The organism is Alkalihalobacillus sp. BA299 (assembly GCF_017745675.1).
In the GTDB taxonomy this organism is placed as follows: domain Bacteria; phylum Bacillota; class Bacilli; order Bacillales; family Bacillaceae_F; genus Alkalihalobacterium.
Genome location: NZ_JAFLJM010000019.1, coordinates 1 through 57,671, shown reverse-complemented (window position 1 = coordinate 57,671; position 57,671 = coordinate 1). Strand labels below are relative to the sequence as shown.

The window sequence follows — 57,671 nt, the reverse complement described above, 5'->3', positions numbered from 1 at the left end:
GGTGTTCCACCTTCAAACTTCCAAGGAAGCTCTTTCCATGTTGATTCTTGTAACCCAACAAAGTCGATCATTTCTCCACCAAACTCAATTGGCTCCATATTATCAAGCAGCTTTTTCTTTCCATAAAGAGCACCAATTCCAGTTGGTCCAACCATCTTATGACCAGAGAAAGCGAAGAAATCACAATCTAAATCCTGAACATCAATTTTCATATGCGGCGTACTTTGCGCACCATCAACGACCATAATGGCACCGTGTTTATGGGCAATCGCCGTAATGTCTTTAATTGGGTTAATAGCCCCTAACACATTTGACACGTGCATCACAGACACAATTTTCGTCTGTGGAGTAACAGTGTTTTCAACATCACTTAAAGCAATACTGCCATCTTCTTGTAGTGGAATATATTTTAACGTAGCTCCAGTAGCTTTTGCTACTTGTTGCCACGGTATAATATTACTGTGATGCTCCATCGGTGTAATAACGATTTCATCACCTTCACTAAGATTAGCACGTCCGTAACTGCTAGCAACTAGGTTTAGAGCTGTTGTTGTTCCTCGTGTAAAAACAATTTCTTCGGTCGAATTAGCATTTATAAATTTACGAACTTTTTCCCTTGCACCTTCATATCCATCAGTTGCAAGTGTACCGAGGGTATGAACCCCACGATGTACATTAGAATTATAGCGACGATAATAGTCATCTAAAGCTTCAATGACTCGAATAGGCTTCTGAGATGTTGCCGCACTATCTAAATAAACAAGTGGGTTCCCGTTCACTTCCTGATGTAAGATTGGAAATTGTTTGCGAACCTCTTGAACATTCATTATTTTACTTTCCTTTCGATAACTTCCGTAAAACGTTCTTTTACCGATTCAACTGGAAGTTGGTTTACAACTGGTGCTAGAAAACCATGGATAATTAAGCGTTCAGCTTCTTTTTGCGTAATTCCACGACTCATCAGATAGAACATTTGCAGTGGATCGATTCTTCCGACCGATGCTGCGTGGCCTGCTGTTACATCATCTTCATCGATAAGAAGGATTGGATTTGCATCACCACGAGATTTTTCACTTAACATAAGAATACGCTCTGTTTGTTCCCCGTTTGATTTAGAAGCTCCATGTTCAATTTTCGTAATTCCATTGAAGATTGCAGTCGCTTCTTCACGCATTACACCATGTTTTAAAATATATCCTTCAGAATGCTTACCATGATGGAAAATCTGTGTTGTGAAGTTTTGTTTTTGATTTCCGCGACCAATCGTTACTGTTTTTGTATCCGCATAAGATCCTTCGCCGACAAGATGCGTTGTATTTTCACTTACTGTATTTCCATCGTTCATTTGACCAAGTGCCCAATCCACTCTTGCATCACGGCCAACTTGTGCACGACGGACAACATACGTCGTTACATTTTCAGACAGGTTATCAACCGCTCCAAAGGAAACGCGAGCACCTGCAGCTGCATATACTTCAGCAACGATATTCGCAACTGTTGCTTCTGCAGGGCTACCTACATAGTTTTCAACGTAGGTTACTGAACTATTTTCTTCAGCAACAACAATCACGTGATTAAATAATGCAGTGTCAGTAACATTATAAACCGTTTGAAGAGGCACTGTCACTTCTGTATTTTTCGGTACGTAAATGAATGTACCACCATTTAGTAATGCCGCGTGTAAAGCGATGAGTCGATTTTCATCGACATTGACAGCGTCTGCCATAAAGTATTTTTCAACTAATTGACTATGCTCTTTAAGTGCTGTAGCTAGGTCGGTAAAAATAACCCCTTGTTGCTTCACGCTATCGCTAAGTTGAACTCGTGCTGATACACCGTCTTTTTGCACGATAATATTTTGTTCATTCGTTACTTCACCAGCTAATCCTTTTACTTCATCATCTAGGTCATCAAAAGAAGAGACCGTAACATCTTGACGATGAACAAATTGAGTGAAGTTCCATTTATCAATTTTTGTTTTGTCTGGTTTTGGTAATTCTAATTTTTCTGCTATATCAAGCGCTTTTAGGCGAAAATTTAATAGCCATTCAGGTTCGCCGCGCCCTGTAGAAAATTGTTTAACATACTCTTGATCGAACGCTAGCTTCGTTTCCACTGACATGTTATCCCTCCTTACTACCTATGCTTCTACTTTTTCGTCTTCAATGCCAAGCTCATCTTTAATCCAGTCATAGCCTTCTGCTTCTAAACGTTCAGCAAGCTCAGCCCCACCTGATTTTACGATACGACCTTGCATCATAACGTGAACTTTGTCAGGTGTGATGTAGTTTAATAAACGTTGGTAGTGAGTGATAATGAGACAGCCGAACTCGTCTCCACGCATTGCATTTACACCCTTAGAAACTACTTTAAGTGCATCAATGTCAAGACCAGAGTCAATTTCATCTAACACCGCAATCTTTGGCTCAAGCATCATTAATTGAAGAATTTCATTACGCTTCTTTTCACCACCAGAGAAGCCTTCGTTTAAATAACGTTGTGCGAACGATTGGTCCATTTCAAGTAATTCCATTTTTTCATCTAATTTACGGATAAATTTCATTAATGAAATTTCGTCTCCTTCTTCACGACGTGAATTGATAGCTGAACGAAGGAAGTCTGCATTTGTAATCCCACTAATTTCACTTGGATATTGCATCGCTAAAAATAGACCTGTTTGGGCACGCTCATCTACTTCCATTTCTAAAAGGTCTTCACCGTTGAACGTAACTTTACCACTTGTAATTTCATATTTAGGATGTCCCATTAGTGCAGATGCTAATGTTGATTTACCTGTACCATTTGGTCCCATGATCGCATGGATTTCTCCACCGTTAATTTCTAAGTTAAAATCTTTTAAGATTTCTTTACCTTCTATTGCTACATGAAGATTTTCAATCTTTAAGTATGGTGCTGTCATTCTTTCCTACCTCCAATATATTCTCTAAATTTGCACTAATCTCTTGACGAAAGAAGTACTTTTGTTTATTCTCAATTTATTCTCATTACAATCTTATATCAAATGCAAAGTAAGTTCAACTTTTTTACCAACATTTATACACTTTTTATATATTTATGTTTAGAAAGTATTTTATTGCCTCGTCCAACATCATTTAGTTTCTCAACTTCTAATAAACTCATACACAGAAAAGCGGAAGCGCTCGATTAGCGGCGTAGGGACTGAGTCTCTTCGCACGAGATAAAGGAAACACGGCGAGAGGATCGAGCCGATGTTGACTTATCGTAGAAGAAGAGCGAAGTCCACTAGACGCTGAGCGCTGCAGCTAGACACAGAAAAGCGGAAGCGCTCGATTAGCGGCGTAGGGACTGGAGGCTAATAAAATACAATGAAGAATTTTGCGATTTCACTGTTTCGAGTTTTGGACGGACAGCAGGGACATTATTTCTTAAAAAAATCGGACACAGAGGCCGTTATTAGCTGAAAACCACAAGAAACCCACTACCTTTTACCTACATAACGGAACCACAGTCCGTTTACCACTATAACAAGACAGCGTCTTTTACCTGTATGTAATTAGAAAAGAAGGCTGATTCATAAAAATGAATCAGCCTCTTATATATTTATTATCATTTTAACGTGGATTGAATTCAACAGCTAATTTCATAGAACGTTTATATTCTTTCTCACGAGCTTTTTCAATATCTAAACGTTTGTCCAGGCTTCGATTATACTCCTCATACCCTATTCCATGGTTTTGTTGCATCGCTTTTTCCATTTCTCCAGTGTAATTCGTTTTAATCGCTTGGATAATAAATCAATCCTTTCAAATTTTTAAAGCCAACGATTTCACTACCGCCTTATTCACGATTACGATAGCTTCAAGTTGTGCTTCGTATAACAGAATCATACCATCCTCACGAATACTTCCCAACATCGATATTGTGTTAAATAATCTAACAATTTTTCATTTGATATGTTTAGCTTTTCTCACATATAAATGCTATACAATTTAACACATATGCTCCTTCATGCTCAGAGTTTGTAAAAAAATATCACGAATCACAGTAATCGTCGAGACACTTTTGAAGTTAATGTTTCATTTGCTTATCTGAAGATCCTAATTCTGAAATCGCCTCTTGAACTAATGTTACGGCTTGACTCATCGCAGCTCCACCACCAAATGCCGCTGTTACACCGAGTGCTTCTAAAATTTCTTCTTCACTACAGCCTTCATCGATACAGCCTTTTGTATGATAAATTATGCAATATTCATCTTGGGAAAATATACTAATCCCTAAGGCAATGAGTTGCTTTTCTTTTTTAGATAGTTTTCCTTCTTTAAAACAAACTTCCGTGAACTCATTGAACTTACCAGCGATCTCAGGCATTTTTTGCAGAAACTGCCCTAGTCCTTCTTTATAATCTTGTAAGGCCATCTGTATGACACTATCTTGCTGATTATCTTGACTTTGATTTTGTCCCATGTATGTACGCCTCCTTTTTTCAATGAACACAATTAACGGTCATATTATGCCTTGAACCGTTGATTTCATGTATGAAGTGAAAATGTATTTTTGAAATTTTGGGTCTTCCTTTAAATTTATGGGTCTAACCTCGTTTTTGGGGCCCATTTCAACAGAATACAGACCTATTCGTTGACCTAGGATCTAACACTAAAATCACCGCCACCGCAAAAAAGGAACGCCGCAAAGGCATTCCTTTTTTGATTGATTTATTATTCACTCCATGGAATAACTGCACCGTTGTATGTTTCAAGAATGAAGTTTACGATTTCTTCAGAACGTAAAACTTCATATAAAGTTTGAATTTCTGGACGTTCTATATCTTCAGAACGAACAACGATTAAATTCGGTTGAAGAACATCTTGTCCTTCAAATGCAATTCCATACTTTTCGATATCGACTCCACCCTCTAGGGCATAGTTTGTATTAATAACAACAGCATCGCCTTCTCCACTTTCAAACGATGGCGCAAGTAATTTTGCTTCAACAAGTGTTGAGAAGTCTAAGTTTTTAGGATTTGAAACGATATCTTCACGCTGAGCTAATTGTCCTTCTTCTACATCAAGCTCAATTACACCTGCGCGCTCAAAGATCGGCAAAATACGGCCATGATCACTGAAAGAATCACTCATAATAATTTTAGCACCATCAGGAAGCTCATCTAAACTGCTGTACTCTTTTGAGTATACACCAATTGGTTCTGCGTGAATCGGACCAATACTTTCGAACTCATAACCAAACTCCTCAATTTGCATAGCTAAGTACCCTGGCGTTTGGAAGTAGTTAGCGTCAAGTTCTCCATCTTTTAACGCTTGGTTCGGTAAAATATAATCTTGGAAGGTAACAATTTCTAAATCGATACCTTTTTCTGCTAATAATGGAATAGCTGCTTCAAGCACTTCTGCATGCGGAACAGCTGATGCTCCTACAACTAATTTTACATTTTCTTCTTGCGCGGTTTCTTCTTCACCTGGTGTTTCTTCTGTTTGTGGCTCCTCTTCAGCGCCACCACCGCAAGCTACTAAAGTTAAAGAAATAGCTGCAGCTCCAATTAAGCTTAAAAACTTTTTCATACTCTTTTTTTCCCCCTTGATTATCGTTTATCTGTTTTATTTGTGAAAAAATCACCAATCCATTGAATGACGAATACAATCAATAGAATTGCGATTGTTGCCACCATAGTGATGGTCGTATTATTCCTTTGGAATCCTTCGAGGTAAGCGAAGTGTCCGAGTCCTCCAGCACCAATTACACCAGCCATCGCAGTATAACTAACGAGCGCAATAGCCGTAACGGTAATCCCAGAAATTAAGGCTGGGAGTGACTCCGGAATTAAAACTTTATAAATAATTTGCCAATTCGTTGCCCCCATCGACTGTGAGGCTTCAATTACACCTTTATCAATTTCTCTTAAGGCAATTTCTACCATACGAGCATAGAATGGAGCCGCCCCAATAATTAAAGCAGGCAGAGCAGCATTAGCTCCTAACATCGTCCCCATTAACATTCTCGTAAACGGAATTAGTAATACAATTAGTATAATAAAAGGAATAGACCTAAATACATTCACAACTCCGCTAATCAAAAGGTTCGCTGTTCGGTTTTCCCATAGGTTTCCTTTACTCGTTAAATAAAGCACTAGTCCTAAAATTAAGCCGATTGCAAACGTAGCTGCAACCGAAATTGAAGTCATATAAATGGTTTCAACTGTTGCTTCCCATAATTTATCCCACTTCATTTTAGAAAACCATTCATTAAACATGATCGACCACCTCCACTTGTACCTTTTCTTGACGAATGAAGGCTATCACTTTTTCAATTTCACTTTCATCTCCATCAATCCGTATAAAAAGCGTACCATATGCGCCGTCACGGGTTTGAGAAATCTTCCCTTGTAAAATATTTACATCCACATTAAAGTTACGAATAATTTTTGTAATCAGAGGCTTTTCTGTTTCTTCCCCAACAAAACTTAATTGAACAACTTTGCCCGTTTCTACTTTTATAATGTGAGCAATTGTTTCCTTCGTCTCTTCAGGCTCCGTTACTTGCTTAACGAACTCTTTTGTCATCATTGCTTTTGGTTCACGGAACACTTCGAGTACTGGTCCCATCTCAACGATTTTCCCTGCTTCCATAACAGCAACACGGTGACAAATTTTTCGGATGACGTGCATTTCATGCGTGATCAAAACAATCGTTAAGCCAAGCTTTTGGTTAATATCAACGAGTAACTCTAATATAGAGTCTGTTGTTTTCGGGTCAAGTGCAGATGTAGCCTCATCACATAGAAGGACCTTCGGGTTATTCGCTAGCGCCCTAGCAATACCTACCCTTTGCTTTTGGCCACCACTGAGTTGAGAAGGGTACGATCCACCTCTTCCTTCCAGGCCAACAAGCTTTATAAGTTCATCGACTCGCTTTTTTCTTTCTTCTTTAGGAATTCCGGCGATTTCCAATGGGAAACCGATATTTTCACGTACTGTTCTCGACCATAGTAAATTAAAATGCTGAAAAATCATACTAATTTCTTGACGCGCTTTACGGAGTGGTTTTCCTTTTAAAGATGAAAGCTCTTTTCCCGCTACAGTTACCGTTCCTTCAGTTGGTCGCTCCAGACTATTTAGCATGCGGATTAACGTACTTTTTCCTGCGCCACTGTAACCGATGATCCCGAAAATTTCACCGTTTTTTATATTTAAATCTACATGGTCTACCGCTGTTACGATGCCATCTTTCGTTTTAAACAGTTTGCGAATGCCGCTTAAATGAATCATGGTGCCCCTCCTTTTTGCTATTTTTCTCTCAAAATTTATTTTTTATCTCTATCTATATTTTTCCTATCTGTTTACTAGAAATAATGTTAGTAATTACCACCCTGTTGTCAGTCTCAAGCGAATTGAGGATCACTCAATAAAAAAACCTTTCCGTCAACAGAAGAGCAGAAAGGTTTAATAACAATGTTAGTCCTTCCTCTCATCTTTCAAGGCATTTCACCTTGCAGGATTTAGCACCTTTCTTAACACTTTCATTCCATGTTTTCAAAGGTTGCCGGGTTTCTTCGGGCCAGTCCCTCCACCACTCTAGATAAGAGCTGATAGCTATTCGATTAAGTTGCTTTTAATTCAATGAGAGAATAATACCATGTGTCGAAATTTGTTGTCAACAACTTTTAATTAAGCTTGATCTTTGCTTTTGTTTTTTTTGATTGTTACTAAGGTGTCTCCATACCTTTTTCCCTTAGTTGATGTTTGAAAAACAATAAAATAGACGAACATAGCCTTTAATTAAACGTTTATTTAACTTTTCTAAATACGAGATAGAAGTAGGTCGAGCCGATTAAATAGAGTCCTCCGGTAATTGAAAAGACAATCGCGTAACCATAGTATGCACCGTTTAACATGACAATGGTCATTGAAACGGGTCCCATGACTGCCCAGCCGAGCTGGAAGACCATTTGCCCAAGGGAATTTGCTAGCCCTTTAATCGAGTCATCTACACTTCTCATCATTAACGACATCTGAATCGGATTGCCGGCATTCATTAATGCTTGTCTGAATAAAAATCCGATCACTGCGAACCATAAGTTTTCTGTATAAGCGGTTAGTAAAAGAAAAGGCAATGATGATAATTGTAATATAACAACCGCGCGAACTTCACCGAATCGTTTAACGACAGCAGGGCCAATCATTAACGCGACAGCTGTCATCGCTTGACCAAGAGAGATAATAATTCCAACGAGTGATTTATTAATCTCGAATCGATCCGTAAAATATAAATTTAAATACGGAATGACGAGTCCCGAACCAAAGCCGATAATTAACTGTGCAATCGCAAAAAGAGCAATCATTTTCAACCCAGCTTTTTGCGTCTTAAAAATATTTTTAAATGAACTTGCTCCAGTTTTCTCTGTTTTTAGCTTCTTCTTTTCATTAATTGTTAAAATCGGAACGAGCGAGGCAAAAAAGAATGCAGAGCCGACTAATAGCGTAACCCGAACACTCCATAAAGTACTTAATGATAAAAAGGCTTGAAGGGCATCGCTTAGCGTTCCTCCTAGTGCATTCCCAACTACGTTCGCCACCATTATGAGTGCAAAGTTAAAGCTAAATAAGTGAACACGTTGCTTTTCTGTTGAATTTTCTGCTAATAAAGGTATGGATGATACTTGAATGAATGACATGAATATCCCGGTACAAAACGCACTTACAAGTAATAAAGGTTCTGCCACGAGAACTGCCCGAAGAAATAAAGTTAATGCTGAGAAGATCGCCCCAACTAATATGACTTTTTTTCTCCCCACTTTATCACTCATTAATCCGGCTGGTAATAAAAAGATCGCAGACGCCATTGCCGTCATTGCAATGACTTTCCCATTGACTTGATCATCAAATCCAAGTTCACGAATATAATAATTGTAAATGATCATGAAAATGCCCATTCCGACATTTCCTAAAAACGACGCGAGTAAAAATAATCGAACATTTTTGTTATAGCTCTTTAGTTGATTACCCCAATCGCCAATAAGCTTAGACATGCTAATTTCCTTCCTCGAAATAAATTTCGCCACCCTAAATATAATAGTCAATTATTTCGAATTTGGAAAGAGTTTTTAGACAGTTTTTTTATGTAAATTTAAGGAGTCACAGCAAACGATGTGGATTTTTGCGTCAAGCCCGAGATTTTTGAGATTTATCGTGTGTTTTTGGAGAATGACACTGGATAAATGGAAGCTAATTCTCGATATATAGGGTCTACCTTCAGATATATCAGTCTAACTTCAGATATATCAGTCTAACTCCAGTTATATCAGTCTACCTTTAGATATATCAGTCTAACTCCAGATATATCAGTCTAACTCCAGATATATCAGTCTAACTTTAGTTATATCAGTCTAACTCCAGATATATCAGTCTAACTTCAGATATATCAGTCTAACTTCAGTTATATCAGTCTACCTTTAGATATATCAGTCTAACTCCAGATATATCAGTCTAACTCCAGATATATCAGTCTAACTTCAGCTATATCAGTCTAACTTCAGATATATCAGTCTAACTTCAGGTATATCAGTCTAACTTCAGGTATATCGCGTCTAACTTCAGATATATCAGTCTAACTCCAGATATATCAGTCTAACTTTAGTTATATCAGTCTAACTCCAGATATATCAGTCTAACTTCAGATATATCAGTCTAACTTCAGTTATATCAGTCTAACTTCAGGTATATCGCGTCTAACTTCAGGTATATCGCTTCTAACTTCAGGTATATCGCTTCTAACTTCAGGTATATCGCTTCTAACTTCAGGTATATCAGTCTAACTCCAGATATATCGCGTATAGCCTAAAGAATTCCCTGCATCCTAATTCGGAGTTTCAATTAAAAAAGGCTTAGAGAATTTTCTCTAAGCCTTTTTCACTGTTAATGTCATAGTAAAATGATGTAACTCCATCATAAGGTCCAGTCTAATTTTTCAAGTTTGCTTTCACAAGGAGGGAAGCTAACTTGAAAACAGCGAACCTAGTCTTCGCTAATCATTTCTTCATATTTTTCAGCAGTCATTAAGTTATCTAATTCAGACACATCAGATAATTCTACAACGATCATCCATGCTTTTTCATAAGGTGATTCGTTGACGAGCTCTGGAGCATCATCTAGTTCTTCGTTAATTTCTACTACTTTCCCACTAACTGGAGCATAAAGCTCTGATACAGTTTTTACCGATTCAACACTGCCGAATGGCTCGTCCGCTGTAATTTCATCGCCTACTTCTGGAAGCTCAACGAATACGATATCTCCAAGTTCAGATTGAGCGAAATCTGTAATACCTACATGTACTTTGTTTCCATCTACTTTTACCCATTCATGTTCTTCTGAATACTTTAATTCTTTTGGTAAATTCACGATTATCCCTCCAATAAATTCGGTCTTCATCGTTACTATATAATAAATTAGTAACGTTATACAAGCCTAGCTACTTTTTCCAGTTTTCTGCAAATTCCTCTTCTTTAAATCCTACAGTCACTTTTTCTCCATCTGTTACAATTGGACGTTTAATTAACATACCGTCTGTTGCGAGGATGTCTAGTAATTCTTCTGGAGAAGCTTCTTTTACTTTATCTTTCAATCCTAGTTCACGGTACTTTTTACCGCTTGTATTAAAGAACTTTTTAATTTCTAAACCACTTTTCTTATAGAGAGTCTCTAACTCTTCTCGGTTTGGTGGATTCTCGACAATATGTATCGCTTCATACTCAACCTCGTGGTCATCAAACCATTTTTTCGCTTTCTTACACGTCCCACAATTTGGATACCAGTAAAATTGTAAGCTCATATGATTTCTCCTTTCAATGTTGCAGTTACTCATTGGCACTTAAACTTATATGAATATTATTCCTTATATTTCATCGTTTAACAACTAATATGAATGGTCTCAGCTACCTTTAGGACGATGTTGTGCTAAAGGTACCTGACACCAGATCAAAGAAGTCCCAAATGGGACTTCTTTAATCTTAGTAGAGAGGAGAATGCTTCCTTGTAGAAAGGAGGTTTTATATTTTTTTGGAACTAAAGCTCCAAAATTGACTAACAATGTGAATTAAACGACGTATCGCTCTTCTTTTAGAACACGCTCAGCAATCTGACGCTTTTTACTAATAACATTGATCGGTGTATGACGAGTCAGCTTACGTAAGATGGAAAGCATCGTACGAAGTGTATCGCCCTCTTCCATCGCTACTAATGATTCTTTAGCATGAGCTTCAATGCGGTTAAACGCTTCTTGGCAGTATACTTGAGTTAAAAGTAACTTTTGCTCATTTTTATCTAAACCATTGCGGTTAATTGCTTTTTCTGTACGAAGGATGACAGATTCCATCGAGAAGACTTCACTAACGATATCTGCCACATTCGATAAAATTTCTTGTTCTTGCTGAAGCTTTTGTTGATATTTTTGTGCGCCAGTACCAGCAACCATTAAGAAGATTTTCTTCGCCATTTTTAATAAATATTTTTCTTGCTCTAATGGCTCAGTTCCTACTTCCTCTGGCATCATCATCATTAACTCTTCTTGAAGAGACATGGCCTTCTGAAGTAATGGAAGTTCACCTTTCATCGCTTTGCGAAGGATGGTGCCTGGCACCAATAGTCGGTTGATTTCATTTGTGCCTTCGAAGATCCGGTTAATTCGCGAGTCACGGTACATGCGCTCTACTTCGTATTCAGCCATAAATCCGTAGCCGCCATGAATTTGAACCGCTTCGTCAGCAACAAAGTCTAATGTCTCAGATCCTACAATTTTATTTAAAGAGCACTCAATCGCATACTCCGCAATCGCTTCTGCTACTTTGCGGCCATCTTTTTGCTCTTCATCTGTTAAGCTTCCTAAACGATCTTCAAAAAGACCACCCGTGCGGTAGATTGAGCTTTCGGCTGCATACGTCGCTGTAGCCATACTTGCTAATTTTTCTTGAATTAACGTGAATTTAGCAATTGGTTGCTTGAACTGTTTACGTTCATTCGCATATTTTGCAGCCAGCTCAATTCCACGCTTTGAGCCGCCAATTGTACCTACGCCAAGCTTATAACGACCAACATTTAAGATGTTGAAGGCAATGACATGACCTTTACCTACTTCTCCGAGAAGGTTTTCTTTTGGCACAAGTGCATCCTCTAAAATAAGTGTACGTGTAGAAGAACCTTTAATCCCCATTTTCTTTTCTTCTGGGCCAGTTGAAACGCCTTCAAAGTCTTTTTCGACGATAAATGCTGTGAAGTGCTCTCCATCGATTTTTGCATATACAACGAATACATCAGCAAAGGCAGAGTTTGTAATCCACTGTTTTTCACCATTTAATACATAGTGCGTTCCAGCTTCGTTTAATACTGCTGTCGTTTTCGCGCCTAGTGCATCTGAACCTGATCCTGGCTCTGTTAATGCGTAAGCTGCTATTTTTTCACCTGTTGCCAAGTCTGGAAGATACTTTGCTTTTTGGTCGTGGTTACCGAAGAAAACAATAGGTAAAGAACCGATTCCTACATGTGCTCCGTAGCTTAAGGAGAAACCCCCAGCACGAGAAAATTTTTCAGTAATGACGGACGAACTAATTTTATCTAACCCAAGCCCTCCATATTCTTCAGGAACGTCTGCTCCTAAAAGACCCAGTTCACCGGCTTTCGTTAAAAGGCGACGTGAAATATCAAAATTGTGATTTTCGATTTCTTCAAGCTGTGGCACAACATCGTTAACAACGAATTCTTCAGTTGTTTTTCCGATCATAATATGCTCTTCTGAAAAATCTTCAGGTGTAAACACTTTCTCTGCAGAAATACTGTCTAATAAAAAGTTTCCACCTTTTACGATTTCATTTTTTACATTACTCATTTTCATTCCTCCAATTCACTATTTTTCCGTACCATTTGACCCATATTTTTCTTTTTAAAGCAAAGGATTTTCGCTTTTTTATCCTCTCAATTACAACCCTGAGCCCTCGTGTCAAAATGACTGTCAGCCCAGAGTATAAATTGAACTGCAATTTTGACAACTAAAACTTAGCGGGGCTAAAGGAAAATGTTACTAATCTACTAATCTATTAACTCGAATACGCCTGCTGCTCCCATTCCACCGCCGATACACATCGTAACAACACCGAATTGTTCACCGCGACGTTTCATCTCATTCATTAATGTTAATGTCAGCTTAGCACCTGAACATCCAAGTGGATGACCTAAAGCAATTGCTCCACCATTCACGTTTACTTTATCTAAATCTAAACCTAAGTGACGAACGACTTGTAACGATTGAGAAGCAAAGGCTTCATTAAGTTCAAATAAACCAATATCTGATATGCTTAATCCTGCAAGCTCTAATGCTTTAGGGATCGCTTCAACTGGGCCAATTCCCATTACTTCTGGTGCAACACCCGCGACCGCAAACGCACGGAATTTTAGAACCGGCGTTAGACCATTTGCTTTTGCTTCTTCCCGGTCCATGACGAGGACACTTGCGGCACCGTCACTCATTTGTGAAGCATTACCTGCTGTTACCGATCCTTTTGGATGAAAAGCAGGCCTTAATTTAGCTAGCGTTTCTAAGGTTGTTTCTGCACGTACGCCTTCATCAACTCTAAAAGTTATTTGCTTTTCTTTTAGCTTATGATCTTCGCCAACTGATCGAAGTGTTACATTTACCGGAACGATTTCATCGATAAATTTACCTTCTTCAATTGCCTTAGCCGCCCGGCGGTGACTTTCAACCGCAAATGCATCTTGGTCTTCACGGCTGACACCGAAGCGATTAGCTACTTCTTCAGCTGTATAGCCCATCCCCATATAATATTCCGGCATTTCTTCAACTAGTTTAGGGTTTGGCGCAATGACGTGACCGCCCATCGGAATTAAACTCATCGATTCGGCTCCGCCTGCAATAATCGATTTAGCATGCCCTAGCATAATTCGTTCCGATGCATAAGCAATACTTTGTAAACCAGAGGAACAATAACGATTGATTGTAATTGCTGGTACGGTATTTGGAAGTCCTGCTAACGCCGCAATATTTCGTGCCATATTCATACCTTGCTCTGCTTCTGGCATCGAGCAACCGATAATCACATCATCAATTTGACTCGGGTCATAGTCACCTGCCCGCCTTAATGTTTCTTTTACCGTTAATGCCCCTAAATCATCCGGCCTAACGTGAGCAAGTGTACCTTTCTTTGCTTTTCCGACTGGTGTTCTAGCACCAGCTACTATAACCGCTTCTCTCAAGGTTCTTCCCTCCATTCATCCTAATTGCGTAGTGGTTTACCCTTTGTTAACATATACTGCATTCTTTGCTGTGACTTCGGCTCACCGACTAAGCTTAAGAATGCTTCACGCTCTAGATCAAGTAAGTATTGCTCATCAACTAATGTTCCTTTTGGTACACGTCCACCAGCAATTACAAACGCTAATTTTTCAGCAATTTTTAAGTCGTGATCTGAAATCATGCCGCCGAATTTCATCGTTTTTGCACCTAATAATAACGTTGCAAAGCCTGTTTCTCCAACAACTGGAATTGGCTTACGAGCTCGTGCTTTATAGCCTTGCTCAAATAAATGAAGTGCTTGTTGTTTTGCATTATAAATGACATGGTCTCCATTCATCGTTACACCATCACGATCACTCAAGAAACCATTCGCACGGCCTTCGTCTGCAGATGTCGCCACTTTTGCCATCGCAATCGTCTCAAATGTGCGGTTAGCTACTGCTTGAAGATCAGCTCCTGGTGTATGGCGTTCTAAGTTACGAAGGTAAAGCTCCTTATTTCCTCCACCACCAGGGATTAATCCAACACCAACTTCAACTAAGCCAATATACGTTTCTGAAGACGCTTGAATACTTGCTGACGGTAAGCAAATTTCGGCTCCCCCACCGAGAGTCATTCCAAACGGTGCCGTAACAACTGGTTTTGAAGCATAACGAATTTTCGCCATCGCATTTTGGAATTGTCGGATAACTAGTTCAATTTCAAGGAAGTTATCGTCTTGTGCTTCCATTAAAACCATCATTAAGTTCGCACCGACACAGAAATTCTTCGCTTGGTTCCCGATGACTAAACCTTTGTAGTTCTTTTCCACTTCATCAATGGACTTATTAATCATTTGGATGACATCTAATCCAATTGAATTGTTAGGCGAAGTAAATTCTAAACAAGCAATATCGTCTCCTATATCAATTAATGCACCACCTGCATTTTTAAAAATAACTTTATTATCTTCTTTTAAAGCTTTTAAATGAATTATCTTTTTATTTTCTTCGATCGCTCGATATTCGCCTTTATGATAATAACTTTTTTCTGAATAAAAACTCGTTTGACCTGAGGCAAGCATATCTTTTACCCAAGCTGGAACGGTTGCACCTTCCGCTTCCATTTTCGCGACAGATTTTTCTACGCCGATTGCATCCCATACTTCAAATGGTCCTTGCTCCCATCCAAAGCCCCATTTCATTGCTTGGTCGACTGAATGGATATCATTTGCAATCTCATAGCATTTTTCAGCAGAATAAATCAATACGGGTTTAAAAATATTCCACATCAATTGGCCCGTACGGTCTTCTGCATAAATTAATGTTTTTAATTTAGCAGCTAAGCCTTTTGCTTGTTTCGCAGCTTCCGTCGAAGCCGTTTTCAACTTTTTACGCGGACCATACTCAAGTGTATGAGGATCTAGCTCTAGTATTTCATTTCCTTTTTCTGTATTTTGCTTGACGAAAAAGCCTTTCCCTGATTTCGCTCCTATCCACCCTTTTACAGCCATATCACGCATGAACGAAGGAGGATCAAACACTTCCTTTTCTGCTCCTTCCACCTGATCATACACATTTTTTGCTACATGTAAGAAGGTATCTAAGCCGACAACGTCTAATGTTCTAAATGTCGCACTTTTGGGACGCCCAATCAGTGGCCCAGTAACAGAGTCGACTTCACCGACAGAATACCCGCCTTTTACCATTTCAGATACAGTTACTAATAAGCCATAGGTTCCAATCCGATTTGCGATAAAGTTAGGTGTATCCTTTGCTTCAACGACACCCTTCCCGAGAACATCTTCAGCAAACGCTTTCATAAATCCAATAATTTCAGGATTTGTGTCATGAGTTGGGATGATCTCTAATAATTTTAAGTAACGAGGTGGATTAAAGAAATGAGTTCCTAAGAAATTTGCTTTAAAATCTTCAGAACGACCTTCTGCCATGGCCTCGATTGAAATACCTGATGTATTTGAACTAATAATCGATCCTGGTTTACGGTACTGTTCAACTTGTTCAAACACCTTCTTTTTAATATCTAAGTTTTCAACTACCACTTCAATGACCCAATCAACATCTGCAAGTTGCTGCATATCATCTTCAAAGTTCCCTACTGAAATCAATTGCTGGTTATCTTTCACCGTAAGTGGTGCTGGGTTTTGTTTTAAAAGTTTTTGTACCGCCGTAGTACTTAAACGATTTCGGACAGCTTTGTCTTGAAGAGTCAACCCTTTTTTCTCTTCAGTTTCTGTAAGCTCGCGAGGTACAATATCAAGCAAAAGCGTTGATATACCTACATTTGCTAATACTGCAGCAATTCCCGAACCCATGACTCCTGAGCCTAGTACAGCTGCTTTACGAATTTGACGAACCATATTTGTCCTCCTTCTCCTTAAACACTTTGAATGAATACTCATTCATTTTTCTATCAAAAAAATATCACATTGCTCAATAATTTATGTTCTATAACAACTATATCGAATTTTTTTTCATTTAGCAAGAGTAATTTCAGAAAATTATTAATTATTTTTCGCCATGTAATTAGCTACCATGTATTATTCCACCTCCTTTTTCGCACGATAAATGTGTATCGTTAAGGTACAAAATCATGTGGCTAATGAGGGAGGCTACTTGCATGATGCAACAGCAACAGCAGCAACAACCATCAATGAATCAGCAACAAGGGATTATGCCTCAACCCCCTAATGTTGTGACGAGTAAAGATCACCTTTATATTACTGACATGCTTTCTTGGAACTTGCTAGCAATGAAAAAGTGTCATTTTTATGCTGGGCATTGTACAGACCCTGAAGTAAAAGCAGTTATAGATAAAGCAGGGCAAATGCATAAACAGCATTATGAGCGAATTTTGCAACATCTCCAAACTCAAAACCAAATGACAACTCAAGCACTTCAATAACAGGAGGGTTTCTGAATGAACCAACAAACTAAAATCCAAAACCCTAAGACACAAGTTCCTGAATCGCCACAAATGTCAGATCGAGACTTCATCAATGATGTATTATCGACCGAAAAATATATGACATCGTCTTACGGTTACGCGATGAACGAAGCCAGTCATGAACAATTGTACAAAGATATTAATACCATTTGTAACGAAACACAAAACTGTCAGCGCGAGCTGTTTAATGTCATGTTCAAAAAAGGCTGGTACAGCTTTGATGCAACCCCGCAACAACAGCTCGATCAAGCCTACCAGCAATTTTCAGGCTACAGTAACCAATTCCCTTATAGTTGATACGAAAAGCGCAAGCGCCCGTTTACCGACGTAGGGACTGGACTGAGCCGCAGGAGATAAAGGAAACACGGAGAAGCGCTAGCGATCCGATGTTGACTTATCGTACGGCGGTGAAGGAAGTCTCGCTAGTCGGTGGGCGCTGCAGCTAGACAAGAAAAGCGGAAGGTGTCTGTTTATCGGCGACAAGCGCTGGAGGGCCAGCAATTAGTGTCCTGAGTTTTGGACACGTTTGATGGACCGAAGCGACCTCGAGCCGATGACACCTGCAGCTAGACAAGAAAAGCGCAAGCGCCCGTTTACCGACGTAGGGACTGAAAGCAGCACATTAAAAGGAGAAGAGACCGATCATTTTGATCATCTCTTCCCCTTTTTGGTTATGAAATGGACGTCGTTTCCTTATTAATGATATTTTTAGAAATAACGAACGTAGTGTCCACCAAACCCTAACTGAACATTTATTTATTCCGATGTTCTTTATTCAACGTTTGAATTTCAGTGACAAGCTCCTTCATCTTTTCCTTTGCATCTGGATACTGTTCATTCCAATGCTTCGCAAGCGGTGGCATACTTTTCGAAATATGGGTGTAAAGGGCCCATGCCTTCACCTTTTCTTTTAGTGACTCATCTTCTACCCCAAGTAAGAGTTCCGTGTACTTTTCCAGTAATCCATCTAATTGTTGTTTCAGCTTATCATCCACAATTTCACCTCATCGGAAATTATATTGTCTTCCTTCTATTATAACGAATTACGACGAGGATTTGAAAAATATGCTTCATATTTCTCTAAATCCTTTTATGTAGGACAAAAATTTTATAGTATTTTATATTCACTTCCACCTTTAGCCAAATTAAAAAACACAGGAACATCCTGTGCTAATATGCTATGCAGATTCTGTATTTTCTACAAATGAAACAATATACCGAGGTGAATTTCATCCGGAATATACAACTTACTAATATCGTGTAAAAGCCCTCCCATTGAAATAAGACTAATTTCTTCACGAGAGAGCCCTAGCCATTTGGCAAGAAGAGATGCCAGTACAGAAACACCTATATTATGTCGATATGTATAATCATCTTTTTTCAGAATACCATTCATTATCGTACAAATATTTGTATAAATCCTTTTTGACTCGGCAGCCAACAAAACGATATGAACGGTCTTGTTTCATTCTGATCCCCCTCATATTCTAATAGATGCATTTTTAAATTGTAAAAAATTGTTTATTACTATTAGAATATAATTTTCCGAATATTTAATAAATATAAATACCTTTATTTGTCATTAAAAAAAGAAAATACAAATGACCGAAAGTGCTCAACAACTGGAGGTCTGTACCTATCTTCGACCCAAGCAACCCCAATCGAACGCGTACATTCTAAATCTTCCACCGTCAATTTAACCACTTGTGTTTCATCCAACCCTTTTCGATCGGGAATTAAACTGACCCCAAGCCCTGCAGATACAAGTCCATTAACAGTCGACACTTCTTGACTTTCAAATGTCACCTTTGGTTTAAAGCCTGCCTGTTGACAGAGCTGATCTGTAATCGTTCTTAATCCAATCCCTTCTTTAAAACCAATAAATGGTTCTTCTGCAACTTCCGCTAGCTTGATACACTCTTTTTTTGCTAAGTGATGGGATTTCGGTACAATCACAAATAATTGTTCACGAAATAACTTCTCCCATCTTAACCCAACTCTTTCAACCGGAGCCGAGGTTAAGCATAAATCGATCGCCCCTGTCGTTAGCTGTTTGATTAAAATGTCTGCAGTATTTTGAAATAACTGAAACTGAACATCGGGATATGATTTTCGAAATTCTCTTATTAATTCTGGAACGATGTGTGAACCAAGTGTATGTAAAAAAGAGAGCGCAATCAGACCACGATCTGGATGCACCATATCTTCAACTTCTTGCTTTCCTTCTTCTATTAATAATAAGGCGGAATTTACTTTTTTTAAAAACAATTTCCCGTAACGATTTAATTGAACGGTCCGGCCATTTCGTTCAAAAAGCGGAACACCAAGATCCTTTTCTAAGCGTGCAATCGATCGACTCAACGCAGGTTGGGAAATATAAAGAGCCTCAGCGGCACGAGTAAAGTGCTGAAGTTCAGCAACCTTTTGAAAATACTCTAACTGCTGCCATTCCATTATCGTTATCCTCCTTACATCTATTACATTTTTGCATTAATTTTATAAAAATTATAAATTGGATGTTATTAGTTGTCAAAAGTATGATTAATAGTAAGGAAAGTTTTAGCTATCACCAACCGACATTCGTATATAAAAAGTTGTATAACCTATTCGGAAGTTCGCGATCAAAAAGGAGAAGATATCATTGAATTACATCAAAAAAAATCATGCTAGCTATTATAAAACGATGATTGCATTATTTTCTGGAAGCTTCATTAGCTTTATGATTTTATACTCCATGCAAACGCTAATTCCAATATTTTCGATGGAGTTTGGTGTTACCCCTGCTGTTGCTAGTCTTGCCTTGTCGACCACTACTGGTTGTTTGGCTGTAACGATGTTAGTGACCGCCATTATTTCGGACTCAACCGGACGAAAAAAAATGATGACTTGGGCACTCCTTCTTTCATCGTTCCTCTGCATTTTGTCTGCTTTCAGTCCTAATTTTACAAGCTTGCTTCTTCTTCGCGCACTACAAGGAATCGCACTCGCTGGTTTTCCTGGAATAGCGATGACCTACATCAGTGAAGAATTTCATCCAAAAACGTTAGGAGGAGTGATGGGCATTTACGTCAGTGGAACGACGGTTGGAGGATTGTCTGGGCGGTTAATTACAGGCGCATTAACCGATTGGTTTTCCTGGCAAACTGCCCTCCTTGTCATCGGTGGAATAAGTGTTGTCCTGAGTGTTTTATTTTGGATCCTTTTACCTGAGGACGTTCAATCGATAAGGAGAAAATACTCGCTAAAAAAGATTATTATCTCGCTCGTTTATAATTTAAAGGACCGGAAACTGCTTGGACTTTATACCATTTCGTTTGTCCTAATGGGCGGATTTGTCACCGTTTATAACTATATTAGTTTTGTGCTCATGGCCGCTCCTTATCTTTTAAGTCAAACGATGATCGGATTCACTTTTTTAATTTATTTATTCGGTACGTTCAGCTCAACATTTATGGGGCGAGTGAGTGACCAGTTTGGAAAGTCAGTAACGTTGCCTGTGACGATCATTATTATGCTTCTTGGGGCTTTATTCACTTTAGGTGACAGCCTTTGGATGATTCTAGTCGCTCTAGCTATTTTTACGTTCGGCTTTTTTGGAAGTCACTCGATTGCCAGCAGCTTAGTCGGTCAATTAGCAACGAATTATAAATCCCAAGCTGCTTCTATATATTTACTGTGCTATTACCTTGGCTCGAGTGTGATCGGAACGAGCGGCGGAGTCGTTTGGGAGAGCTTTGGTTGGAATGGAATTGTAATTGCTCTTTGTGGACTCATCTCACTAGCGCTTCTAATGGTTGTATGGATTAGAATCGAGTCGCGTCGCGAACAAGAGCGAGAAAAACAAAAGCTCGTATCATGACTAAAAAGTCAAAGTTTCAATGAGTATCTCCCATTATGAAAGAACCTCACTAATATTTGAGAGGTTCTTTCATTAAAATGGCCAATCGATCTAATTAATTATTCTGTGATCTAAATTAAATTGCTTGAATACTATTCTAAATACCCCGACTATACTAATTTTTCGAATTTAACAGTAATTTAAAATACTCACTACGCTGTATGTTTAGTGTTTTTATCGAAAACATCCTTTTCTTTCTTTAATTTGCTGCTTCTTTCAATAATAAAATATAACACAACTCCTACCAGTAACCCATAAGTAGCACCATATATAGATAAAACGATAGCCATTATCCCCGCTACTCCTCGCTCGGCTGGAGTTTTAATTTGTTCTACACCTACCGTTATACAGATATAGCCTGTTAAAATTAGCGTCAATGAAAGGGCTACTGGCAATACTGGTTGAAACAATGTAACTAATGGGAGTAAAAATACGGCAACTGCCATTGCGATAACAAATGTCCCCGACCCTGAAAAAATGGAATCCATCGCTTTACGCCCAAACCTATACCTTTCAATAATTGTTGCTAATCCTGCAGTAAAAACGGGTCCTGACATGCCAGGATGTGGAGCTATAAACGCATGGATAATATTTCGGATAAATGTTATAAAATGAAGGCGATCAACATTAAAGTCAACCTTTTCATCTTTTCTTACTTCATCTGCTCTTTTCATTAAGGTAGTCCCTACAATGATATCCCCATATGCAATGATATAGGCGATGATCGCTGTAGGAATAGCTATTAAGAAAACATCAAGGCTCGGAAATCCAACGACAAATGGCGTATAACTCCACATTTCAGCAAAAGCTGGTACGGTAAAGCCCCATTGAATATTAGGCAATGGATACTCCTTAGTAACCCAACCTATAATAATTGCCAAGATGATAGCTGGCATAATTCCATAATTTGCGATGAGTTTAGCCCATTTATTTCTCTTATATAGTGCCTGAAAAGAAACTGAAAACATTAAGTAAAAACAAATGATACTTCCGATGATTAATGTAATTGGTGTTTCTATTAATCGACTACCTGATTGTATTTCACCTGTAATTGCTGCAAGACCAGCACCAATTAATATACCTCCTTTTAACGATTTGGGAAGCCACTCAACAAGTTTGCTTCCTAATTTAGTAACACCTAATATTAGAAAAATAACGGCTACAAGCAATTGTAATGCCACTAACGCCTGAACCGCTTCTGGTCCTAGTTCAAAATCACCTAAATATAAAATGACAAGCGGAACAGCTGGAGTAATCCAGCCAGGAACAAAAGGTTCACCAAGCAAGGATGGAAGTATCATTGTAAAAGAATAGATGATAAAAACAGCTAATGCTGCCTCATAGGACATGCCTACATGTGTCTGTAGTAAAGGAATAACCCCCATGCCAACCGCAAATATAATAAATCCTTGTAAAACCTCGGGAAGTTCTATCCTATAATGAATTAAAGGTAATCTTAATTTAAAAGGACCTAACTTCCAATAGGGTTGTTCTCCCGCATCCTTTCGTTCATAAATTGCCATACCGTCTACCTCCTTTAAAAAACTGATCTTAGTCTTAATTAATAAGCCTTTTCATGTCAATAGCTACAAATAAATGAAAGCGATAACTTCATTTATTAGGGAGGGAAGAACCCCATACTAAATGAAGTTAAACGGAATAAAAACTTCAGTGATTTATCAATGCTGGACATCTATATTTTTGAAAACGATTACATAACTTTTCTAAAAGAAGAAGAAGATAGGTAAGTATCTCCTCATTCTTTCAATGCTAAGAAAAAACCGCTTCAACTTTACCAAAGTTTTTGAATTCAGCTGTAAAACGATCGCCAGCTTCAGCGTTTACAGCAGCCGATAAAGCACCAGATAATATCACTTCATTTGCTTTTAAAGTTACACCATATTCATGTAATTTATTAGCAAGCCAAGCTACGCATGCTGCAGGGTTTTCTAATACATCCTTGCCTGTACCTTGGTTAATGAGTTCACCGTTTTTATATAACGACATTTCGACTTTTGGTAAATCAATGTCATTGATAGATATACGTTCTTGTCCTAACAAATAGAGTCCGCATGAGGCATTATCGGCGATGGTATCTGGCAGTTTAATCTTCCAATCTTTAATTCTACTATCTACGATTTCAAGTGCAGGAACCACATAATCCGTTGCATCTAATACATCTTCAATGGTTACTGATGGTCCTTGTAAATCTTTTTTTAATACAAAAGCAATCTCGCCTTCAATTTTTGGAGCGAATAACTCCTTCATCGCTATCATTTCTTTTCCAGTCACATCCATGTACTTAAACAAATGTCCATAATCTGGTTGATCTACACCAAGAAGTTGTTGCATTGCTAATGATGTAAGGCCAATTTTTTTCCCAACTATTTTTTGGCCATCATTAACTTTCTTTTCAATAATTTTAAGCTGAACATGATAGGCTTCTTCTACTGAAAGGTCAGGAACTAGCTCAGTTAACGGTGAAATTGCCTGATGTGTTTTTTCCGCTTCTAATAAACTTTCGTATGCTTGTTCTATCCGGTTTACTGTTTGATTACTCATAACAAAAACCTCTTTCTTTTTGAAGTGCGTTACTTCTTCTAATTTGATACTTTTACTTTTTGTTTAATAAAATCAATAATTGTGCTATTGAAATTTTCCACTTTTTCCCATTGCGGCCAGTGTCCAGCATCTTTAATGACCGTCAATTCACTACCTGGGATCATTTCTTGAATTGGCTTAGCTTCTTCCACCGTAGAAGTAGGGTCGTGATCTGTCCATGCTAACAATGTTGGGGCCTTAATTTTTCCACACCATGATGGATCCCATGAATAAAGTTTTCTAAACTCTAAATCTTGTAATGCAACAATATGATGAACCGCCTCTTGATACGAAGGCTGCGTATAAATATTGTAACGAGCTTCAATTAACTCTTCCGTCACTTGAGATTTATCATACATTAACCATTCTAAGCGATTTTTTACATTTTCATAGTTTGCTTCTAATACCGCTTTAACGGTAGACTCTTTTAATTTTGCCATAACTTCTGGCTTATTATTGACATTTCCTGGTGTATTCAACACTAAAGATAAAACATATTCAGGATGTTCTGCAGCAAACCAAGCAGCTACCCATCCACCTAAAGATTCACCAGAGATGTGAGCTTTTTCCATTTCAAGAGCTTGAAGGACACCAAGCAGGTGCTCACTGTAAAGATCAATTCCGTATGGACGATCAGGTTTTGCTGTATAACCATGACCGACCATATCAATACAAATCACTCGAAAATGTTCACTTAGTCCGCGAATGTTACGAGCATACGCTTCGATATGTCCTCCAGTACCATGTAGCAAGATTAATGGCTCTCCAGAACCCGCTTCTAGTACACGAGTTTTAATTCCCGCAGCATCTAAATAATACATTTTAAATTCAAGGTCTGCTAAACCATTCCACATTGATGTTGACATTTATCATCACTCCATTTTTTACTTATTTTTACTGTTGTATTATTATTCGCTGTTAGAAAATTGCTTACTTTTTAAATTGAACAATTGCCATACCCGTTACCCACTCTGGAATCGGCTCATAATAAGCAACTTCAGCTTTGAAATCTTGCAATGCACCTAATAATACAAGCCAGTTCCGGATTTCCTGTCCACCGTTTCCACCATTGTCTTCAATATAAGCAGCATCCCATTTACGTAAAGCATCCGCATTACCTGATGAAACCAAATCTAAAAACTCACGATCCCACTCTTCGTTTACTGGACCAGATACTAGGCTAGTCACACGACTTTCACGAACTTTCAAGTATTCGTCTAACTGATCAATTTCTTGACGTCCATTTTTCAATACATGGATTAAATTTTGATCCTCAGGTTTTTCACTGTCGATTTTCGGAATTGGCACCCAGTGAGAAATTCCACCAGAAGCAACTAGAGCGACTTTTTTATCTGTATCCCAAGAGTTAATCGCTTTACGAAGCACTTCGCCAACTTGGAAGCAACGATCCATTGTCGGTAATGGTGGTGCTGCTGTATTCACTGCAATGGGTACACAAGGGACTTCTAATTCTTCATTTAAGAAATAGATTGATTGTGTATGTCCATGGTCTACTTTCATTCTCATTGAAAAAGCAAGATCTAGATTATTTTCTAAACCTGTATTCAAAATATGTTTTGCTAAATCTTGCTGAACAGGGATTTCGTATTTCGGAAGTTTCCAATCTCCCCAGCCTTGACACTCATCAATGCCGACTGTAAACGATGGCATATGATCGTAGAAATAGCTATTAAAGTGGTCGTCAGATACTAAAATAAGTACATCTGTCCCCTCTTCTTTTAACCATTTGTTCATCTCACCTGCCGTTGATATAAACCGTTGTCCTTTTTCTCCACCTGCCTCTGGATTTGTCATGATCATTGGACTATGTGACATTGCTACGCCCGCAATAATTTCTGCCATATCAGTTACTCCTTCTTTTAAAAATTAATAAATTTATTAATAAACATTTGCTTGTGTGATTAACTCTTTTTCATTAATTGCCATTCGTTTTTTCCACACAATTGAAATGGGGCTCTTCATTTTTACAATCGGAAGGGAGTGCAAAGGTTTCAATGAGCCGTCTTTCGTTACAACTAACTGACATTTCAGCTCATCCGCCCCGTTTTTTATTCCCACCTCATAACTGCCCTGTTGAGGTATTGCATAGTGTAAATGTGGTTTAAGGACCGTTCCGTTCAAATCACACTTCATTTCATACAAATGACCAAGAAATTGAGGTAACTCATTAAACTCTCCAGCTAAAATCCGTTTTCGAATGCATGTCGAGCTAATCTTTTCTCCGCGGTATTCGATCTTATCTACCTTTGTGACATTGATTATTCCATTTGAATCAGCTTTTAATCTATCTAAATTACCACTTCCTCGAAATCCATAGGAAAAATCAAAACCTGCGATTGCATGGACAACCTTAAGATCAACCAAATATTGCGCTACGAACTCCTCTGGTGAAAGTTTAGCAAACTGTTTATCAAACTTTATAAGATAAAAAGTATCGACACCGAGCATATTTAATTTTTCTATTTTTTCATCGATTGGCATTAAATGCTGAACTTGTTCCTTCCCATTGGATACCACCGTTTTTGGGTGTGGCGTAAAACTCATGACCGCTAGTGGTAACCCGTGTTTATCAGCAATCGAAGCCGCCGTTTTAATGACTTGACGATGTCCATTATGAAGCCCATCAAAGTATCCAAGTGCCATAACCGTTGGTATCGCTCGTTCTTGCCAATCACGCAAATTTTTCTGATTGATATAAACGGTTTCCATACAATCACCTTTCCTCTCTCAATCTATGAAACAGCAGTCTCTTCTTTTTCCAAGGAACGATATTTTCCGCTATAGAAAAGAAGAGGATCTTTCTCTTCAAGATGAATATCTGTTACTTTGCCAATAAACAAAGTGTGATCTCCTTCAACATGTTCTGCTGAAACCTCACAAGCGATTTGGGCTACAGCCCCAGACAAAACAGGTTTGTTATCTAAACGGTCGAATGTTACTTTACGGTTTTTAATTTGTCCTGCAAAAATCATCGACATTTCTTGTTGGTCTGCTGCTAAAATATTAACCGTAAAAATGCCACTCTCTTGAATTTTTTCTAATATACGAGCCTTTTGCCCGATGGAAATTACTACTAGCTTGGGATCGAGTGAAACTGACATAAATGCATTAGCTGTCATGCCATGAACTTCTCCTTCAACCTCCGTAGTAATTACTGTAACTCCTGTAGCGAATTTCCCCATTGCTGTTCGAAATTGACGATCATCCATAATTTACCTCCGTAATAGCACATAATATTCTTTCCAAGTAGGGAGTGACTGTTAGCCGCGAACTCCTCCATCAAATCCAAATAATTCTTTACCATAAGCTGCAACAGAATCTTCATAAAGTGATGTTTTATGTGTAGCAACAGATAAAATATCACGAATAAATAATTCCATTGCCCCACCTTTATATAGAGCACCGCCACCTAATGTCATTAGGGAACGAACTGCGATGTCTACGCAATTTTTGATAAGCTTAGTACGAATAGCAAAAAACTCTGAGCGCGGAATTTCAACGCCTTTTCTGCTTTCTTCAAGTAAATCGATATATTTAACCATCATAGCCTCAGCCGCGTGGAAATCCATCATCATTTCTGCTAATACCCGTTGGCTACGCGGTGATTCACTTTCACGTATTCCATCAACGAGACGAACGCGTTTTTCTGTTTGTTCCTTAAATTCTTTTAGAATTCTTTCAGCACCACCTAAAGCAACACTTGGGAAACCAATGTAGAATGCTGGGAAGTAAGGAACATCGTAAAATGGGTAATCACGATCATAATCCGCATCTGGTGGTTGACTTACTTTATCGATTTTTTCTAAACGTAAAATTCGCTCATTTGGTATATATACATCGTCCACAATAACTTGGTTACTTCCTGTTCCTCGAAGTCCAAATGTATCCCAATTTTGAATAATTTCTACTTCTTTTCGTGAGAAGATCGGCATACAGATTTCAGGCTTTTCTTCACCTGGGAAGTGCATTGAAACCCCTAAACCAATCCAGTCACTGTAGTTGACACCGCTTGCAAAGTTCCATGTACCACTGACACGGAAACCATCGCCTTCACGCTCTGCCTTTCCAACAGCCGCGAACACATCACAGATTAGTCCTCCTTGTTCAACAATCTTATCGCGTTCTGCTTTTGGAAGAAGTGCTGGCAGTGAATTGTGTAAAGGATATAAATAGGCAAGCCATGCTGCAGAAATATTGTAATTTGCTACTTTTCGAATGATTTTAGAAAACTGATAAAAGTCTATTTGTGGAAAACCATAGTCTTTCGGTAACAATAACTTTGAAAGTTGTGTTTCTTTAATTAGATTGATAACGTTTTCAGAAACTGTTGAATTTACTTCGGCTTCTCTAGCTTCTTGTTCGGCTAAGCGTCCAACTTTTTCTGCACCTCCTAGAAGGTCTTCAAATGTTAGATTTTTTTGCTCTGCTGTTGTATTTACCATAATTTTCACCTCTTTATTAATAGGGAACTAATCCCTTTGATCTGTGGATTGTTTAACATAACCACAGTGTTAATAGTGTCAATCTCTTTGATGTAACTTCATTGTATGTAATTGTCGAAATTAACTCTAGAACAAAAATTGTCTATGAAATAAATTAATTAAGACAATTTTTGTTCATTTTTACACTTTAAGAAGTTTAACTTCTTTAGTGAGTAAACCCCAGCCGCTTGTTATTTACATAAAAAATGCTATGAGCGTAATTACTCATAGCGTTTTTTTCTACTGATTGAACTTTTTAATTTTATGCTCGTTAAGACTAACACTTCCCTATTGAAACGACAATTCTTCAATCACAATCAACGATTTAATAATGAGTAATAGTTGATGTGCTTCGTATGGATCACGAAGGTCTTTTTGAAGGATATTTTCAATCTTATGAATTCTATGTCGTAAACCGCTCATCGATAAAGCAAGATCATTCATGGTCTGCTCTAACTTTCCACCATTCAGTAAAAAGAAATAGAGCGTTTTCAACAATTCAAACGATTTAATGTCATCTAGTTGGGATAATGGTCCAAGCTCCTGCTTTGCGATCGACCGAATACTGTTAATATTTTGCGAGTTGATTAATATCCCTATAATGCCTAGTGATTGAAATGGAATAACTGGCTTTTTCGTCGTTAAGCGTAGAGCAACGAGTGCCTCTTCATACCCTTTATCCGCATTAGATGGATCATCAACCATGTTGCTAATTCCTATTTTGATTCCCGCTTGTGGATACTTTTTATCAAGGAACTGATAAAACTCATTCATAACAGGTTCAATATTCGTTTTTTCTGTAGGGAAATAACAAACAATTTTTTGATCTTTGTGACCGACCAGCATAGTTTGTCCTTGGTCGTAAAAATAACGAACCGTCATATCATAAAGCTGTTCTTGAAGGATAAACTCCTTTTGAACAGAACAGTTATTTTCTTTATATGACAGTACCGCAATATAGTATGGTTGTGACAAGTCAAGACCTGTATAGGCACCTCTTTTTAAAATTTCATCGGTTGTAAACTTCCCCTCTAAAATCGCTTCTAAAAAGTTCCCCTTCATTCGTTCAAATGTTTCAAACTTGGTTTTCTCGTTTAACAACACTAACGAAACAGCATTTGCAAACCGATCGAGAAACAAAGAATCTTTCTCCTGTTGAACGTCTTCATCATCCTCATCATAGATGAACGAGCACCAACCTAATATTTCTTTTTGAACAAGTACTGGTGCTAAGAGACGTTTTTGGTTGCCTGTTACAATTAAATTTTTCTGGAATGGCAATAATTCTTTTGAGATATGCTTCGTAGCATATTGCTCGATGTCATCTTTTAACTCCTGATACCGCTCCTCAGTCATCCCTGAAAAAGCAACTGTACGACCATCTTTACTTTCAGCAATCACTGGAATTTTAATCGTATCATATACCAAGTCGACAATCGTATCTATATCATGACCTTTAATCACTTCGTCTGTAATTTTCTTTTGAAAATCTGATAACTGTGTTATAAAGTTTTTCTGTTCTAATAATTGATCATACGTATACTTTAATTCATTAACGATCGTTGTTTGATTGTAGATCTCTAGTGCTTCTGGCATTTCCTCTGCCCATTCTTCCTTCGTTTTTACAACCCATCTGCACTCATCATGTCCTTGGGCAACACAAGAGATCTCTTTTGCCAATAGTGGATGACCAAAAACAGTCGACATAAAACCGCTCGCATAACCTATTAACGTATGACAAACGGGTGTTTCTGAAATCCCTGACTGCTTTAGATACTCTTCCGCTTCATAAGAGCCATACCAGGCCCCTTGTCCTAATACCTTCTTGAAGTTTTTCTGTTCGTCAAACTCCACCTTGCAATCATGGCGGAACCCACGGATATGGCCATTTTTAACGTGAAGAATTGGGCCATTTTTAATAAGCTTATCGAGCGCTGTATCACTTTTCATCGCGACCTTGCCATCTTGTGCGCCCATTTCCCAACCGTAGTGAAACAAAAAGCTTTTGACACGTTTGGTACCAATATTTCTTCTCAGATTTTCTCGTATTAGACCAAAGGCTGAGGAGGAAAAAGTAATTTTGCGCTCCGTTTTTATCTTTGTACTGTTAATTTCTTCGACTACACTGATATTCATACTCATCTCCCCCATACTTACCGTCATTTCATTGAAAGCGCTTACTTTAGAAAATAAAAGAAAGAGAGAAAACGAGTTTCTCTCATTTAATTATAAACGATTTTATTATACGAGTGAATGTTTTGCTTTTGCAATCTCAGCAGCTACGTCTAAGATCATATCTTCTTGCCCGCCAACTACTTGGCGTTTTCCAAGCTCTATTAAAATATCACGTGAGTCTATACCAAATCGTTCCGCTGCTCTTTGTGAATGTAATAGAAAACTAGAATACACCCCAGCATAGCCAAGGACTAAGCTGTCTTTTGTGATTTCCTGTGGCTTTGGTAAAATTGGGGCGACAATATTTTCTGCCACATCCATAATTTTATATAAATCAATGCCACTTTCGATCCCAAGACGCTCTAAAACACCTACTAATACTTCTGTTTGCGTGTTACCCGCTCCAGCTCCTAGACAGCGAATACTTCCATCGATACGTGTAGCTCCTTCTTCGATTGCCGCTAATGTATTGGCCATCGCAAGCGATAAATTATTATGGGCATGGAAACCAATTTCTACCGATAAATTGTTTTTCATGGCACGAATCCGTTCTTTAACTTCATGCGGTAATAACGCACCAGCTGAATCAACGACATAAACGATGTCTGCCCCGTAGCTTTCCATTAATTTCGCTTGTTCGACAAGCTTATCTACTGGGGCCATATGCGACATCATCAAAAAGCCGACGGTTTCCATACCAAGTTCTTTTCCAAGTGCGATATGTTGCGGGGCCACATCCGCTTCTGTTACATGTGTCGCGACACGAACCATTTTTGCCCCTAATTGGGCTGCTTGTTTTAACTCTTCTTTAATCCCAACCCCTGGAAGTAATAACACGGAAATCTTCGCATTTTTTACAACGGATGCAGCGGCTTCAATTAACTCCAGGTCATTCGTATGAGAAAGACCGAATTGTAAAGAAGATCCCCCTAAGCCATCACCATGTGTAACTTCTATATATGGAACATTAGCTTCGTCTAAAGCTTTTGCAACACTTACCACCTGATCAACTGTAAATTGGTGTTTAACTGCGTGACTCCCATCGCGTAGAGCTACTTCTGTAATATATAAATCTCTTTTCGTCATAATCATTCTCCCTCTCCTTAAGCATTCGCATGAATTTTAGTTTTTGCCCATTCTTCTGCTACCTTAACCGCTGCAGCAGTCATGATATCCAAGTTTCCTGAGTAAGCTGGAAGATAATCTCCTGCTCCTTCCACTTCAAGGAAAACGGTAACTTTATTATCGTCAATGATCGGTTCTTGTCTTAAACGGTAACCTGGAACATATTCTTGGACGACCTTAACCATTTCTTTAACAGACTTCGTAATCGCTTCCTCATCAGCTTGGTTTTCTACAAGACAATGGATCGTATCGCGCATCATGATTGGTGGTTCAGCTGGATTTAAAATAATGATCGCTTTTCCTTTTTTTGCACCACCAACGGTTTCAATGCCTCGCGCAGTAGTTTTTGTGAATTCGTCAATGTTTGCTCTCGTCCCTGGACCAGCGCTTTTACTTGAAATCGTTGCGACAATCTCTGCATATTCAACCGATTGTACTCGATCGATTGCATGAACAATCGGAATTGTTGCTTGCCCCCCGCAAGTAATTAAATTAATATTTTCAGTATTTAAATGTTCGCTAATATTTACAGCTGGAATAACTGCTGGGCCAACAGCTGCTGGAGTCAAATCCAACACTTGCTTGCCTGCTTCTTTTAACAATTTTGCATGACGGATATGCGCTTTTGCTGAAGTCGCATCAAATACGATATCCGCTAAATCAGGTTGCGCCAAAAACCCTTCAATCCCATTATATATGGCTTGGTAACCTAACTCTTTTGCTTTCTTTAAGCCATCTGATTCAGGATCAATCCCAATCACGGCTGTTAATTCCAAAACGTCAGATCGTCCTAATTTGATCATTAAGTCTGTACCAATATTTCCTGAACCAAGAATTGCTACTTTTACTTTTGCCATGTTTCACTCTCTCCCTTAGCCTTTTTTGATTTTATATGAAAGTCTACAGCTGTAAACTTGGTTTATATCCCATTTGTCGTGAAATTGCATCAGCTGCCAATTTAATATGGACTATGACATTAGTTATTAGCTCATCATTAAATCGAGTAATAGGAGCCGCACAACTAATAGAAGCAATCGCTTCCCCTTTATGGTTAAAAATTGGAGCGGCCACACACCTTAGTCCAATTTCAATCTCTTCATCATCCATTGCATATCCTTGCCTTTTCACTTGTTTTAGATGCTCTTTAATTTTTTCTTTATCTGTCATCGTTTTGTCTGTAAACGGTGTCAAAGTCGTCTCTGATAAAAGCTGATCGATTTCTTCTTCTGGACGAAAAGCCAAAATCGCCTTTCCGACTCCAGTACAGTGAATGGGTGCTCTTTTTCCAATTTGTGAGTACATACTCAATGAATGCGACCCCTCCACCTTTTCAACATAAATGACCTCGCTCTGATCCAAAATCACTAAGTGAACGGTTTCTTTTAACTTCTCTACAAGCTCTTGAATGTATGGACGAGCAATTTTTCCGATATTTAAATTATTACTAACTGAATTACCTAGCTCAAATAGCTTCATTCCCAACTTGTACTTTTGATCCTCTGGGTTTTGCGTGAGAAAGCCTTTATATTCTAAAGTTTTAATAATCCCGTGAACGGTACTTTTGGAAAGACCTGTATTTTGACTAATCTCCTTAATACTCAGCTCAGCAGAGGATAGAAATAACTCTAAAATTTCTGCAGCTCTTATAATAGATTGAATGTGACGATCACTCATTTAAGCACCTTCTTTGTTGTACTTTTTCAATTGTTCGACATTATCGAATGCCGTTCGTAAAATTACTGTTGCTTTAAGAATAATAAAACTATGATGAAGTGTCAAGAAAATTTCAGAAGTTTTTGAATGAGTAATACATCGTGTGGACTTCACAAATGACAGACTCTCTTTAATTGACCACTATCACGCGACTTACTAGGATTTTCTTAATATGATGTCCTATCGGTCGATGTCCTGCTTTTACTATTCCCTCAGCTTGAGTGTGATTAGAGACGAGTAATATCTATTTGTGAGTACATTGCTTGATCGGGGATTATTTGTGATATACAGATTTATTTTATTTGTGCTATTGATGATTGCATTGGAATTAAGGCAGGAAAAATATAACATGAGTGAGCGGGGGCTTTAAAAGAGATAGGAGAAATGTTTTATCTAGGAAGAGCGTTATTCTAGCGGGAGATCTAATTTGTATTTTCGGCCTTTTGTTTCTCCAGAATGTTTAAGATTTAATTCCGAAAGCAGCTTTGTGGCAATTGTACTCGATGAAATACCGATGAAATCTCTGAACTTTTGATTCGTTATCTTAGTCTCAATGAGAAGAGCATAGTCATTCAAGGCAAGTTTATGAGCATAACTGGACCGATGTTGACATTTTGAACAGTACCAATAACCTCTTTTCCTGGTCATGGTGATTTCATTACATTCTTGACAATGTACACCTTTTAAAAGTTCTGTTTTTAAAATTCCATATTGTTTTAGGAAATCATGTTCTAATGGTACATGTTGCTTTAATAGTGTATTTGTAATTTTTTTTAATACTTTTACATTAAGTAATTCTTGCTTATGCACTCTATTAAGGTTGGTTATTTTGTATGGAAGTGATGCAGCATGGACGACTTTCATATAGGGTGCTGCTTTGATAATTGTGGAAGGATTGCTGATTACTATCATTGACTCGATCGGGAGCTCGGGATATTTTTGTTTGTTCCACCAGCCTTGCAGTTGCTGTTTTTGTCTTCTAACTTGCAATAGTGGGTCTGGAAATGCTTCTTCTTTATCATTTATCAATCGAATAAGTTGGTGAAAGTTCTCGTCAAAAAATAAGGTTCCAGAAATGTTTTTTACTTCGATTATAAGAATGAAGTTTGTTGATAAAAGTAAAGTATCTATTTGAAAGTATCTGCCTTCATTATCGGAAATTCTTATATCGTGGAGAATAATGTATTTTTGCTTATCTAGAAAGGATAGGTGAAAATCAATAGACTTTTCGCCATTGTAACCTGCAATGCTTTTAGCCACCTCTTCTGCAATTTTACCCCTTTTAGGATGGTTCATGGGTAACCTTCTAAGTAGAGCTTTGAGTTTTTGAATTTTAAGGGGAATTCCTCGTTCCTTCTTAATCAAATGATCAACTCCTCTTCCTTTTTAGGGGAAGATTTCTTCAAAATTAATAAAATATCCTTCATGTTTTTAAATTTTTATAACTTCTTAACAAAGGCGATACATTTACTTCAAATCAGTGAGTTCAAATTAGTGGCTTCATATAATCTTCATATAATCTTCTCGTAAAATTTAGTCTAATTTAATTATTTAAGTCTAAACGAAATTTATTAAGTCTAACTTAGCAAATTTAAGTCTAACTCTCACTTTTTAAGTCTAAATCCAGATATTTAAGTCTAACGTTATTTTGAAGTCAGCTAAACGAAAAAGACCACCTAACACGGTGGTCTTTTTCACGTTATTTTGGTGGAGACGGCGGGAATCGAACCCGCGTCCAAGAATGTCGACACTTAAGCTTCTACGAGCATAGTTACTGTATTAGCATTTCGCACTTACGTCGGCCCAGTAACAGGCTTCGGTAAGGCTAGTCTGATTGTTCTCTTCCTTCGTCCTCAGACGGAGGACAGCCGGCGTAGCCCACTTAGAGTGAGTCCCGATCCCTACCACATGGGCGATGGAGGGTGGAACCGCAAAGCGCTATTAAGCTGCTACTGCGAAGTTATTGTTAGTTTTGCCAGTTATTGGCTTTGGCGTTTTAACGAGGCCGACCCCCTCGACTCGCAACTTAAGCTCAACCCACCCCTGTCGAATCCAAAACGTCCCCAGATTATAAATAGCTTGATGCGCCTTTTTCAGACACAACAGCTAGAAACAGAAGTTAGGCAAAAGAGCCAGTTGTAATCCAGAAGCGATCATCTCGCCGTCTGGAATTACATTATAGCATATTTGGACTACTTTTCAAATGACAATTTATTCCATACGTCAGCATTAATGCCAGCATCAAATACCAACTCAGCACAAACGATGAAACCTAGTCCCCATTGTCAAAGTGAGCCATCAATATCAAACTCTTCAATAACTAAACTTAGCACATCTCTAAACGACAAAGTTAGTGTGTAGCTTGCGCTTATACTTTTTGCTTATCACGAAATGCGCGCTCAATTTCACGCTTCGCATCTTTCTTTTTCAGGTCCTCACGTTTATCGAACTTTTTCTTCCCTTTGGCTAATCCGATTAACACTTTAGCAAAGCCATTTTTGATGTACACCTTTAGTGGTACGATGGAATAGCCTTGTTCCTTTGATGCACCGATAAGTTGGTTAATTTGCTTTTTGTGCAGCAAAAGCTTTCTCGTCCTCAATGGATCGTGATTATATCGATTGCCTTGCTCATAAGGACTGATGTGCGCATTCCATAAGTAAATTTCGTTGTTTTGTATTTTCGCAAACGCATCTTTTATATTCATTTTGCCTGCGCGGATCGATTTAATCTCTGTTCCTTGAAGGACCATCCCAGCTTCAAATGTTTCTTCAATATGATAATCATGGGATGCCTTTTTATTTTGAGCAATGACATTACTGTCTTTTTTCGCCATTTCTCATACACCTACCAATTTTTGTGTCGTTGTAATATTATATCAAATTCACCGTAGAATTCATATAGAATAGTACAAACAAACGAGGCTGCGGATATTTATGAAAATAACGTACGTAGTGTCCGCCAAAATTCGAAACTAGACAATCATCACAAGAAAAGCGGAAGGTGTCTGCTTATCGGCGACAAGCGCTGGAGGACCAGCAATTAGTTTCCTGCTTTTGGACACGTTTGATGGACCGAAGCGACCTCGAGCCGATGACACCTGCAGCTAGACAAGAAAAGCTCAAGCGCCCGTTTACCGACGTACGGACTGGGCTGAGCCGTAGGAGATAAAGGAAACACGATGAACGGGTAGTGAGTCGATGTTGACTTATCGTACGGCGGCGAGGGAAGTCTCGCTAGTCGGTGGGTGCTGCAGCTAGACAAGAAAACCGCATTGGGAGATCTATCCAATGCGGTTTCACCTCTTTCTTTTAGTGATTAACGTTTTTTCTTTTTTCCTTTATTTCGTTTGCTTCTCGGTGCATTTTCATAAAAACCTTTTTTCTTCCGCTTTCCTTTGTTTTTCTTATCTTTTCCGTTTGCAGCACCAGGCTTTCCAGCTTCGTCACCTTTCTTCTTCCGCTTTGGTCCAACGATGACTTTAGGTGATGCTTTACGCTCACGCTTCTTCGACGGCTCTTTCATGCCGACGATTTCAAAATCAATCGACGACTCTTCAACGTTTACGTTAATACAACGAACTTCTAGTTCATCACCAATTCGGAACACATTCCCGGTGCGTTCCCCGATCATGGCATATGCGCGTTCGTCATAGCTATAATAATCATCCGTCAAATAACTGACGTGGACGAGACCTTCAATTGTATTTTCGAGTTCAACGAAAATCCCGAAATTCGTTACGCCACTAATGATCCCCATAAAGGTTTCGCCAATTTTATCTTCCATAAACTGCGCTTTTTTCACTTCGTCCGTTTCACGTTCTGCATCAACCGCTCGACGCTCCATTTCAGATGAATGCTTTGCAATTTCGTCTAGTCGATGCTTCCAATGACTTTGTGTTTTTTCATCAGTTTTTCCTTCAATTAAATACGTACGGATCAAACGATGAACGATCAAGTCTGGATAGCGGCGAATCGGTGAAGTAAAATGAGTGTAAAACTCTGTTGATAAGCCGAAGTGACCTAAGCTCTCTGGATCATATTTTGCTTGTTGCATCGAACGAAGCATCACCGTACTAATGACCGTTTCTTCTGGCTCACCACGTACCGCTTCTAGGAGTTGCTGTAAAGCCCGTGGGTGAATATTGTTCGCTGTTCCGCGCACAACATAGCCGAAATTGGTAATGAACTCTAAAAATTTATTGAGCTTATCCTCTTTCGGGTCATCGTGAATACGGTAAATAAACGGAAGCTTTAACCAGTGAAAGTGTTCAGCAATCGTTTCATTTGCTGCTAACATAAACTCTTCAATTAAGCGTTCAGCTACAGAACGCTCGCGAATAACCACATCATTCGGCTTTCCTTCTTCATCTACTAACACTTTCGCTTCTTTAAAATCAAAATCAATTGCTCCACGCTCAAACCGCTTTTTCCGCAAGATATCAGCTAATTCACCCATTTGTTTAAAAAATGGAATGAGTGGTTCATAACGCTTTAGCACTTCTTCATCTTCTTCTTGTAAAATTTTTCTCACATCGGTATACGTCATTCGTTCCGTAGTTCGAATCACACTTTGGAAGATGTCGTGACCAACGATTTGCCCGTCTGATGTAATCTCCATTTCACACGATAACGTCAGGCGATCAACTTTCGGATTCAAACTACAAATTCCATTGGAAAGACGGTGTGGGATCATCGGAATCACTCGATCCACTAAATACACACTCGTTCCACGCTCTTCTGCTTCAACGTCAATCGGTGAACCTTCTTTTACATAATAACTTACGTCTGCGATATGAACACCTAACTTATAGTTACCGTTTTCGAGTTTTTCAACATTTACGGCATCATCTAAGTCTTTCGCATCTGCTCCGTCAATTGTAACGATCGTCTGATCACGGAGGTCGCGACGATTTTTTAATTCATCTGGATCAATTTCGTCTGGAACACTCTCCGCTTGATCGAGGACGTCTTGTGGAAATTCCTGCGGTAATCCGTGCTTGTGTATGATCGATAAAATATCAATTCCGGGATCATTTTTATGGCCTAATATTTCTGTGACTTCCCCTTCGGCACTATTGCGCCCTTCTGGGTATCTTGTAATTTTAACAACGACTTTATGGCCTTCAGCCGCTCCTTTAGAAGCTGTTTTCGGGATAAAAATATCATTTGGAATACGCTTATCATCGGCTACAACCATGCCATATTGTTCGTGGTCCATATATGTACCAACGATTTGTTGCATACCTCGCTCGATAATACGAATGACACTGCCTTCTGGTCGCGTCCCTGTTGATTTTGGATGCAAACGAACGAGAACGATATCGCCATTCATTGCTCCTCCTAAATCGCTTTGAGAAACATAGACATCTGTCTCTCCCTGTACTTCTGGAATGATAAAAGCAAAGCCTTTCGCATTGCCTTGCACTTTCCCTTTGATTAAATTCATTCGTTCTGGCACACCGTAACGATTACTACGTGTACGAACGATAAGCCCTTTTTCTTCCATGTGATTTAGTACTTTTACAAACTCTTTAAATTCGCTTGAGTCCGTTAATCCAAACGCTTCTTCTAATTCGGAAACAGTTAATGGCTTGTACGCTTCCTCTCGCATGAAAGCGAGAAGACGCTCAATTTTTTCTTCATTCATACCCTACACTCCTTTCATCTGTTTTTATGAGTGGGTCCAATCTAATTTTTCTAAAAACTGTAATATATCCTCGTGCAGTTTTTCTTTCTCTTTATCTAGCGTTATCACGTGAGTGGAATCCTCGTACCACTTAAGCTCTTTTTCATCACTTTCCACATGTTCAAAAATAATATTTGCACTTTCAATATCAATCATTTCGTCATGCCTCGCTTGCACGACCATGACAGGTGCATAAATGTGATCAAGGTGCTGTCTTACATCATGCATAAGCTGTTGCAGAGCATTTAACGTTTGCATTGGCGTTTTTTTAAATTCACTCATTTCTTGCTCAATTTGCCCTTCACTTTTTTGTTCCCGACGCTTGTATTCCCTCGCATATTCTAAAACACCTTCATACATCGCTACTTCCGTCTTCGGATTCACCGGGGCACACATCGGTATAACGCCCTTTACCGGTAAAGTGTAGCCGACTTTTAAGGAAAATACACCTCCGAGTGAAAGTCCACAAACTGCAATTTCTTCATATCCTTGGTCTTTTAATAAGTGATAACCGCCTTCAACATCCTTCCACCAGTCGTCTGGCCCAGTATGGACAAGCTCTTCCGGCGGAACACCATGACCCTTATATAACGGAGCATGGCATGTATATCCGTTTTCCTGTAAATATCTTCCTATCATTCTGACATCAGCAGTATTTCCTGTAAATCCGTGAAGTAGTAATACCGCACGTTTTCCACCTTCAAAAGTAAATGATTTTGGGGCAACTATTTTCATTCTTACCTTCCTCTTCATTTCACAGACCTCAATCTATTCTTAGTTTCACCTGAATTGACTTTCTCTATTAAATATGTGAAAAAGTATTTATTCACTATCTTTTCCAGTTCAGGATCAATCTAAATGTATGTCTGCTTTAATTTTTTTAAAATTATCCTATTTTCCGTATTACCGAAAAAGTATTTTATAAAACCAAAACATTTCTAAATTGGTCCGATTTTCCAATTTACGAATTTATAAAGAAAACCCGGCAGCAGTGCCGAGTTGTTTTTAGGTTAAAAAACACATTTCTAATCACGATTGAAAAAATGTAACGGCTTTATAAGGCGGTTTATGAAAAAGTGATTCAAACTCCTTAAAGGCAAAGAAAAGCAGTGAAGGCTCCTTCAGCTGCTTTCGTCTTTTTACATAAAATATGCCACAGCAATGGTTAATACAAAGAACAATACAGCAAGGACAACCGTTGCACGGTTCAGCACAGCATCGATACCTCGAGCTTTTTGCTTACCAAGTAACTGTTCTGCTCCCCCAGAAATCGCTCCTGAAAGGCCTGCACTTTTACCAGCTTGTAGTACAACAACAGTAATTAGTCCAATTGAAACAATAATTAATAATACCATCATTAACGTTTGCATTGAATCATCCACCTCCAAGCACAATATGCGCTTATACTAATTTATCATAAAAGTATAGGTAGTGACAACTACATATGTAGTGTGATTTGCCGGAGTTATTATACAGTTATGTGAAAACGGACTAAAAAAGAGACTGAAATCGAAATCTCAGCCTCGTTATTGTAAGTTTTTATTTGTTTAAGTTATAAAATGCTTTTTTTCCACCGTATTTTGCAACGTTTGCTAGATCATCTTCAATGCGAAGAAGCTGGTTGTATTTCGCTACACGGTCCGTACGTGAAGGAGCACCTGTTTTGATTTGGCCCGCATTAGTTGCTACGGCAATGTCAGCGATTGTGCTATCTTCAGTTTCACCTGAACGGTGGGAGATAACTGCTGTGTAGCCTGCACGTTTTGCCATTTCGATTGCATCAAACGTTTCTGTTAATGTACCGATTTGGTTCACTTTAATGAGGATTGAGTTTCCAACTCCTTTTTCGATACCTTCAGAAAGCTTTTCTGTGTTTGTAACAAATAGATCGTCACCAACTAATTGAACTTTTGTTCCTAATGCATCAGTTAGCTTTTTCCAGCCATCCCAGTCATTTTCGTCTAAGCCGTCTTCAATTGAGATAATAGGGTATTTTGACACGAGGTCACTATAGAACTCGATCATTTCTTCTGATGTTTTCACAACACCTTCACCTTCAAGGTGATATTTTCCATCTCTGTAAAGCTCAGAAGAGGCAACGTCAAGCGCTAAAACAACTTCTTCACCTGGCTTATAACCAGCTTTTTCAATTGCTTCAATGATCGTTTGAAGCGCTTCTTCATTTGAAGATAGGTTAGGTGCAAAACCACCTTCATCACCTACAGCAGTGTTTAAGCCTTTTCCTTTTAATACTGACTTTAAGTTATGGAAAATTTCTGTACCCATGCGAAGACCGTCTTTGAACGTTTCTGCACCAACAGGCATAACCATGAATTCTTGGATATCGACGTTGTTATCTGCATGCTCCCCACCGTTTAAGATGTTCATCATTGGTACTGGAAGAGTTTTTCCGTTGAAACCACCTAAGTACATGTATAGTGGCATACCTAGCGCTTCTGCAGCTGCACGAGCAACAGCCATGGAAACACCTAAGATCGCATTAGCACCTAATTTACCTTTATTGCTTGAACCATCAAGCTCGATCATATATTGGTCAATACCAAGTTGGTCTAGTGCATCCCAGCCGATTAATTCAGGAGCGATTTCTTCATTAACGTGCTCTACTGCTTTTTGAACACCTTTCCCCATGAAACGCTCGCCACCGTCACGAAGTTCTACTGCTTCGTACTCACCAGTAGATGCACCACTTGGTACTAAAGCACGGCCCATAGCTCCAGATTCTAAATATACTTCCACTTCAACAGTTGGATTTCCACGAGAGTCAAGCACTTCGCGTGCATAAACATCAGTAATTGTTGTCATTATAAGTCATCTCCCTTATTTTTCAATTCATACGATAATAGTTTGTATCCGTTTCTAGGATATCCGTTATCGCCTATCAATCATTCGTCATAACGGATTAAAATCCTTTAGCTTTCAAAAAATCTTAACAAAATTTACTTAATTAATGATTTTCCCGTCATTTCTTTCGGCTGTTCTCCACCTAGTAATTGCAGTAGGGTTGGAGAGAGATCCGCTAAAATTCCGTCTTCTCGTAGCTCGATATCATTTTTCGTGACAATGACTGGGACTGGGTTAGTCGTGTGTGCAGTCATTGGGCTTCCTTCGAGTGTTATCACTTCATCGGCATTTCCGTGGTCCGCAGTAATAATCGCATGTCCACCTTTTGCTATAATCGCATCTACCACTTTTCCTAAACATTCGTCTACCGCCTCGATCGCTTTCACAGTCGGCTCGAGCATACCTGAGTGACCAACCATATCAGGGTTAGCGAAGTTTAAAACAATCGCATCGTGTTTGTCTGCTTCGATTTCTTTTAGTAAGGCGTCCGTTACTTCGTAAGCACTCATTTCCGGTTTTAAATCATATGTAGCGACTTTAGGTGAATCAATTAATATTCGTTCTTCACCATCAAATGGTTCTTCTCTTCCACCGCTAAAAAAGAAGGTGACATGCGGGTATTTCTCGGTTTCCGCGATTCGGAGCTGCTTATAACCTTGTTGGGAAAGAGCTTCACCTAGCGTATTATCTAAGTTCGTCGGCTTGAACGCTACAAAACCTTGTACCGTCTCACTAAAGTGAGTCAAGCAAACGTAATGAAGACTTTTCGGGAATGCATCCCCACGGTCAAAGCCTCTAAAATCTTCATTCGTAAACACTTGCGACATTTGAATCGCACGGTCAGGTCGGAAGTTAAAGAAAATTACCGCATCATCATCTTTAATCGTCCCTACTGGTTGGTTATTATCATCAAGGATGACAGATGGAAGGACAAACTCATCATGAATGTCATTTTTATAAGAATCTTCAAGTACTTCGAGAGCACTTTTATACGAAGGGCCTTCCCCATAAACCATCGCACGATAGGATTTTTCAACACGTTCCCATCGTTGATCTCGGTCCATTGCGTAATATCTTCCGTGTACAGTAGCAATTTCTCCGATGCCTAAGTCCTTCATTTTTTCATCAAGGGCACGAACATATACTTCTGCCGTTGTCGGGCCAACGTCACGGCCATCTAAAAACCCGTGAACATACACGCGCTCTAATCCTTTTTCTTTTGCCATTTCAAGTAAGGCGAATAAATGATCAATATGACTGTGAACGCCACCATCTGAAAGCAGTCCATAAATATGTAAGCTACTGTTTTTATCTTTCACATGATCCATCGCCTGTTTGAATGTTTGATTTTCGAAAAAATCACCTTCACGGATGGACAAGTTCACTCTTGTTAAACTTTGATAGACAATTCGTCCGGCCCCGATGTTCAAATGTCCAACTTCAGAGTTTCCCATTTGTCCTTCAGGGAGGCCAACCGCTTCACCTGATGCTTTCAATGTTGCATGCGGATAAGAATTCCAATAGCGGTCAAAGTTTGGCTTTTTGGCATGGGTGACGGCATTCCCTTTCGTTTCGTCTCTTAAGGCAAACCCATCGAGGATTATCATTGCCACCGGTTTCTTACTCATTTTCCTGCCTCCAAAAGCTGTAAAAATGAATCGGCTTCTAAGCTTGCGCCACCGACAAGTGCACCGTCAATGTCACTTTGGCCAAGATACTCAGCAATATTTGCAGGTTTTACACTTCCACCGTATTGAATGCGTACTGCATCGGCAACTTCTTGAGAATACATTTCAGCAACAACCGTACGGATATGCGCGCACGTTTCGTTTGCTTCTTGTGCAGAAGATGATTTACCTGTACCAATCGCCCAAATCGGTTCATAAGCGACGACAACTTGCTTCACTTGCTCTTCAGAAAGTCCAGCAAGTCCTTTTTTTACTTGGTCACCAACGAGGTCATTCGTTTGTCCTGCTTCACGTTGACCTAAAGTTTCTCCGCAGCACATAATTGGAATTAAACGATGTGAAAAAGCAGCTTGTACTTTTTGATTCACCGTCTCATCCGTTTCATTGAACATTTCACGACGCTCAGAATGTCCGATGATCACATAGTTCACGCCTAAGTCTGAAAGAGCAACAGGGCTGATTTCACCTGTAAATGCACCACTTTCTTCAAAGTGCATATTTTGTGCTCCTACTTTCAGGTCTGTTCCTTCTACACTTTTTACGAGTGCATCTAAGAATAATGCAGGTGCACATACAACTGCATCTACTTGTTCATTTGACGGTACGTTTCCTTTCACTTGATCCACGAATTCCACCGCTTCACCAAGTGTTTTATTCATTTTCCAGTTTCCTGCAATAATTGGTTTACGCAATATGAACATCCTTTCCTGATTACTTATCGTTTAAAGCAACTACTCCTGGAAGCTCTTTACCTTCCATAAATTCAAGAGACGCGCCTCCGCCTGTAGAAATGTGACTCATACTTTCTGCTAAATCAAACTTTTCTACTGCAGCAGCAGAATCTCCACCACCGATTACTGTAAATGTCTCACTAGCATCTGCAAGTGCAACCGCTACAGTTTTCGTACCATTCGCAAATGCATCAAATTCAAATACTCCCATTGGGCCATTCCAAATGACGAGCTTTGAATCTAAAATAACGTTACGGTACGTATCAACTGTTTTCGGTCCAATATCAAGACCTTCCCAATCGGCCGGAATGCTATCAATATCAACGACTTGTGTTGTTGCATCTTTAGAAAATTCATTGGCAACAACTACATCTTCTGGCATATATAATTTAACGCCTTTTTGTTCTGCTTTTTCCATAAACTGTTTTGCTAAATCGATTTTATCGGCTTCAAGTAATGATTTACCGATTTCATAGCCTTTTGCTTTTACGAAAGTATAGGCAAGACCGCCACCAATAATTAAATTGTCTACTTTTTCTAGAAGGTTTTCGATAACACCGATCTTATCTTTGACTTTCGCACCACCAATAATCGCTGTGAACGGGCGGTCTGGATTAGATAACGCTTTTCCTAACACTTCAAGCTCTTTTTCCATGAGAAAACCAGCTACAGCTGGGATATGATGTGCGATTCCTTCTGTTGAAGCATGCGCACGGTGAGCGGCTCCAAACGCATCATTAACATAAAGGTCTGCAAGCGCTGCAAATTGTTGTGCTAATTCTGGAGCATTTTTCTCTTCACCTGGATAAAAACGAACGTTTTCTAGTAAAAGAACGTCCCCATCTGCTAGGCCTGAGATGGCTTGATCAACTTCAGGACCAAATGCTTCATCCGTTTTTGTTACTTCTTTTTGTAGTAAATCGCTTAGACGTTTTGCTACTGGGTCGAGACGTAACTCTTCGACAACTTGTCCTTTTGGACGACCAAGGTGACTTGCTAAAATTACTTTTGCCCCTTGTTCCACTAAATACTGGATCGTTGGCAAAGCAGCACGAATCCGCGTGTCATCTGTAACTTCCCCGTTATTCATTGGGACGTTAAAATCGACACGACAAAACACTTTCTTTCCTGTTAATTCAACATCGCGAATTGACTTCTTATTCACTGCGTAAACCCCCTCATTTGAATTCAACATTTGAGAAAAATTTAGAAAAAGGGAGAAAGAACTGCTGGTGCCTTTCCCCTCCCTTACCAAAACTTTCACTATAAAAGATTATAGTCCTTGCTTTGCCATATATTCAACTAAATCTACAACTCGATGTGAATATCCTGACTCGTTATCATACCAAGAGATGATTTTAACCATGTTTCCTTCCATAACCATTGTAGAAAGAGCATCGATTGTAGACGAGTTAGGATTTCCGTTATAGTCTCCAGATACTAATGGCTCTTCGCTAAAACCTAAAATTCCTTTTAATTCACCTTCTGCTGCTTCTTTAAGTGCGTTGTTTACATCTTCTGCTGTTACTTCTTTATCAAGTTCTGCTACTAAGTCTACTAAAGAAACGTTTGGAGTAGGTACACGCATTGCACCACCATTTAATTTACCTTTTAACTCAGGTAATACTAGTGCTACTGCTTTTGCAGCACCCGTTGTTGTCGGGATGATGTTTTCAGCTGCTGCACGTGCACGACGGTAGTCTTTATGTGGTAGGTCTAGGATTTGTTGGTCGTTTGTGTAAGAGTGAACTGTCGTCATCATTCCACGACGGATACCAAACTTATCGTTTAATACTTTTGCAAATGGAGCTAAACAGTTTGTTGTACAAGATGCGTTTGAAATAACATGGTGGCTAGCTGGATCATATTTGTCATGGTTAACACCCATAACTACTGTAATATCTTCGTTGTTAGCTGGAGCTGAGATAATAACCTTCTTTGCACCTGCTTCAATATGTTTTGCTGCGTCATCACGGTTTGTGAAACGTCCAGTTGACTCAACAACTACTTCTACTCCTAGATTACCCCAAGGTAATTGAGCAGGGTCACGCTCAGCAATTACTTTAATTTCTTGACCATTAACAACTAAGCTATCACCGTTAACTGTTACTTCAGCATCAAGCTGTCCATGAACAGTGTCATATTTTAAAAGGTGTGCAAGCATGTTAGCATCAGTTAAATCGTTAATTGCTACTACCTGTACGTTAGGGTTTTTAAGTGCTGCACGGAAAACTACTCGACCAATACGTCCAAATCCATTAATTCCTACTTTTGTTGCCATAATAAAATTCCTCCTTAGTAAATAAAAGCATTAAACGATGAGGTGAGCCCTTTCCCACATTAATTAAGTAAAGGTGCCTGACACCATGATCACCGTTGTATTATGAAAAGGGACAAACCCTTTTTTTAAAACTTTATTCATCTGCTACATTACATACATCAGGCACTCATACTTTAACACTGCAAATCAACAAAGGTGCCTGACACCAAAACTATAACATTTGTCTTGCTGCGCCTTCGTCTGTAATCAGGACGCTGCTTTTACGATTTCTTAAATAGGCTGAGATGGCTGCACTTTTTGAGGCACCACCTGCAATGGCAATGACTTGCTTATTTTCATCTAAGTGTTCGAGTTGAAGACCTATAGTTCGTTCCCTGTGAATAATATTTCCTAAATGGTCGAAATAATAACCAAATGCTTCAGCAACTGCCTCATGTATGGATAGCTTATGCAAAAATTCTTCAGAGGCCCCTCTTCGTACAGCCATCGCTTTCGCTTCACCAATTCCATGAAGAATGACAGAGGCTGAGGTAATTGTATCCAAAACACTTTGCACTGACGGTTCTGCGATTAATGAAGTATACGTTTCTTCACTTAATTGATCAGGAACGTGTAATAATCGATACGAAGAGCCTGTTTGCCTTGCCATTTGTGCACTAATCGTATTTGCCTGATTTTCCACTCTTTCCCCGATCCCGCCTCTTGCTGGGACAAACAATAAATCATCTCGCTGAAAATCTGAACCCATCATTTCAGCAACTGCCGCTATCGTCGTACCGCCTGTAACAGCTATTGTCGTATGACTGGCTATGTGCCGCTTCAAATATTGAACACAAGCACGGCCCATTTCTTTTTTTACCCAATCAAACTCATCACTATCACCAGGAACAACAATAACATTTTTTAGGTGGTACTCATGCCCAAGCTGTTCCTCTAGAGCCTTCAATCCTAGTAGCTCTTTCATCATGCCTTCAAGCTTCAGCAATAAATCCTTACCTTCATTCGTTAGACTCATTCCTGCACTCGCGACGTGGATTAAGCGTTGGTCTTTTAAAAATGTTACTTCACTTCGTAAGATTCTCTCGCTAATGTCCATACTAGAAGAGAGGCTTCTTCGTCCGATCGGTTCCATCAAACGAATATACTGGAGTATTCTATAACGCTTCAACAAAACATCAAGTAAATCAGGAACAAGCTTTTGTTGAATGTCAAAAAGATCCCTCATCCTTATTCTCCTTCTATTGTTATACATCCCCTATAATTGGGACTGTATACGTCCCTACGTGACAAAAAATGTCCCGTTTTGTGTAAAAAAAAGACCAAATCCTTTTGCACTTCTATTGTAACAAGGAAATGATCTTAACTTCAAGTCAATTTTATCGACAAACTGAAAGTAAACGTTTTCTTATTTTATCTTCAGATAAAATTCCGAAATCAACCTCTTCGCCATCGATTGAAACAACAGGGATCATTACTTGATATTTTTCAAGTAACACATCATCTTTATAAATATCAACCATTTCAATTTCAAATGGTATATCCTCCTGAACCATTTTTAATACGGTTAATCCATTGTCACATAAGGAGCAATTTTCTTTCGTAAAAAACGTTACCTTTAGTTTATCCATAACAACCCCCACTATTCAAATCGTTTTCGTTTCGATGATGACGGAATGTTCATCTCATCACGATACTTCGCAACTGCTCTACGAGAAAGTTCAATGTTATGCTGCGACTTTAATGCATCAACAATTTTTTGATCAGATAAAGGTTTCCGTTTATCTTCTTTTTCAATTAATGATTTTATCACTTCTTTTGCATAAGATGAAGAAGTTTCACCGGCGTTTCCATTCGAAAGAGCAGTCGTAAAGAAATATTTTAGCTCAAATAACCCACGTGGAGATTGTAAATATTTATTCGTTGTCACCCGACTCACGGTCGATTCATGGACATCGATTTCATCAGCAATTTGTCTTAATGTTAACGGTCTTAGTGCTTCTGCTCCTTTGTAAAAAAACTCTTTCTGATGACGAACAATCGCTTCGGTCACTTGATATAACGTTACTTGCCGTTGCTTAATATTTTTTAATAACCATTGCACTTGATCATACTTCTTTCGAATATATTCATTTGCCTCTGAGCTCTTATCGTGTAAAAGAGATTGATATTGTTTGTTTAACTGTATTCTTGGGAGCAATTCATCATTGACGAGTACGACTAGCTCACCTTCCATTTCCTCTACCGTAACATCCGCTTGAATATATTTTGGGAGATCATCTGTGTAGTTCACACCTGGTCTCGGCTGCAACGTTTGGATTAAATCATACACTTGTTGGATTTCTTGAAGCGTAACTGATAACTCTTTTGAAAGTTCTTTCCAGCGCTTCGCAGCAAGCATTTCCATATAGTTTTCAATGATCATCTCCGCAAGATGATTTCGCTCTTTTCTTTTCGCCAATTGTAATAAAAGGCATTCTTGAAGGTTTCTAGCTCCAACTCCTGTCGGTTCCATATTTTGTAAAATCATAAGGAGAATTTCGCCTTCGTCTTCTGATATTTTTAATTCTTTCACCATTTCCTCAACAGGCTCGCTCAAGTAACCATCTTCATTCACATGAAGAATAAAATAACGCAGCGCTTCGTGACTACACTCGTTTAAATCTAAAAACCTCCCTTGATAGAGTAAATGATCGTGCAAATTATAACGGTCACTGCTGACGAAATCGAGCGGTGAAACCTCTTGTTCCCTATATCCACTCTCCCATTGCCGGTCGTCTATATCTTCTCTCTGCTTCTCTTTTTTCATTAGATCAACCTGGAAGTTTTCCTCTAACTCAATGAGCGGATTTTCCAATGCTTGCTCTTGAATATACTCCGTCAGCTCAGTCATTGAATATTGCAGGAGTGAGATTGCTTGCCGAAGTTCTTTGGTCATATATAATCCTGTCGTTTGTTGTTGAAAAAGACCAACATCCATTCTCATAACTACTCTCCCCTTATTTGCATCAATAGATTTTTATCATTAGGTGCTTAAAATTTTCATTGCTCAGGTGCTTACGTTACTGAAAGCGCTTTCTTGTTAGTGTATACGTCAAAACTGCTTCTATCATTTCTACATTTTATAGTCTCTTATTATAGTTTATGAACAGTTTTCATTTCTGTAAAGAGAAAATGTTAGCCAATATTACAAATAAAGTTTGTTTTTTTTTATTTTCGGCTATGATGAAAGAGGGATGAAAATAAAAAAGGAGAAATAGTATATATAAAGAAGAGTTATCATTTGACCTTAATTGACCTTTTGAGTATCATGTACATAAGTAAAGCTGACTTTGAACATCCATGGCAAATGGGACTACTTCGAAATCTAACTAAATCACAAGGAGGATAAAAATATGAATTTAATTCCTACAGTTATTGAACAAACAAATCGTGGTGAGCGTGCATACGATATTTATTCACGTCTATTAAAAGATCGTATAATTATGCTTGGAAGTGGCATCGATGACAATGTTGCAAATTCGATTGTTGCACAATTACTTTTCTTACAAGCCGAAGATCCTGAAAAAGATATTTCACTATATATAAATAGCCCAGGTGGTTCTATCACAGCCGGTATGGCAATTTATGATACAATGAACTACATTAAGCCTCAAGTATCTACGATTTGTATCGGTATGGCTGCATCAATGGGTGCATTTTTACTCGCTGCTGGCGAAAAAGGTAAACGCTTTGCGTTACCTAATAGTGAAGTCATGATTCACCAACCACTTGGCGGTACTCGCGGTCAAGCATCTGATATTGAAATTCATGCAAAACGTATTATTGAAATGCGCGAACACTTAAATAAAATCTTAGCTGAACGCACAGGTCAACCACTAGAAGTCATCGCCAAAGATACAGACCGTGATAATTTCATGACGGCTGAAAAAGCTAAAGAATACGGCCTTATTGATACCGTCATCTCATCGCCAAACGCGACAAAATAATTGACGCTTTAAGCTGGTGATGTTAGTGTGTGTTGCTGAATAGGCATATTTGTTAGGCAGAAAAGCCCCCATTTCACTTCGGATGGGGGCCTTCTTTTATGGAAAGAGGACTAAGGAGACACTTTTAGATAGAGCGCCCCTAAAATATCTTCAAACTAACGCGCACCATTTTGGTCAAATTTCAAGGATATGGTCCAGATTTCAAATATATCGTCTAGAAGCTCAGTTTTATGATCCAGATTTTAAATATATTGTCCAGTTTCCAGGTTTTATTGTCCAAACTGTGTCCAACTTGTGTCCAAGCCTCTGAGAAAGTTTAAAAGCTTTTTCACTAATAGGCCTACTCTAATTTGAAGGCTCTTTTCTAAAAGATTGTTGCTTTTAGCTATTGGACTGTTAACCAAGCGAAAGCTTGGTTAACGGTCCAATAGCAACAAAGTTTACGAAAATAGCTAATTTGAAACATCACGAAAACAGCCCAAATAAAAACTGAGCTGGACTACTGTCTTCGCTCAGTTTTCGTATTAATCTTCATTTTGTACGAAGGCTTCAAGTGCAGCGATCGCTTCTTCTTCATCTCTGCCGTCGACAATTACATTGATGGTAACACCTTTACCGATGGCAAGACTCATAATACCCATGATACTTTTTGCATTTACTTTTTTGTTATCCTTCTCAATAAAAATATCGGAAGAATAACGATTAGCCTCTTGGACAAAAAGTGCAGCTGGTCTTGCTTGAAGACCTGTTTTTAATTTTACTTCTAATTGTTTTTCAATCACGTGAACTACCTCCATTTCTATGCACAAATGTATTATTTATCTTTTCGGTCCTACATGTTTGGTTTGTTCATCATTAGTGAACAAAGACACGCGTTAGAATCCTGTTAACTGTTCACCTGAGCGAATCCGTTCCGCTAATTCATCTATTTTACGAAGACGATGATTGACTCCAGATTTACTAACTTTTCCGGTAGACACCATTTCTCCTAACTCTTTTAAAGTCACATCCTGATGCTTTACCCGCAGTTCAGCAATTTCCCTAAGCTTTCCTGGCAAATTAACTAAACCGATTTCACGATCAACCAAGCGAATATTCTCCACTTGTCTTAAAGCGGCTCCTACCGTTTTATTCAAGTTCGCTGTTTCACAATTGACGAGTCGGTTCACTGAGTTTCTCATATCCTTCATGATCCGAACATCTTCAAAATAAAGTAACGCTTGATGGGCACCAATAATATTTAGGAATTCTGTAATTTTTTCACTTTCCTTAATATACGTAATAAACCCCTTTTTCCGTTCCAATGTTTTCGCATTCAAACCAAAGGAATTCATTAATTCACATAATGATTCATTATGCTCTTCATAAAGTGAAAAAATTTCTAAATGGTACGAAGAAGTTTCAGGGTGGTTAATCGATCCCCCTGCTAGAAATGCTCCCCTCAAATAACCACGACGGCAGCAATGCTTCTTTATGATACTAGGAGAAATTGTTCGGATAAAAGTAAACCCTTCCCCTATAATACCTAAATTTTCAAGAGTTTGCCTTGCTTCTTGTGAAATTCTCACTAAATAGACATTATTTTTTTTCAAGCGCATCTTTTTTCGAACGAGTAACTCCATATGAGTTTGCGGAAATAGCTTTTTTACTAGTGTATAGATTCTTCTCGCAATTGCGGCATTCTCTGTCGTAATATCTAACATAAATTTTTGATTGCTAACGGCAAGAGAACCATTCATTCGAATAAGAGCGGTTAACTCAGCTTTTGCACAACATTCATTTCCTTCTAATTGAGTGAGTTCTTTTTTCGTAGTTGCAGCAAATGACAACAGTCTCACCCCCATATCACCATCTACACTATGTTAGCTGTAAAATCATTTGAGCTACTTTATTTGCATCATGTCTTATTAGTTTATCATTATATTGTAAAAATGACTCATTCACTATACGTATCCCGTACATTTGCAGTTCGTCTTTATCGAACTCGACAGGCTCTGCCCCTTCTTCTGCATACCGGGATATGATATTTTGAGGGATTTTTTGTTGGTTCACAACAATATAATCTAAAAGCTGATTACCACAATGATCGACGATCGCTTTCACATGATCAGATGCTTTGTATCGATCGGTCTCTCCTGGTTGAGTCATCACATTACAAATATATATTTTTTTAGCGCTTGCTTTTTTCACTTCCTCAGCAATACCAGGTACGAGTAAATTCGGAAGTACGCTTGTATAAAGACTACCCGGGCCGATGATGATGATGTCAGCCGCTTGTATTGCATCAATACTTTCCCGAAGTGGCGATACATTATCAGGTGTCAAAAATACTTCCTTAATCTGTTTACCTACTTGCGGAATTTTCGATTCTCCACTCACGACCGTACCATCACACATTTTAGCATGTAGGACGATACTTTGATTCGCTGCAGGATACACTTTTCCTCTCACATTTAAAACTTTACTAAGCTCACTAATTCCCCTAGCAAAATCCCCTGTTAACGAGGTCATGCCCGCAAGAAGTAAATTCCCTAATGAATGGCCACTAAGTCCCTCTCCATTTTGAAAACGATGTTGAAATAATTGTTCGACTAATGGCTCTACTTCCGCTAATGCGACGAGCACATTTCGTACATCTCCAGGTGGTGGAATGTCTAACTCTTTACGTAATCGCCCTGAACTACCCCCATCATCAGCAACGGTTACGATCGCTGTAATATCCACTGGAAACGTTTTTAAGCCTCGTAATAGAACGGATAAGCCTGTTCCTCCCCCGATGACAACGACCTTTTTCTTTTTCACTAGTGTCTATCCTTTCCTTTTTCAATATCTCGATGACTTACATGGACGACATACTCATTTGAAAAGTATTCCCCAAAATACTCTGCTAACGTCACTGAACGGTGTTTTCCACCTGTACAACCAATTCCGACGACCAATTGACTCTTTCCTTCACGTTTATACTGGGGAAGCATATAGATGAGCAGATCACGAAGTTTTTCGATAAACTGCTGCGTTTCAGACCATTTCAAAACATAAGAGGATACTTCCTCATCAAGCCCCGTTTTAGGACGCATATGGTCAATATAGTGAGGGTTAGGTAAAAACCGAACATCAAAAACAAGGTCAGCGTCAATCGGGATCCCATATTTAAATCCAAAGGACATCAAATTCACCGAAAAAAGCGGCTGCTCTTCTGTTGAAAAACGTTGACTGATCTTTTCTCGTAACTGAACCGGTTTTAGATCGGTTGTGTCTATAATTTGTTGTGCTCTTCCTTTTAGTTCTTCAAGCATTTCCCGTTCTGCTTTAATCCCCTCAAGTGGAAGCCCTTTCGGAGCTAACGGGTGTGATCTACGTGTCTCTTTATAACGTTGAACGAGCTTTGCATCTTTTGCATCCAAAAACAAAACTTGTGGATTCAAATGTAAATTCGGCGTATTTCCTAATTTATCAATCACCTCAAAGAAATGGTCAAAAAACTCACGTCCTCTAAGGTCGATTACTAATGCGACTTTGTTCATCTTACCGCCAGAACTTTCAATGAGGTCAATAAATTTAGGAATAAGTGCAGGAGGTAAATTATCGACACAAAAATAACCTAAATCTTCAAAACTTTGAACAGCTACTGTTTTACCGGCTCCTGACATTCCTGTAATAATGACAATTTGTATATCTTCTTTTTGTCCTGTCATATTTATCACCTTTACTTCTTTTAATAGAGTTAGTTCAAAACACCTATTAATAGAGGATTTTAAAATTTAGGAACTTCCATTTATGGTTTGTTCGGTTCCAAGCGGTATGAAAGAAGTTGAAAATCTGGGGTGTAGTGAAACGTCCCGTAAATTGGCTCATCATTATATAATATATGTTCGAAAATGAAACGATCCCCTGCTGCCATAGGTAACGATTTTACTTCGTCTACTTTTTTCCATGCTAATTTGCCTTCAGGAGACTGATTAAGCGGAACCCCTTCAAATTGAGTGGCTTTAAACGTAAATAACATCCATTCTGAAGTAATCGTTTCGCCATCCTTAATGACAATCGTAAAAATGCCATTAATTTTCGGGTCAATTACAGATAACCCCGTCTCTTCACGATATTCGCGTTTAACAGCTTCTAGTACTGACTCACCGGTTTCCATTTTTCCACCAGGAACCACCCACCAGCCACGACGAGGTTTTTGTAACATTAATATCGATTCATCCTTCATGACAATACAATTCGTAACTCTTTGCACACGACTCACCTCACGTTCTCATGACCTAAGTATACTACCAAACGGTTGTACTCACAACGGTTAGATGCTACGAGAAGTAATAGCAATAAAAGATACTTAGTTGAGAAGAAGTGGCATATATAAATTCGTTTCATGTGGAGTGTTAGTAATTAATGAACCTTGTAATAATGTTGACTTATCGTAAGGAGGAGAGCGAAGTCCACTAGACGCTGGGCGCTGAAGCTGGACATCCTCGAAATTTACTCTTCCTTATTCTAAAAAAAAAGGGCACGAACAGATTGTGTTCGTGCTTTCAACGTAATATATAAAAAAGGGGGTCAATTACTTATCTCTATAGTAACCTTTTTATGTTTCATGACTGTTACAAAAGAGTTAAGACGCAGTTACGTTTTGTAAAGAATTTCTGTAGATTGTTTTCGATGTAAACAATCTAGCCCGTTTTACAATTGACTCCCATTGCAAAGTCGTTGAAACTATTTTGCTTTGGCTTTCTCAGCGAGTGACTCAATATAATGTTGAGCACTTTGCGCAGCAATACTTCCATCACCTGTCGCTGTCACAATTTGTCGAAGTGTCTTTTCACGAATATCTCCTGCTGCTAAAATTCCAGGTACCTTCGTCTCCATTTCATCATTTGTTACAATATAACCGTCCTTATTTGTAATACCTAAGTTAAGAACAGAAGCATTTAACGGTAACATCCCGATGTAAATAAATACACCGTCCGTTTTAAATTCACGTTCTTCACCTGTTTCAGTACTTACAAGTGTAACACTGCCAACTTTTCCTTCTGCTTCGTTAATTTCTTTTACCGTATGGTTCCAAATGAAGTCTACTTTTTCGTTATCAAATGCACGTTGCTGAAGAATCTTTTGAGCACGTAATTCATCACGACGATGCACGACCGTTACTTTCGTAGCAAATCGAGTTAAATACACTGCCTCTTCTACAGCCGAGTCTCCTCCACCTACAACGACGAGTTCTTTTCCTTTAAAGAAGGCACCGTCACAAACCGCACAATAAGATACACCACGTCCACTTAACTCTTTTTCACCAGGTACACCTATTTTTTTGTATTCAGCACCTGTTGTAACAATAACAGCTTTTGCTTTAAATTCTTTGCTTCCTGCTTTTACAATTTTATAATCTTCACCGTCAATAATTTCTTTAATGTCACCATACGCATATTCAGCCCCGAATTTTTTCGCATGCTCAAACATTTTATTTGAAAGGTCAGGACCAAGAATATGATCAAACCCTGGATAGTTCTCTACATCTTCCGTGTTGGCCATCTGCCCCCCTGGTACTCCTCTTTCAACCATGACTGTACTTAAATTAGCACGGGATGTGTACACCGCTGCTGTCATACCTGCAGGACCTGCACCAGCAATAACAACATCATAAATTTTCTCTTCACTCATCCATCTCACTCCTTCTGCTTACTATATGAGGGTTTCATTGCTTGCGATATTGCCTTATACTCTTCCCCAAGTAGTATTCCACTTCTTTCTCTATCTATCGTAGTAATATCTTTTTCTTCTGTCCAATAAAATGCTCAAATACCCTTATGCGTATAAAGTGAAGCAGGATTAATTATAACGAACGTTTTCTTTTTTTAGCAAACCGTTTGCATCTTGCGCCAAAAGTTTTTCAGCTTTTTTGTCTCCTAATTTTGCTGCTTTTCGCCAAGAAACGTTTGCTCGTTCGATATCGCCACAATGGAAAGATGCGACTGCAAAACATTGCAGAAATTCAATCGTTTCTTCAAAGTCCTCTTTTTTTAGTAAACGGAGTTGATGAAAGCTTTCTTTAAAAAATTCAATTTTACAGAACGTTTCAGCTAATAAGAAACGCTGGTCGATATTTATTGGACGAACTTTATTTAATAATTGCCCTAACTGTATCATTTCTTCTTTTCTACCTAATTGATAATAAAAAGACGTCAAATGACACAGAGCGGTAAAGTTGCCAGGATCCTTTTCTAACACTTCATAAGTCTGATCAAGTGCAGCTTGATGCTGGCCTTGTAAAAATAATGCTTTGGCTAACTGATTATGTGCAGACCATAAATTAGGTCGATCTTCTATCATTTGTTTTAACTGTTCGATTGCAAGATCATAATGACCTCGAGCAATATGAGCCTGGGCATTTGCATGACGAACGATGAGTAGCTCTTCCTCATCTAGTTTACCCTCATCCGAAGATTCATCTCTTTCAAAGTGTAACAGTTCTAATAAGGACAGTGAATCATCCACAAACTCACCGTCTTCGTTCATTTCAATATAGTGGAATGCCATTTCTTCAGCTAACTCAAATAGTCCAAGATGAGCATAGTTATTGGCCATAAAAAAGTAACACTCATACATAGAAGAATCTAACTCGGTAATCACATGATGCAAAATTTCATTTGAACGTTCGTAATCCCCTTTATCTGCTAATATAGCAGATAATTGACAGTGATATATTGGATCATCAGCCTTTAACTCAATTGCCTTTTCAATGTAAAAAATAGCCCGATCCATTTTATTTTTACGATAAAATGAAATCCCTTTTTGATAAAAATAATCACTGTTTTGAATAAACGGAAGCACTTTCCCTAATGTAACAGCGTTATGACTTTTTGAATTCATGTATATGGTTTTCCTCCAATGTGAAATTTCAACTACTGCAAGTATACTATATTTCTCTTCAATTTCATTAGCAAAATTTCGACAAAGTGAAAATAGAAAAGCGGAAGCGGCCGTTTAGCGACGTACGGACTGGACTGAACCGTAGGAGATAAAGGAAACACGATGAACCTTAGTGAGGCGATGTTGACTTATCGTACGGCGGTGAGGGAAGTCTCGCTAGTCGGTGGCCGCTGTAGCTAGACAATTAGAAAAGCGGAAGGTGGCTGCTTATCGGCGACAAGCGCTGGAGGTCCAGCAATTAGTGTCCTGACTT

The 57,671-nt window shown here is 38.7% G+C and carries 51 protein-coding genes, 1 other RNA gene, 1 pseudogene and 1 riboswitch (1 of these 54 running past the window's edge); of the genes and pseudogenes, 4 read left to right on the top strand and 49 right to left on the bottom strand.

Features of this window, described 5'->3' with window-relative positions:
* From J0N78_RS20655 to J0N78_RS20590, 14 genes are all read right to left on the bottom strand, one after another.
* On the bottom strand, positions 1-827 hold the 5' portion of the coding sequence (locus J0N78_RS20655; RefSeq protein ID WP_209125025.1) for a cysteine desulfurase. 397 nt of this gene lie to the left of the window's left edge; the window shows 827 of its 1,224 coding nt (coding positions 1-827); it begins with the start codon at positions 825-827; its stop codon lies beyond the left edge, outside the window.
* On the bottom strand, positions 827-2,122 hold the full coding sequence (gene sufD, locus J0N78_RS20650; RefSeq protein WP_209125024.1) for a Fe-S cluster assembly protein SufD: 1,296 nt from the start codon (positions 2,120-2,122) through the stop codon (positions 827-829). The genes J0N78_RS20655 and sufD overlap by 1 nt, the downstream gene beginning before the upstream one ends.
* Positions 2,123-2,140: 18 nt before the next feature.
* Positions 2,141-2,920, bottom strand: a complete 780-nt coding sequence (gene sufC / locus J0N78_RS20645) for a Fe-S cluster assembly ATPase SufC (RefSeq protein ID WP_209125023.1) — start codon at positions 2,918-2,920, stop codon at positions 2,141-2,143.
* 673 nt (positions 2,921-3,593) lie between these two features.
* Complete coding sequence (locus J0N78_RS20640; protein ID WP_209125022.1) at positions 3,594-3,737, bottom strand: YuzK family famiily protein; 144 nt, start codon at positions 3,735-3,737, stop codon at positions 3,594-3,596.
* Between the two features lie 313 nt (positions 3,738-4,050).
* Positions 4,051-4,446 carry a carboxymuconolactone decarboxylase family protein gene (locus J0N78_RS20635; protein WP_209125021.1) on the bottom strand — a complete coding sequence of 132 codons (396 nt, stop codon included), beginning with the start codon at positions 4,444-4,446 and terminating at the stop codon, positions 4,051-4,053.
* 251 nt (positions 4,447-4,697) lie between these two features.
* Positions 4,698-5,558 carry a MetQ/NlpA family ABC transporter substrate-binding protein gene (locus tag J0N78_RS20630; RefSeq protein WP_209125020.1) on the bottom strand — a complete coding sequence of 287 codons (861 nt, stop codon included), beginning with the start codon at positions 5,556-5,558 and terminating at the stop codon, positions 4,698-4,700.
* A gap of 20 nt (positions 5,559-5,578) precedes the next feature.
* Positions 5,579-6,247 (bottom strand): methionine ABC transporter permease, encoded by a 669-nt coding sequence (locus J0N78_RS20625; RefSeq protein WP_209125019.1) that lies wholly within the window; start codon positions 6,245-6,247, stop codon positions 5,579-5,581.
* A complete protein-coding gene (locus J0N78_RS20620) occupies positions 6,240-7,262 on the bottom strand; it encodes a methionine ABC transporter ATP-binding protein (protein ID WP_209125018.1) in 1,023 nt (340 codons plus the stop codon). The genes J0N78_RS20625 and J0N78_RS20620 overlap by 8 nt, the downstream gene beginning before the upstream one ends.
* Positions 7,263-7,458: 196 nt before the next feature.
* Positions 7,459-7,579, bottom strand: a riboswitch (SAM riboswitch).
* 201 nt (positions 7,580-7,780) lie between these two features.
* On the bottom strand, positions 7,781-9,022 hold the full coding sequence (locus J0N78_RS20615; protein ID WP_209125017.1) for an MFS transporter: 1,242 nt from the start codon (positions 9,020-9,022) through the stop codon (positions 7,781-7,783).
* 985 nt (positions 9,023-10,007) lie between these two features.
* Complete coding sequence (gcvH, locus tag J0N78_RS20610; RefSeq protein WP_209125016.1) at positions 10,008-10,391, bottom strand: glycine cleavage system protein GcvH; 384 nt, start codon at positions 10,389-10,391, stop codon at positions 10,008-10,010.
* A gap of 70 nt (positions 10,392-10,461) precedes the next feature.
* Entirely contained in the window at positions 10,462-10,821 is a 360-nt protein-coding gene (locus J0N78_RS20605; RefSeq protein ID WP_209125015.1) for an arsenate reductase family protein, read from the bottom strand.
* Between the two features lie 264 nt (positions 10,822-11,085).
* The gene (locus J0N78_RS20600) at positions 11,086-12,870 is read right to left on the bottom strand and encodes an acyl-CoA dehydrogenase family protein (RefSeq protein WP_209125014.1); all 1,785 of its coding nucleotides are present in this window, start codon (positions 12,868-12,870) and stop codon (positions 11,086-11,088) included.
* A gap of 200 nt (positions 12,871-13,070) precedes the next feature.
* Entirely contained in the window at positions 13,071-14,252 is a 1,182-nt protein-coding gene (locus J0N78_RS20595; protein WP_209125013.1) for an acetyl-CoA C-acetyltransferase, read from the bottom strand.
* A 20-nt stretch (positions 14,253-14,272) separates the two neighbouring features.
* Positions 14,273-16,651 carry a 3-hydroxyacyl-CoA dehydrogenase/enoyl-CoA hydratase family protein gene (locus tag J0N78_RS20590; RefSeq protein ID WP_209125012.1) on the bottom strand — a complete coding sequence of 793 codons (2,379 nt, stop codon included), beginning with the start codon at positions 16,649-16,651 and terminating at the stop codon, positions 14,273-14,275.
* 263 nt (positions 16,652-16,914) lie between these two features.
* Here J0N78_RS20590 and J0N78_RS20585 point away from each other — a divergent pair, with 263 nt between their 5' ends.
* Together J0N78_RS20585 and J0N78_RS20580 are read left to right on the top strand one after the other, a co-directional pair.
* Complete coding sequence (locus tag J0N78_RS20585; RefSeq protein ID WP_209125042.1) at positions 16,915-17,196, top strand: hypothetical protein; 282 nt, start codon at positions 16,915-16,917, stop codon at positions 17,194-17,196.
* 15 nt (positions 17,197-17,211) lie between these two features.
* On the top strand, positions 17,212-17,535 hold the full coding sequence (locus J0N78_RS20580; protein WP_209125011.1) for a spore coat protein: 324 nt from the start codon (positions 17,212-17,214) through the stop codon (positions 17,533-17,535).
* A 455-nt stretch (positions 17,536-17,990) separates the two neighbouring features.
* Here J0N78_RS20580 and J0N78_RS20575 read toward each other — a convergent pair whose 3' ends face one another.
* The 3 genes from J0N78_RS20575 to J0N78_RS20565 all read right to left on the bottom strand — a co-directional run bounded on the left by J0N78_RS20575 (position 17,991) and on the right by J0N78_RS20565 (position 19,692).
* A complete protein-coding gene (locus J0N78_RS20575; RefSeq protein WP_209125010.1) occupies positions 17,991-18,233 on the bottom strand; it encodes a YusU family protein in 243 nt (80 codons plus the stop codon).
* A gap of 203 nt (positions 18,234-18,436) precedes the next feature.
* Positions 18,437-18,634 carry an HD-GYP domain-containing protein gene (locus J0N78_RS20570; RefSeq protein WP_209125009.1) on the bottom strand — a complete coding sequence of 66 codons (198 nt, stop codon included), beginning with the start codon at positions 18,632-18,634 and terminating at the stop codon, positions 18,437-18,439.
* A gap of 176 nt (positions 18,635-18,810) precedes the next feature.
* On the bottom strand, positions 18,811-19,692 hold the full coding sequence (locus J0N78_RS20565) for a LysR family transcriptional regulator (RefSeq protein WP_209125008.1): 882 nt from the start codon (positions 19,690-19,692) through the stop codon (positions 18,811-18,813).
* Positions 19,693-19,879: 187 nt separating this feature from the next.
* Here J0N78_RS20565 and J0N78_RS20560 point away from each other — a divergent pair, with 187 nt between their 5' ends.
* Positions 19,880-21,097, top strand: a complete 1,218-nt coding sequence (locus J0N78_RS20560; RefSeq protein WP_209125007.1) for an MFS transporter — start codon at positions 19,880-19,882, stop codon at positions 21,095-21,097.
* A gap of 191 nt (positions 21,098-21,288) precedes the next feature.
* Here the strand turns inward: J0N78_RS20560 and J0N78_RS20555 are convergent, their stop codons facing one another.
* The 25 genes from J0N78_RS20555 to rpoN form a co-directional block, all read right to left on the bottom strand.
* Complete coding sequence (locus J0N78_RS20555) at positions 21,289-22,659, bottom strand: solute carrier family 23 protein (protein ID WP_209125006.1); 1,371 nt, start codon at positions 22,657-22,659, stop codon at positions 21,289-21,291.
* 247 nt (positions 22,660-22,906) lie between these two features.
* Entirely contained in the window at positions 22,907-23,698 is a 792-nt protein-coding gene (locus J0N78_RS20550) for a 2-keto-4-pentenoate hydratase (protein ID WP_209125005.1), read from the bottom strand.
* Positions 23,699-23,736: 38 nt separating this feature from the next.
* On the bottom strand, positions 23,737-24,603 hold the full coding sequence (locus J0N78_RS20545) for an alpha/beta fold hydrolase (RefSeq protein WP_209125004.1): 867 nt from the start codon (positions 24,601-24,603) through the stop codon (positions 23,737-23,739).
* Positions 24,604-24,667: 64 nt separating this feature from the next.
* Positions 24,668-25,600: a DODA-type extradiol aromatic ring-opening family dioxygenase gene (locus tag J0N78_RS20540; protein ID WP_209125003.1), complete on the bottom strand. Its 933-nt coding sequence runs from the start codon at positions 25,598-25,600 to the stop codon at positions 24,668-24,670.
* A gap of 36 nt (positions 25,601-25,636) precedes the next feature.
* A complete protein-coding gene (locus tag J0N78_RS20535) occupies positions 25,637-26,467 on the bottom strand; it encodes an FAD synthetase family protein (protein ID WP_209125002.1) in 831 nt (276 codons plus the stop codon).
* 23 nt (positions 26,468-26,490) lie between these two features.
* The gene (locus tag J0N78_RS20530; RefSeq protein WP_209125001.1) at positions 26,491-26,967 is read right to left on the bottom strand and encodes a flavin reductase family protein; all 477 of its coding nucleotides are present in this window, start codon (positions 26,965-26,967) and stop codon (positions 26,491-26,493) included.
* A gap of 51 nt (positions 26,968-27,018) precedes the next feature.
* Positions 27,019-28,200, bottom strand: a complete 1,182-nt coding sequence (locus J0N78_RS20525) for an acyl-CoA dehydrogenase family protein (protein WP_209125000.1) — start codon at positions 28,198-28,200, stop codon at positions 27,019-27,021.
* Between the two features lie 327 nt (positions 28,201-28,527).
* Entirely contained in the window at positions 28,528-30,375 is a 1,848-nt protein-coding gene (locus J0N78_RS20520; protein WP_209124999.1) for a V4R domain-containing protein, read from the bottom strand.
* Positions 30,376-30,480: 105 nt separating this feature from the next.
* Positions 30,481-31,500, bottom strand: a complete 1,020-nt coding sequence (gene dmpG, locus J0N78_RS20515; protein ID WP_374193948.1) for a 4-hydroxy-2-oxovalerate aldolase — start codon at positions 31,498-31,500, stop codon at positions 30,481-30,483.
* Positions 31,501-31,517: 17 nt separating this feature from the next.
* Positions 31,518-32,396, bottom strand: coding sequence for an acetaldehyde dehydrogenase (acetylating) (locus tag J0N78_RS20510; protein ID WP_209124997.1), 879 nt, complete (start codon positions 32,394-32,396; stop codon positions 31,518-31,520).
* Positions 32,397-32,439: 43 nt separating this feature from the next.
* Positions 32,440-33,213, bottom strand: a complete 774-nt coding sequence (locus J0N78_RS20505; RefSeq protein WP_209124996.1) for an IclR family transcriptional regulator — start codon at positions 33,211-33,213, stop codon at positions 32,440-32,442.
* Positions 33,214-33,657: 444 nt separating this feature from the next.
* Complete coding sequence (locus J0N78_RS20500; RefSeq protein WP_209124995.1) at positions 33,658-34,548, bottom strand: nuclease-related domain-containing protein; 891 nt, start codon at positions 34,546-34,548, stop codon at positions 33,658-33,660.
* Between the two features lie 409 nt (positions 34,549-34,957).
* Positions 34,958-35,317, bottom strand: a transfer-messenger RNA (tmRNA) gene (ssrA, locus tag J0N78_RS20495).
* A 303-nt stretch (positions 35,318-35,620) separates the two neighbouring features.
* Complete coding sequence (gene smpB, locus J0N78_RS20490; protein WP_209124994.1) at positions 35,621-36,088, bottom strand: SsrA-binding protein SmpB; 468 nt, start codon at positions 36,086-36,088, stop codon at positions 35,621-35,623.
* Positions 36,089-36,570: 482 nt separating this feature from the next.
* Entirely contained in the window at positions 36,571-38,901 is a 2,331-nt protein-coding gene (rnr, locus tag J0N78_RS20485; RefSeq protein ID WP_209124993.1) for a ribonuclease R, read from the bottom strand.
* A 24-nt stretch (positions 38,902-38,925) separates the two neighbouring features.
* A complete protein-coding gene (locus J0N78_RS20480) occupies positions 38,926-39,675 on the bottom strand; it encodes an alpha/beta hydrolase (protein ID WP_209124992.1) in 750 nt (249 codons plus the stop codon).
* Positions 39,676-40,079: 404 nt separating this feature from the next.
* Complete coding sequence (gene secG / locus J0N78_RS20475) at positions 40,080-40,310, bottom strand: preprotein translocase subunit SecG (RefSeq protein WP_209124991.1); 231 nt, start codon at positions 40,308-40,310, stop codon at positions 40,080-40,082.
* A gap of 169 nt (positions 40,311-40,479) precedes the next feature.
* Positions 40,480-41,763 carry a phosphopyruvate hydratase gene (eno, locus tag J0N78_RS20470; RefSeq protein ID WP_209124990.1) on the bottom strand — a complete coding sequence of 428 codons (1,284 nt, stop codon included), beginning with the start codon at positions 41,761-41,763 and terminating at the stop codon, positions 40,480-40,482.
* Positions 41,764-41,897: 134 nt separating this feature from the next.
* Positions 41,898-43,430 (bottom strand): 2,3-bisphosphoglycerate-independent phosphoglycerate mutase, encoded by a 1,533-nt coding sequence (gpmI, locus tag J0N78_RS20465; protein ID WP_209124989.1) that lies wholly within the window; start codon positions 43,428-43,430, stop codon positions 41,898-41,900.
* A complete protein-coding gene (gene tpiA, locus J0N78_RS20460) occupies positions 43,427-44,182 on the bottom strand; it encodes a triose-phosphate isomerase (protein ID WP_209124988.1) in 756 nt (251 codons plus the stop codon). The genes gpmI and tpiA overlap by 4 nt, the downstream gene beginning before the upstream one ends.
* A 19-nt stretch (positions 44,183-44,201) precedes the next feature.
* Positions 44,202-45,386: a phosphoglycerate kinase gene (locus J0N78_RS20455; RefSeq protein ID WP_209124987.1), complete on the bottom strand. Its 1,185-nt coding sequence runs from the start codon at positions 45,384-45,386 to the stop codon at positions 44,202-44,204.
* Positions 45,387-45,494: 108 nt separating this feature from the next.
* Positions 45,495-46,502, bottom strand: a complete 1,008-nt coding sequence (gene gap / locus J0N78_RS20450) for a type I glyceraldehyde-3-phosphate dehydrogenase (RefSeq protein ID WP_209124986.1) — start codon at positions 46,500-46,502, stop codon at positions 45,495-45,497.
* 211 nt (positions 46,503-46,713) lie between these two features.
* Positions 46,714-47,727 (bottom strand): sugar-binding transcriptional regulator, encoded by a 1,014-nt coding sequence (locus tag J0N78_RS20445; protein ID WP_209124985.1) that lies wholly within the window; start codon positions 47,725-47,727, stop codon positions 46,714-46,716.
* Between the two features lie 151 nt (positions 47,728-47,878).
* Positions 47,879-48,130 carry a glutaredoxin family protein gene (locus tag J0N78_RS20440; RefSeq protein ID WP_209124984.1) on the bottom strand — a complete coding sequence of 84 codons (252 nt, stop codon included), beginning with the start codon at positions 48,128-48,130 and terminating at the stop codon, positions 47,879-47,881.
* Between the two features lie 11 nt (positions 48,131-48,141).
* On the bottom strand, positions 48,142-49,485 hold the full coding sequence (rpoN, locus tag J0N78_RS20435; RefSeq protein WP_247747455.1) for an RNA polymerase factor sigma-54: 1,344 nt from the start codon (positions 49,483-49,485) through the stop codon (positions 48,142-48,144).
* Positions 49,486-49,888: 403 nt separating this feature from the next.
* Between rpoN and clpP the strand changes: the two are divergent.
* Positions 49,889-50,488, top strand: a pseudogene (gene clpP / locus J0N78_RS20430) (ATP-dependent Clp endopeptidase proteolytic subunit ClpP); the annotation flags it as partial.
* A gap of 524 nt (positions 50,489-51,012) precedes the next feature.
* On the opposite strand, the gene J0N78_RS20425 reads toward clpP, so the two are convergent.
* The 7 genes from J0N78_RS20425 to J0N78_RS20395 all read right to left on the bottom strand — a co-directional run bounded on the left by J0N78_RS20425 (position 51,013) and on the right by J0N78_RS20395 (position 57,358).
* Positions 51,013-51,270 carry an HPr family phosphocarrier protein gene (locus J0N78_RS20425; RefSeq protein ID WP_209124982.1) on the bottom strand — a complete coding sequence of 86 codons (258 nt, stop codon included), beginning with the start codon at positions 51,268-51,270 and terminating at the stop codon, positions 51,013-51,015.
* 93 nt (positions 51,271-51,363) lie between these two features.
* Positions 51,364-52,317 (bottom strand): DNA-binding protein WhiA, encoded by a 954-nt coding sequence (gene whiA / locus J0N78_RS20420; RefSeq protein ID WP_209124981.1) that lies wholly within the window; start codon positions 52,315-52,317, stop codon positions 51,364-51,366.
* A gap of 28 nt (positions 52,318-52,345) precedes the next feature.
* Positions 52,346-53,290 carry a gluconeogenesis factor YvcK family protein gene (locus J0N78_RS20415; RefSeq protein WP_209124980.1) on the bottom strand — a complete coding sequence of 315 codons (945 nt, stop codon included), beginning with the start codon at positions 53,288-53,290 and terminating at the stop codon, positions 52,346-52,348.
* Complete coding sequence (gene rapZ, locus J0N78_RS20410; RefSeq protein ID WP_209124979.1) at positions 53,290-54,183, bottom strand: RNase adapter RapZ; 894 nt, start codon at positions 54,181-54,183, stop codon at positions 53,290-53,292. The genes J0N78_RS20415 and rapZ overlap by 1 nt, the downstream gene beginning before the upstream one ends.
* Positions 54,184-54,263: 80 nt before the next feature.
* Positions 54,264-54,728: an NUDIX hydrolase gene (locus J0N78_RS20405; RefSeq protein WP_209124978.1), complete on the bottom strand. Its 465-nt coding sequence runs from the start codon at positions 54,726-54,728 to the stop codon at positions 54,264-54,266.
* Between the two features lie 473 nt (positions 54,729-55,201).
* Complete coding sequence (trxB, locus tag J0N78_RS20400) at positions 55,202-56,149, bottom strand: thioredoxin-disulfide reductase (RefSeq protein ID WP_209124977.1); 948 nt, start codon at positions 56,147-56,149, stop codon at positions 55,202-55,204.
* Between the two features lie 168 nt (positions 56,150-56,317).
* On the bottom strand, positions 56,318-57,358 hold the full coding sequence (locus J0N78_RS20395; protein WP_209124976.1) for a tetratricopeptide repeat protein: 1,041 nt from the start codon (positions 57,356-57,358) through the stop codon (positions 56,318-56,320).
* Positions 57,359-57,671: the final 313 nt, after the last annotated feature.

Bases quoted from the DNA above. Each gene is read 5' to 3' on its own strand.
- sufD (WP_209125024.1), bottom strand. From the start codon at position 2,122: ATGTCAGTGGAAACGAAGCTAGCGTTCGATCAAGAGTATGTTAAACAA.
- sufC (WP_209125023.1), bottom strand. From the start codon at position 2,920: ATGACAGCACCATACTTAAAGATTGAAAATCTTCATGTAGCAATAGAA.
- J0N78_RS20640 (WP_209125022.1), bottom strand. From the start codon at position 3,737: ATGGAAAAAGCGATGCAACAAAACCATGGAATAGGGTATGAGGAGTAT.
- J0N78_RS20635 (WP_209125021.1), bottom strand. From the start codon at position 4,446: ATGGGACAAAATCAAAGTCAAGATAATCAGCAAGATAGTGTCATACAG.
- J0N78_RS20630 (WP_209125020.1), bottom strand. From the start codon at position 5,558: ATGAAAAAGTTTTTAAGCTTAATTGGAGCTGCAGCTATTTCTTTAACT.
- J0N78_RS20625 (WP_209125019.1), bottom strand. From the start codon at position 6,247: ATGTTTAATGAATGGTTTTCTAAAATGAAGTGGGATAAATTATGGGAA.
- J0N78_RS20620 (WP_209125018.1), bottom strand. From the start codon at position 7,262: ATGATTCATTTAAGCGGCATTCGCAAACTGTTTAAAACGAAAGATGGC.
- J0N78_RS20615 (WP_209125017.1), bottom strand. From the start codon at position 9,022: ATGTCTAAGCTTATTGGCGATTGGGGTAATCAACTAAAGAGCTATAAC.
- J0N78_RS20605 (WP_209125015.1), bottom strand. From the start codon at position 10,821: ATGAGCTTACAATTTTACTGGTATCCAAATTGTGGGACGTGTAAGAAA.
- J0N78_RS20600 (WP_209125014.1), bottom strand. From the start codon at position 12,870: ATGAGTAATGTAAAAAATGAAATCGTAAAAGGTGGAAACTTTTTATTA.
- J0N78_RS20590 (WP_209125012.1), bottom strand. From the start codon at position 16,651: ATGGTTCGTCAAATTCGTAAAGCAGCTGTACTAGGCTCAGGAGTCATG.
- J0N78_RS20585 (WP_209125042.1), top strand. From the start codon at position 16,915: ATGCAACAGCAACAGCAGCAACAACCATCAATGAATCAGCAACAAGGG.
- J0N78_RS20580 (WP_209125011.1), top strand. From the start codon at position 17,212: ATGAACCAACAAACTAAAATCCAAAACCCTAAGACACAAGTTCCTGAA.
- J0N78_RS20570 (WP_209125009.1), bottom strand. From the start codon at position 18,634: ATGAATGGTATTCTGAAAAAAGATGATTATACATATCGACATAATATA.
- J0N78_RS20565 (WP_209125008.1), bottom strand. From the start codon at position 19,692: ATGGAATGGCAGCAGTTAGAGTATTTTCAAAAGGTTGCTGAACTTCAG.
- J0N78_RS20555 (WP_209125006.1), bottom strand. From the start codon at position 22,659: ATGGCAATTTATGAACGAAAGGATGCGGGAGAACAACCCTATTGGAAG.
- J0N78_RS20550 (WP_209125005.1), bottom strand. From the start codon at position 23,698: ATGAGTAATCAAACAGTAAACCGGATAGAACAAGCATACGAAAGTTTA.
- J0N78_RS20545 (WP_209125004.1), bottom strand. From the start codon at position 24,603: ATGTCAACATCAATGTGGAATGGTTTAGCAGACCTTGAATTTAAAATG.
- J0N78_RS20540 (WP_209125003.1), bottom strand. From the start codon at position 25,600: ATGGCAGAAATTATTGCGGGCGTAGCAATGTCACATAGTCCAATGATC.
- J0N78_RS20535 (WP_209125002.1), bottom strand. From the start codon at position 26,467: ATGGAAACCGTTTATATCAATCAGAAAAATTTGCGTGATTGGCAAGAA.
- J0N78_RS20530 (WP_209125001.1), bottom strand. From the start codon at position 26,967: ATGGATGATCGTCAATTTCGAACAGCAATGGGGAAATTCGCTACAGGA.
- J0N78_RS20525 (WP_209125000.1), bottom strand. From the start codon at position 28,200: ATGGTAAATACAACAGCAGAGCAAAAAAATCTAACATTTGAAGACCTT.
- J0N78_RS20520 (WP_209124999.1), bottom strand. From the start codon at position 30,375: ATGAATATCAGTGTAGTCGAAGAAATTAACAGTACAAAGATAAAAACG.
- dmpG (WP_374193948.1), bottom strand. From the start codon at position 31,500: ATGACGAAAAGAGATTTATATATTACAGAAGTAGCTCTACGCGATGGG.
- J0N78_RS20510 (WP_209124997.1), bottom strand. From the start codon at position 32,396: ATGGCAAAAGTAAAAGTAGCAATTCTTGGTTCAGGAAATATTGGTACA.
- J0N78_RS20505 (WP_209124996.1), bottom strand. From the start codon at position 33,213: ATGAGTGATCGTCACATTCAATCTATTATAAGAGCTGCAGAAATTTTA.
- J0N78_RS20500 (WP_209124995.1), bottom strand. From the start codon at position 34,548: ATGAACCATCCTAAAAGGGGTAAAATTGCAGAAGAGGTGGCTAAAAGC.
- smpB (WP_209124994.1), bottom strand. From the start codon at position 36,088: ATGGCGAAAAAAGACAGTAATGTCATTGCTCAAAATAAAAAGGCATCC.
- rnr (WP_209124993.1), bottom strand. From the start codon at position 38,901: ATGAATGAAGAAAAAATTGAGCGTCTTCTCGCTTTCATGCGAGAGGAA.
- J0N78_RS20480 (WP_209124992.1), bottom strand. From the start codon at position 39,675: ATGAAAATAGTTGCCCCAAAATCATTTACTTTTGAAGGTGGAAAACGT.
- secG (WP_209124991.1), bottom strand. From the start codon at position 40,310: ATGCAAACGTTAATGATGGTATTATTAATTATTGTTTCAATTGGACTA.
- eno (WP_209124990.1), bottom strand. From the start codon at position 41,763: ATGACAACAATTACTGATGTTTATGCACGCGAAGTGCTTGACTCTCGT.
- gpmI (WP_209124989.1), bottom strand. From the start codon at position 43,430: ATGAGTAAGAAACCGGTGGCAATGATAATCCTCGATGGGTTTGCCTTA.
- gap (WP_209124986.1), bottom strand. From the start codon at position 46,502: ATGGCAACAAAAGTAGGAATTAATGGATTTGGACGTATTGGTCGAGTA.
- J0N78_RS20445 (WP_209124985.1), bottom strand. From the start codon at position 47,727: ATGAGGGATCTTTTTGACATTCAACAAAAGCTTGTTCCTGATTTACTT.
- J0N78_RS20440 (WP_209124984.1), bottom strand. From the start codon at position 48,130: ATGGATAAACTAAAGGTAACGTTTTTTACGAAAGAAAATTGCTCCTTA.
- rpoN (WP_247747455.1), bottom strand. From the start codon at position 49,485: ATGAGAATGGATGTTGGTCTTTTTCAACAACAAACGACAGGATTATAT.
- rapZ (WP_209124979.1), bottom strand. From the start codon at position 54,183: ATGACAGGACAAAAAGAAGATATACAAATTGTCATTATTACAGGAATG.
- trxB (WP_209124977.1), bottom strand. From the start codon at position 56,149: ATGAGTGAAGAGAAAATTTATGATGTTGTTATTGCTGGTGCAGGTCCT.
- J0N78_RS20395 (WP_209124976.1), bottom strand. From the start codon at position 57,358: ATGAATTCAAAAAGTCATAACGCTGTTACATTAGGGAAAGTGCTTCCG.